Here is a 55,480-nt window from a genome sequence, read left to right on the forward strand (position 1 = left end):
GATCCTCGAGCAGGAACTCGCGAGCGATATCCCCGGCGACGAACTCGAGGCGCTGAACATGTACCTCGACAAGCAGCGCAGTCGGGATCCCTTCTGGGGGAAATAGGTCGATCGATTGAGGGAACCAACGTGTCACACCAGACCGACCAGCCGGCGTGCGGTGGCGCGCGCTGTCGGCGAGGCGCGACCTGAGGGAGCGCCTCGAAAGTGAATAGCGCGGGACCGGAGGTCCCGCGAACCATGCGAACGGGTCGAAGACCCGTGAGCAGACGGAGAGCGAAGCGATCCGTGAGCAGACCGACCGAACGAATCGGCTGGGGAGGGCGTGGTCATTTCGCGTTGCCACGATAGCAGGACACCCTCTTTTCCTCTCAATCATCCTCGATCACACAGCTCCACGCACCGGTCAGTCGAGACGCAATCGGAGACGTTCCGCGTTACGCCTCGCTGCGTTCCCCACCGCGAGGAATGTAATTTCTCAGACGTCCGTCCGCTCGAGCCGAACCCGCGCTCCGTCCTCGAGGTCCGCGAGCGGCTCGGTATCAGTAACACGCGCGATGACGGTCACGGGCGCGGCGGCGCGGGGCTCACTGTCTTCGCTGGCCGGCGTCGGTCCCCAGAACAGACACAGCTTCCCGCCGGCCGGCCAGTAGGCGATGGATCCCTCGGGAACGACCGCGCTGGCGTTCTCGAGCGGTACGTCCAGCGCGAGATCGAAATAGAGTTCGTCGCCCCAGCGCGTCGCCTCGCCCGCGACGGGTAGCGCGTCCTCGAGTGCGGCCCTCGTTTCGGGTGCGTCGTCGGTCCAGACCGCCTCGAGGTCGCGGCCGTCGACGGTGACGTGTAGATCGGTTATGCTCGTGGCCACGAACGGGCGGTACTTCTCGGTGACGACCGGAGTCACCGTCGACTCGAGACGGGAATTCGGCCGAGGAGGGGATCCGGCTCTCCCCGGACAGACGGTTCAACTCCGCATGAAAGGGGTCTCGAGTCACTCGAGCACGCCGAGATCGTCGAAGTACAGGACGAAAACCCGCAGTAAGCCCCTCCCCGTTTTTGGACGAATGTTTTCCCATAGCGCGGAACACCGAGGGGTGCCCCCTCGACGAGGGGATGACAACCTGTGTCGGAGGCAGTGCAGTCCCGAAATCGTTTTCAAGCGGTCGCGCGCACACTCGGTATGCCGACGGAATCGGACACTCATTATGACCCCTCGCTGGGGAACAAGTTCATCTTCGTCACCGGCGGCGTCATGTCGGGGCTCGGGAAGGGGATCACGGCCGCGAGCACCGGCCGGCTCCTCAAAAACGCCGGGTTCGACGTCACCGCGGTCAAGATCGATCCGTATCTGAACGTCGACGCGGGGACGATGAACCCCTACCAGCACGGGGAGGTCTACGTCCTCGAGGATGGCGGCGAGGTCGACCTCGATCTCGGGAACTACGAACGGTTCCTCGATATCGACATGACCTCGGATCACAACATCACGACGGGCAAGACCTACCAGCACGTCATCGAGAAGGAACGCGCCGGCGACTACCTGGGAAAGACGGTCCAGATCATCCCCCACATCACCGACGACATCAAGCGGCGGATCCGCGAGGCCGCCGAAGGCACCGATGTCTGTCTCATCGAAGTCGGCGGCACCGTCGGGGACATCGAGGGCATGCCCTACCTCGAGGCGCTTCGTCAGTTCGCCCATGAGGAGCCCGAAGAGAACGTTCTCTTCACGCACGTCACGCTGGTTCCGTATTCGAAAAACGGCGAGCAGAAGACGAAGCCGACCCAGCACTCGGTCAAGGAGGTCCGTTCGATCGGCCTCCAGCCAGACGTGATCGTCGGCCGTTGCGAGGATCGCCTCGAGCCGAAGACCAAGGAGAAGATCGCGCTGTTCTGTGATATTCCAACGGACGCGGTGTTCTCCAATCCGGACGTCGAGGACGTCTATCACGTCCCGCTGATGGTCGAAGACGAGGGGCTCGACCAGTACGTCCTCGAGCACTTCGGCCTCGCCGATGAGGCGCTCCCGGAGGGCCAGCGAACGAACGAGTGGCGCGACATCGTCACCACGGAGAAAGACGGCGAGATCGACATCGCGCTGGTCGGCAAGTACGATCTCGAGGACGCCTACATGTCGATCCACGAGTCGCTGAAACACGCCGGCTTCGAGGTCGGCAGCGACGTGACCGTCCACTGGGTCGCGGCCGACGAACTGAGCGAGGGCCACGACGGCCAACTCGAGGGGATGGACGGGATCATCGTCCCCGGCGGGTTCGGGATGCGCGGCTCCGAAGGCAAGATTCGGGCGGTTCAGTACGCCCGCGAACACGACGTTCCCTTCCTCGGGCTCTGTCTGGGCTTCCAGATGGCCGTCGTCGAGTACGCCCGGAACGTGCTCGGCCTCGAGGACGCTCACTCCGCCGAGATGGAAGACGACACACCGCATCCAATCATCGACATCCTGCCCGAGCAATACGAGGTGGAGGATATGGGCGGGACGATGCGGCTGGGCGAGCATACGACCGTCATCGAACCCGAGACGCTGGCCTACCAGCTTTACGGTGACACGTCCTGTTCCGAACGCCACCGACACCGCTACGAGGTCAACCCCGAGTACTTCGACCAGTTCGAGGACGAACCGCTGGTCTTCTCCGGCACTGCGGGCAACCGGATGGAGATCCTCGAACTCGAGGATCACCCGTTCTTCTTCGGGACGCAGTTCCACCCCGAGTACACGTCACGACCCGGACAGCCGAGCCCGCCGTTTTTGGGGCTGGTTGAGGCCATCCTCGAGCAGACTGACGATGGGGCCGAGGCCGAGAGCGAACCCGACGACGCGGACACCGACGCGGAAACAGAGGTAACCCACTAATGGTAGACACCGAGACGTTCGTTCCAGACGCAGTTGCAGAGATCGGCGACGAAATCGGCGACGCGAACGCCGTCATCGCCCTTTCGGGCGGCGTCGACTCGTCGGTCGCCGCCGCACTGGCCTACGAGGCCATCGGCGACCGACTCACGCCGGTCTACGTCGACACCGGCTTGATGCGGAAAGGCGAGACTGACCAGATCCGCGAGACGTTCGACTACATGGAGTCCCTGCGGATCGTCGACGCGAAAGACCGCTTCCTCGAGGCGCTCGGGGGAACCACCGATCCCGAGGAAAAGCGCAAGATCATCGGCGAGCAGTTCATCCGAGAATTCGAGCGCGAGGCCAAAGACGCAGACGCCGACTATCTCGTCCAGGGAACGATCTACCCCGATCGCATCGAGAGCGAGGGTGGGATCAAGTCCCATCACAACGTCGGTGGGCTCCCCGAGATCGTCGACTTCGAGGGCATCGTCGAACCGGTCCGCGACCTCTACAAGGACGAAGTTCGCGAGGTTGCCCGCCACCTCGGCCTCGACGAGATCGTCGCCGAGCGGATGCCGTTCCCCGGTCCCGGACTCGCCGTGCGCGTCATCGGCGAAGTCACCGAGGAGAAACTCGAGGTCGCCCGCCACTCCTGTCACGTCGTCGAGGAGGAACTCGAGGAGTACGAGCCCTGGCAAGCGCTTGCAGCCGTCATCGGCAAGGCCACGGGGGTCAAGGGAGACAACAGAGTCCACGGCTGGGTCGTCTCCGTGCGCTCGGTCGACTCTCGTGACGGGATGACCGCCCGCGCCCAGGAGATCGACTGGGAGACCCTCCAGCGCATCCAGTCCCGGATCACCGGTCAGAACGACAACGTCGCTCGCGTCGTCTACGACGTGACCCACAAGCCGCCCGCGACAATCGAGTACGAATGAGTACCACAACCACGACCGCCATCGTCGCCGGCCCCGACGACGACGGTATCGGCGACGCGCTCGAGCACGAGGGTGTCGATGTCACCCGACTCAACGGCGTTATCTCCCGTCCGCACCTCGAGGAAGCCGGCATCGTCGCGGCTGATCTGTACGTCCTGACCGACACCGAACAGGCGACGACGATCCCGATTGCCTGCGACCTGAACGACGGGCTCCGAACCGTCGTCTACGCTCGGGACTCCGTCCCCGAGTTCGTCAGGGGGCAACTCGACCTCGCGATCGACCCGCAGTTGATGGACGCGAGCATCGTCGCCGACGAACTGGTCGCCTGACGCCGGATCCGTCGACCGCGAGTCCGTTCACACATTCTGCCGATCGGTTTCGTACTGAGCTCCTGATCGACCGCCAGTCGCGCCGCCGAACTGCTCACGGGCGGGCATCGACCGGGTAATCTCATCGTGCGAACTCCGCTTCGCTACAGCCGCCGTATGAACTGTCTCGAGGCGGAGTTCGCCGGTGTAAATTCGTATTGAATTCGGGGGAACTCGGCGTAAGATCGGTATACCATCACCTCCGTTCAAGTAGCAATCGCCAGTACTCACGAGTGGAGGTCGACGGGCAGACCCCACCGATGGCACCCACCACCTGTACCCGCGACTTCCAGCAACCCCACCACAGCACCCTTCCCCACCACTGCCAACCGATTCTCGTTGACGCGGGCCCACCCCACCGGCTCGCGTCGCACCCTGCGATTCTGGCACTTGGGGCGCGGCGTTTTTCGCCGCGCTCCGGGGATGGACCGCTTCGCGATCGTTTTGTACCGATTGATCCCCCCTCTCGAGACCGTCGTGGTCGCTACGTTCCGCTCTCCTCGAACCGTCCGTCTGAAACCTGCATTTCAACGGTAGAATCGGTCGATGACGCGTCGGTTACGATGATTCGAGTCGCTTGAGGACCGGAATCTCCTCGAGTCGCTCGTTCGTGAGCAGGTCCCAGTCGATCCCCGCGGGTTGCTCGCTTCCGCTCTCTGGTCGCACCACCCGCTCGGGCGTGACGACGAGGTCCATCGCGACGTCGTGAGCCTCGATCGCGACGGCGTCGTCGATCACCTGCCGTTCGTGGACCGTCGTCGCCACCGGCGTCGACTCGTCGACCAGACCGAGTTCCCGGAGGACGGCGTACTCGAGGTCGCTGTAGCCCTCCCCTTTGCCGATTCGGCCACCCTCCTCGGTCACTGCGACGCTCCCCGAGACGATCAGATCGACGCGGTCGACCGCTTCGGGGCCGACCTGCTCGCCGTGTTTCGACGAACCGGAGACGGTCGTCGCCGCGTCGTAGTCCTCGAGTTCGTCTGGATCGAGTTTCAGGAAACACCGCTCGTCCCGAAGTCGCGGCACGGCCATGTAGACCGTCTTTCCCTCGTGCAGCGCCCGCCGCCTCACGGGCAACTGCGGCGCGTCGGGATTGGCCTTGATCGTCGTCGCCTCCTTCCACTCCGGTTGCTCGGCCAGCCGGTCTGCAGCGTCGCTCGCCCCGGCGAAGTTCGGAATCCGGCCGTGGGGCGGGAACGGAAACCGGGCCTTGCCGCTCTCCTCGAGGTCATCCCAGATTCGCTCGCGGACGGACGCCTTGTCGATGGCATCGCTTCCTGTCCCGCCGCCATCGCGGTCGCCGGAGCCCACGTCAGGACCCCCCGTCCGTCGCTTCGTTCGGGACACCGGTATCCACCGTCTCGTCCGCGGTCTCTGATTCTTCTCCGGTGCCCGCCTCGTTTTCGGTGTCCGGATCCTCCTCGGTATCCGCCTCGCCCTCGGACTCCGGTTCCGGTTCGCGTGCGAGTTCGACGATCCCGGTCGCTTCCGGCAGGATGATCTCTGCAAGCGCGAGACGGGCCGCGTCGGGGTTGCCGGGGAGACAGAAGACCGGCGTCCCCTCGGCGATGCCGGCGAGGGTCCGCGCGGCGACGGCTTTCGTGCCGATCTGCTCGTAGGCCAACACGGTGAACAGCTCGCTGAACGTGGCCAGTTTCTTCTCTAAGAGCGGGTCGACGGCTTCGATGGTGATATCTGCCGGCTCGACGCCGGTCGCGCCGGCGGTAATGATGATTTCGACGTCGTCGCGGTCGATCAACCGCGAGACGATCGACTGGACCCTGTCGTAGTCCGAGCCGACGTGTTCCCGGACCACGACCTCGTTGCCGTCGTCCTCAAGCGCCTCGCCGATGGCCTCACCGGCGTCGTCGGCCGCGAGGCTGCGATCCGAGGCGATCGTGACGACGCCGGTACAGAGCGTCCCGTCGCCGGGTTCGGTGGCGTCCGAGTCCGTCTCGTTCATACCGCGTCTTCGAAAGCCGGCGGGTAAAAACGTCCGTCTCTGGTCATCGGTGATCGGCGGAAGTCGGTGTCGATGGACCGTTCGTGTAGTACGTGAAGAGGTCCGTGTAGGTCGGTTCGGCAATCGCGAGCGCCGTTCGGTCGATCCCCGATGTGGCCGCGAGTTCGTCGAGTATCCGTCCCGGAGTATCTGCGACCGCGTCTTCGTATTGCGAGGGGACGAACCCGTGGATACTCCCGGCCACGGCGAACGGCTCGCCGTCGACGACCGCCGTGAGCGCGCTCGCGTTCGATGCTCCCGTCTCAAGGACGGGCGGCACCGACGCCAGCAGTTCCGCAGGTGTTCCGGTCGCGACGATCCGACCGTCCGCGAGGAAGGCGATTCGGTCGGCGATATCGGCGGTCATCGGTCGGTGGCTGGCGACGACGATCGTCTTTCCCGCAGCCTGTTTCTCGCGGAACAGCTCGTGGACCGCCGGGATCGTCGCGAGATCGAGCGCCGCGGTCGGCTCGTCGAACAGGTACAGCGGGACGTCGATGCTGGCGGCGATGGCGAACTCGAGTTTTCGCACCATTCCGCCGGAGTAGTCCGCGACGGACTTGTCGAGGTCGTCGGCGAGGCCGAGACGCTCGACGTGTGTGCGCCAGTCGTCCGTGAACGCTGGATGGAGCCGGCGGTAGAAGTGGATGGTTTCTCGACCGGTGAGTTTCTCGAGGGCGAGTGCGTCCTGCAGGAGAAAACTCGTCGTGTCCGCACGAGCCGTCGCCGGTTCGCCGAAGACGTCGACGCTGCCCGCGGAGGGACGCTCGCTGCCGGCGAGACAGGAGAGCAACACCGACTTGCCGACTCCGTTTGCCCCCATCAAAACGAGGAGCTCACCGTCCTCGACCGTGAGATCGACGTCCTCGAGGACGCCCTCCTCGCCGAAGGACTTGCGAACGCCGTCGACGGTCGCGACCGGATCGGTCACGGCCACCACCCTTGATCGTAGAGCATTCGATTCACGAGCATCGTTCCGGCGACGACTGCGAGGGCCGCATAGATGGCCAGTAACGCGAGGAATTCCGGCCCGGTCGGCATCGCAGGCGGTGCGATGCCGAGCCCCGTCCAGCTCTCGGCCGGGACGAGGTGAGCGATGAGCACTCGAGTCGGGAGCGTGTTCGGGAGATAGTTCAGCACCGGGCCGTCGATCACCGATTGCGCCGGAACGGCGCCGTTGAGCCCGGTCAGGGTGAACGTCGTGATGGCGACGAACGTGGTCGCCAGCGTTGCGACCTGTTTGTTCCCCGCGGCGATCACGAACGGGATGGCGACGACCATCCAGATCAGGCAGGTCAGCACGCCGGCGACCAGGACGATCGGTATTGATTCGGGACCGCGGAGACCGTAGGACGCGCCGGTGGCCAGCCCAGCGACCAGCGTCGCGGTGAACGCGCCCGCCGCGAGGACGAACCCGGCGGTCATTCGGCCGGTCAGTTCGGCCGACGGCGAGATGGGCATCGACCGATAGGCGACGTAGCGCCGGTCCTCGAGGTCGGTCGCGAGCTGGTTTCCGAAGACGAAGAGACAGACGAACATCGACCCGAGGACGCCGATTCCGATGGACGCGCTCGCATCGGCCGTGGCAGTCGTTTCGGCCCCCTGCACCGTCTGGAGCGAGTACATAATCGCGGGGAATGCGAGTACCCACAGCAGCATGATCCCGCTGTTTCGCACCTCCTGTAGATTCCGGCGAGTGAACGCGCTGGCCTGCTCGAGCCAGATGCGCCACCCTCCGCCCGACGCTCGTTCGGTCTTGGACACCGTCTCCGTTTCAGTTGCCATCGGTCTTCCGTTGTCTCGACACACCTCTGACAAATAATGGTTTATAGTACAACGTGATCGCGGCGAATACGGCATGCTGGTAGCCCAACTGTTATGGACGCCGTTTCCGTTGGTCCGCGTATATGCAGGCAGTCCAATTCGCGGAACACGGCGACAGGGGCGTCATCGAGTACGGCGAGTATCCCGATCCTGAGATCGATCGGGACGAGGTACTGGTCGACATCAAGGCGGCCGCGCTCAACCATCTGGACATCTGGACGCGACGGGGAATGCCGGGGATCGACCTCGAGATGCCACACATTCCGGGCAGCGACGGGGCCGGCGTCGTCGAGGACGTCGGCGAGGACGTAACTCGCTTCGAGGCGGGCGATCACGTCGCGCTCTCGGCCGGCGTCGGCGACCTGCGGATGGACGACCCGACGCTCGATCCGCGCTTTCACATCATCGGCGAGCATGTTACCGGCGTTCACTCCGAATACGCCGCAATTCCCGAGGATAACCTGATCCCCGTCCCCGACCACGTCGACTGGTCGGTCGCCGGCTCGAGCTCGCTGGTCTTCCAGACCGCCTGGCGGATGCTCATCGAACGCGCCGACCTCGAGGCCGGCGAGTCGGTGCTCGTGCTGGGTGCCAGCGGTGGGGTCGGCCACGCCGCGCTTCAGATCGCTGACTACGCGGGCGCGGAGGTGTACGCGACCGGTAGCACTGAGGAGAAGCTCGACTACGCCCGCGAACACGGCGCGGACCACGTCTGCAACTACGAGGAGGAGGACTTCGCGGACTGGATCCTCGAGGAAACGGACCGCCGCGGCGTCGACGTCGTCGTCGAACACGTCGGCGCGCCGACGTGGCAGAACTCGCTCAAGAGCCTGACCAAGGGCGGGCGACTCGTCACCTGCGGGGGAACCGGCGGCGGCAACCCGGAGACGGACATCCCGCGTATCTTCTGGAATCAGCTGCAGATCATCGGTTCGACGATGGCCACGCCGGATCAGGTCGACGACGTGATGGAACTCGTCTGGGACGGCACGTTCGAGCCCGCCATCCGCGAGGAACTGCCGATGAGCGAAACCGCACGCGCCCACGAGATCATCGAGAACCGCGAAGGGTTCGGCAAGGTCGTCGTCCGGCCGGACAGCGAATTATAGTCGGAAGCGATTGACGCCCGACGAACCGTTCCCGTTTCCGATCGCTTCGGAGACGAGCGGAGGGGGAACCGTGAGTGCTTTCACTGCGCGCTCGAAACGAATCGATAGTGAGCTCGAGCGATGACGGCGGCTACGTCCACGATCCAGCGGCGGTCGACGCCGACACGGACGGCGAACGGGGAGCTGACGGACCGGCCGATAGCGGGGACGATCACGAACCGGTACACCCCGCGACGGCCGACCGGGAGTTCGACTGGCGCGGCTGGACCCTCGTCGGCGTCATCGTCTTCGCGTTTCTCGCCGCTCCGACTCTGATCTACCTCGTCCCACCCGGTGCGGAGGGCTACCGGTTTGCGCTGTTGATCGTGCCCCTGGCACCCGCTATTTTGCTCGCGATTACGGCTGTCTGGGCGACGACGCGACCCTGAGAACGGCTGCCCGTGCGGGCTGTTCGACGACGAATCGCGTGACTACCGAAACGAAAACTGTCTAGACTTCGGCTTCGCAGATGACCTCGAGCCGGTCGAGGACGGTCGAGCCGTCGCTTACGTCCCGGTCGGGCGTCTCCTCGCGGTCGACGTACGTCGCCAGTTCGTCATAGAGGCGATCGGCCTGCGGGCCGGTGAGTCGTTCCGTGTCGCCGTCGGCCTCGAGCGTCTCGAGTAACTCGAGGGTCCACTCGGGCGGCATCTCGTCGGTCTCGAGGGCCTCGTTGAAGCGCTTCGAGAGGACGTGGTGGGCGACCCATTGCTCGTCTCGGGTGAGCGTGACTTCGTACGTCTCGGTTTCCGGTGGTGAGGAGCTCATATCGTCAGACGGGACCTGTGTTCGTGGTCCTCAGTCGAGGCTACGAACAGGGATGTAATAAGCCTTGTTACCGAATGCCATAGTTGCGACGCGGCCGCGGTTTCGTTCGCCCCGTCCGAACAGTTCGTTTGTCGATCAAAAGCTACTAACAGAACCGTATCCACTCGACAGACAGGTGCAGTGGTAATGGATCTCGAGACGGTCTCCGAGCGGATCGCGACCGGTCGCATCGGACACGCGGTCTCGCGACTGGTCCCCGCAACCCCTATCTGGGAGCGAGAGTGGGACGTCTGCTGCGTGCTCGACGGCTGCCGCCTCGATCTCATGCGAGAACTGTCCGCGGCCGGTCACGACGCGCTACCGGGCCCGGACGGGGTGGACTCGCTGTGGTCGGTCGGCTCCCAGTCCGCAGAATGGATGGACCGAACCTTCGCGCCGCGGTACCGCGAGGAGATGGCCCGGACCGCCTACGTTACCGGCAACCCCTTTTCGTCGCAGTCCTGCGAACACATTCTCGTCACGTCCGGCGACGTCCTGCCGCTCGAGGCCGACGATTTCGGCGTCTTTCACGAGGCTTGGCGCGACGAGTGGGTCGACGACGACATTTCGACGATCCCGCCCGCTCCTCTCACGGACGCCGCGATCGCGATCTGGCGCAACCGGGAGGAGCTAGGAATCGACCGCGTGCTCGTCCACTACATGCAGCCCCACGCCCCCTTCCGGTCGGAGCCGGGGTGGTTCTTCGGCTCGGCCGACATCGAGCACTGGGGGCAGTTCACCGACGGCGAGTCGTCCGCGGCGGACGACGACTTCGACCCCGACGACCTCTCGCCCGCGGAACGCGAGGCCCTCGAGGCGCTCGCCGAAGCCGAGGCCGAGAGCGACGACGAGACGGATTCGATGAACGATCCCTGGATGCGCCTGCGCGACGGCGACTTTTCGTTCGATGCGGTCTGGACGGCCTACCGGGACAACCTCGAGTGGGCCCTCGACGACGTTGCTCGACTGCTCGCGAACTGCGACGGGCGGGTCGCGATGACCAGCGACCACGGCAACGGACTCGGCGAGTTCGGCGTCTGGTCGCACCCGCCCGGGACGCCGGTCCCCGCGCTCCGCCGGGTTCCCTGGGTCGTCCGCGAGGGACAGGATCAGGAGACCTGCGATCCCCCACTTCCCGCGGGAATTCGCGAGGGCGGGGCGAGCGGCGCGGACGATGCGGACGGCGGGGATAGCGAGGAGATCGAATCGCGCCTCGAGGCGCTGGGCTACCGATAATGGCCCCGAGAACGCTCAGAGACGCGATCTACGCCGTCCGGAAGGCGCGACTGGGACTCGAGCGTCGGCGACTCGACTACGGTGTGGAAACCCGCGAGCGGGCCGAGCGGCTGGCCGCGGTGCTCCCCGCCTCGGTGGCCGAACTGCGCGAGTACGAGCAGGAATACGAGGATCTCGAGTGGTTCCACGACGCGTACGCGGACCGCGTGGCCGAGATCCACGAGGCGGGCGTCGCCACCGACACGACCCACTGGCGCGACGGGGTGACGCTGTACGTCGTCTGTCGCGCGCTCGAGGTCGAGACTGTCGTGGAGACGGGGGTGCTGTTCGGCTCGTTCGACGCGCACGTGCTGGCAGCGATGTGCGAGAACGGCGGTGGAACCCTGCACGCGGTCGACCTGCCCGGCGGCCCGCCGGGGCCGTTCGAGTACGGCCACCTGATTCCAGATCGGTGTCGCGACCGGTGGGAACTCCATCGGGGCGATGCGCGGGAGGTTTTGCCCGGGCTGCTCGAGCGCGTCGGCCCCCTCGATCTCTTCTTGCACGATTCGGATCACCGGCTGCCCCACATGCGATTCGAGTACGAGGCGGCGCTGGATCACCTCGAGCCGGGCGGGGTCCTGGCGAGTCACGACGTGCGACTCTCGAGGTTGTTCGATCGGTTTACCGAGGAAAACGGGGTAGACGCGTGCGTGGTCTGCGATACGGGGATCGGACGGGTGGCTCCCTCGAGCAGCGCGGATTGAGTGCGTCGGAATTCGACACCGACCCGATCGCGGGTCGTCGAGACGAAGTCGCGTCGAACCGAGACAGTGACGGGCGGTCATCGAGGGTATTCGGCAGCCGATCATCGTTCCGACGGAACTCCGGACTGGCAAACCCGCGTGCGGTGGCGCGCGCTGTCGGCCGACCGAGCGTCGCGAGGGCGGCCGTCGATACTGCGCGAGGGATGAGCGAGCGGAGCGAGGCGCGAACAGTGTGAGCGCCTCGAATACCGAGCGAATCGGCTGGGGAGGGCGTGGCGATCCCGTGTTGCCACGATAGCAGGACGCTTTTTCGTAGCATTTCCTCCAGAACACACCGTTCGATAATTGTCTCCATCGAATAGAGCAGTCGGCCCCGAACGGGCCGAAAACACGGATCGTGGTTTTCGTCCCGATCAGTCACGCCGGAGGTCACAGAGCACGGCGAGGCGTTCGGCGCGCTGGATGAGCAGCGCGTGCCCGGCACCCGTGAGGCCGTAGGCGGTCACCCGCTCGTCTGGGCCGTCGCGTTCGGCGAGGAGGCCGCGCCCGACGAGCGCGCGCAGGTTCGGCTCGAGCCGGGCGCGGCTGACCGTGGGATACCGGCGCTCGAGGGTCCAGGTGATCCCCGAAGGGTAACAGCGCTTGCCGTCGCGCTCGCGGCGGGCGACGGCCTCGAGACAGTCGCGCTGGAAGGCGGTGAGTTCGATCCACGCGCGTCGGCCGTCTTTCGGCGGGTAGTCAGGGAGTGATGCGTCTGCTCGAGCGGGACTTTCAAGGCCCCGCGAATCGTGGTTGGGCATGGCTTTCTGCGGGGTACGGAAGCCACGCGGGCCGGTGGTTAGGTCACCGGGTCCGCATTTTCTCTCTCGAGGACCGATTCGGGTAGTTGTGGATCCGTTTGGCTTCCGTAGTTCGGTCAAGGAGCAGATAGTACTTAGAACTAGTGCATCAAATACAGTACCAGAAAGCGCCAAACAGGGTACAAATACTATCGAATCGAGCGTTCTAACACGGTGTTTCGTGTGTTCACGGTCGAATGCGACGGCCACGGGTGGACTGGATGACGCGGGCCGACGACGCGATCCTCGAGTTCCTTCTCAACGAGGGGAATCACCCCCTCGTCGCAAATCCGACCACCGTCGAGGCCAACATCGATTACAAGATATCGCACGTACGGCGCAGACTGCGAGCACTGCAGGATGGTGGACTCGTGGAGTACTACGACGAAGATCGGGGTCTGTATCAGATCAGTGAGCGAGGTCGAAAATATCTCGCCGGGGAGCTTGATGCCGATGATCTCGAGCCACCCGAGCGTTGATCCCTGAATGCGCCCGCTGGTTTCGTGGATGACGAAATCCGATCCCGCGCTGCTCGAGTTCTTCGAAGAAACGGGGATAGCGATGCCGCCAGCGGTGGTTTCGTACAACATCGACGGCGTCTCTCATCCGACGGTCAAGCGTCGTCTTCCGGTCTTGGAAGAGCACGGACTTCTCCGAAAAGTCGACGATGATCGGGGCTATTACCGAATTACGGATCGAGGTCGTGCCTATCTCGAGGGTGAATTAGAAGGCGACGACCTCGAGCCATCATGATAATAAAGCTACATATATAACCACCTGTTACTAAATATAATCGTAAAAATCCTGCCAGTCCTATTGTTTGATCTTACTGAATGTCAATCTTGTATCTCAACCGCAAACGTGTAAGCTATTTAAAGAAAGAAGGCGGATCAACCGATAGAGCGACTTTCGAGTTGTAACGACAAGTCACGGCTTATGTGCAGATTTGGGAATCAGGTTATGTCCGCGTACAACTCTATCGGAGTCTAACGAAAACTCCAGCAGGTTCAGATGTGGACTCTACTGAATGTGTTTTGGTAATTAAGCCAACTACTGGTCATAGCTTCAATTACCATCTAATTGGATGTGTCAAAATCGGCTAATCGGTGTAATCTGGGTCATTTTCAAGAAACTCAGTTGGGTTGAATATGTTAATTTCCTCAAAATTCCGGTTACGATTGACACAGGATCTGATGTCTGATTTTGCACTTATTATATCCTGGTAATCTGTTGTGATTAGTATACCAGTACCTCCATTCGCGCCCCAATCAGCACATTCACAGATGACTTTTCTATCTGACTCATTGTCAACATGTGCCCGCAAGTCTCCTAATAGGCGTGCATCAAGCGTGTTTGGCCAAACATCATCAATAAGAGGTTTGGTAGATCCAAATAAAAGGTCCCAGCCACGCTTAATCTTGCGCTCCTCAAACGAGAGTCGTTTTTTGATGCTTTCTCTATCTCCTAGCGAATCAATCTCGGCCAAAAGTTCCGCACACCAATTACGATCGTTTGGAGACATGTTAACAGATGACGGTACTGTCCAATTTCCAAGATCAGTACAACCATAGATTGACTCAACTATCAGTTCACGTCGTTCTTTTACGTTCTGAAATTCGCGTTTGACGGTATTCCCAACGACATTGTCTGCTTGGTGTTCTTCAAGCAAAACCTGAGCCGTTCCATCATCGTCATTAAGAGTAAACGAAAGGAGAATACATGTATCTGTAAATAAAGATTCGAACTCCCCGCTGCCTACTGAACTCATTGGTTATTTGCCCGCCCATCGACAACTTCCATAAACTTATCAACATTTTCTTCAAAGTCTGAATTGGGAGGATCAGGCTCGAATCGATCAAAATCGGACATACTAGGGAGTAAACCTGCTCTATCACACATCTCCTTTTTGGTCCGTAAATTATCCGTGAATTCCTCGCGTAGCTTAGTCAATTCTGCTGTCGATGCTCCATAAATCTTGTCAGTATTTGGTCCTTTTGCACTATCAACCGACATCGAATGGGCAATCATGAGCCAAACATTCTCTCTGTAGAGATCCCGGAGCTCACTGATCGCAGTGCCGTATTCGCTTTCAATACTACGTGAATCGATATCAACCAACATCATTACCACATCTTCAAAGAGTGCCGTAAACTCGGACAGATATGTGTAATTTTCAGCTAATTGACCGACAGACTTCACCTCCTTTTTCAGATCCGAAGTGACCTTACGTACTTCCTCGTATGTTTGTTGCGTTGCAGGCCTTCGGTCGAAGTGAATATTCGAATCAATCTCATCGATGATTCTCAAAAACCTAATGTTGGATAAATATAAGTCCCGGTATTTTGGCGGGGCATTATGGGTGTAAAAGTGTTCTAGGAAATCGAGAAAGTCTGCGTCCCACCAATTTGAGACAGGCAGGTTGTGATCACCATTCTCAATGTACTCCTCGATCTCGCCACGGCTAGCCCGGTATAACTCACTGGCATCTGAAAAATCAGCGAACAAAGTTCGGCTATATCGCTCGCCACCGGGTCCTGCGAGTGAGCTGGCCCCCCACTTAAACCATCCATACGTAATTGGTTCCTGGTCCTCGTCGGAAAATTTTTGGCTAACTAGATAGATATACTTCTCCCTTGGAACCGATGATCGCTGCTTATCCAAGCCATAATTGTCTAACACGCTTTCGAGGGCTGTTTCTATCTTAGATACTAGTGCTCCCTCAGTTATCGCCGTGCTATGTTGGTGGTGGGGACGTGTCGGCATGGGATATGATTTTCTTGATTACGATGTTTTGATGTCTACACTATAGACTAATCGATCTCATCTGGATGTGACCACAGCCCATATTATAACTTTTGACCCGCTACTGGTAGAAAGACGATATTACCTGACGCCAAGAGTCACTTCTTCGACTCAGGTCCTTAAAGTTTGTAGGCTTACCACTACTTCGAGTGCTTTGTCTTTCGCTGACGCGGCGCGTACTCTGTGCGCCGCGCAATTGCCCTGCCCGTAGGGATACAAGCATGAATTTGACCGGACTCGGTTCCCTAACCCTGTTGCCCTCTGTTCTCATCATTTCTAGCGAACCTGAACGCTCCCATCCCGATCACGTCATTCGACCAGCGGATCGGTAAACAGATCCGCAGCCCCCGACAGCCCCGACAACGCATCCGCGGCCAGCACCGCCGCCCCGCAGGTCCACGTCGGCCGCTCGCCCGGCCAGAACTCCTCGTCTTCGAACTGATATCCCGTCCAGAAGATTCCCTCGTCGTCGGTCCACTGAAAGAGCCACTCGAGGATCTCACGCGCGCGCTCCGTCCGCCCGACTGCGGCCAGCGAGACCACGAGTTCGCAGGACTCGGCGACCGTCACCCACGGTTCGTCGGAGACGCACCGACAGCCCAGCCCCGCCTCGAGAAAGCGATCCATCCCGTCCTCGAGCCGATCCCGCGCCGAATCGCCGGTCTCCACGCCACAGAGGACGGGATAGAACCAGTCCATCGCGTACCGGGACTTGCTCTCCCAGGTGCGGTCGAACCGGTCGGGCCGCGAGCGGATTGCCTCGCCGAGGTGGGTTCGGGCCTCGAGCCACCGATTGCGGCGCTCCTCGTGACCGAGTTCGTCGGCCACGGCCGCGCCGCAGGCCAGACTCTTGTAGATCGAGGCGCAACCGGAGAGCAGCGCGTCCTCGTAGACCTCGCCGTCGGCCCCGACGGTCCAGTAGACCTCGCCGGTCGGGGCCTGCTGGTCGCACGCGAACTCGACGGCGTCCCGGACGGTCGGCCAGAGGTCTGCGAGAAACTCCCGATCCTCGGTACAGAGATAGTGGTGCCAGGCGCCGACGGCGACGTAGGCGCTGCGGTGAGTCTCTTTGCGCGGCTCGTCGCCGGCGTGGGAACCGTCGTCGCCGTCGGCGTCGGGCTCGCCGTAGGTCGCCCAGAGCGCGCCGTCGTCGTGCTGGGCGTCGGCCACCCAGCGGTACGCGCGGCGAGCGGCCTCGTGGCGGCCGCCGACGGAGAGCCCCATCGCGCTCTCGACGTGATCCCAGGGGTCGGCTGGGCCGTCGGGATACCAGAGAATGAGCCCGTCCGATCGCTGCACGCGCTCGATGTAGTCCACCGCGGGCTCGAGCCCCCACTCGGTCAGCGACGCCCCCGACGACAGGTTGCTCACGATCGCCCCTCCAGCTCGAAGTAGTAGACGACGCTCTTGCCGAGTACGGGATCGAGCGCTTCCTCGAGCAGGCGGACCGGCCGCGGCGATTCCATGACGTCCCACTCGAGGAAGCGATCGTAGGCCCGCAGCGGGAGCGGCGGCTCGCCCCGTTCGTCGCGCTCGCGCCAGAGACACTTGAGCCACCAGTAGGGGGCGTGCAGCGCGTGGGCGAAGTGGCCGTCGACGCGCCGGAACCCGCGGCGCTCGATGGCCGCCCGTAGCTCCTCGCGATCGAAGATACGGACGTGGCCGCCCTCGACCTCGTGGTATTCGTCCGAGAGCGCCCAGCAGACTCGCTCGGGACCCGCGCGAGGGACGCTCACCGCGAGCGTTCCCCCCGGCGCGCAGACCCGCCGAAGCTCGTCCACCGCCGCCTCGTAGTCGGGGATGTGCTCGAGCACTTCGGTACAGCAGACGACGTCGAACGCGCCGTCCTCGAAGGGCAGTCTGAGCGCGTCCCCCGAGAGAAAGGTGACCGGCACGTCGGATAGTTCGGCGATGTACTCCTCGTAATCGTCCTGTGCGGCCGCCAGGCTCTCCCGCTCGAGGTCGAGCCCCACGACCTCCGCGACGTTCTCGAGGGCGGCGGCGTGGACGTGTCTGCCCTCGCCGCAGCCCACATCGAGGACGCGCATCCCCGGCGTCATCGTCACGCGGTCGAAATCGATCGTCTCCATCTCAGTCCCCCTGTTCGCGCGTCTCGATAGCGTTGCGGTACGTCTGTACGGTCTCCCGGGCGGCTTGCTCCCAGTCGAACTCCGCGACGATTCGCTCTCGTCCCTGTTTGCCGAGCGTTCGGCGCCGCTCGTCGTCCTCGAGCAGGTCGCGAACGGCCCCGGCCAGCGCGTCCGAATCGCCCGGTTCGACGAGGACGCCGGCGTCGCCGACCACTTCGGGAAGCCCTCCGCCGGTAGTCGCGACGACCGGGACGCCACAGGCCAGCGCCTCGCCAGCAGGGAGGCCAAAGCCCTCGTAGATCGAAGGGACCACGGCGACATCGACACTCCCGTAGAGTTCGACCATCCGTTCGTAGCTGATCTCGCTGTGGGTTTCGATGGCGTCCGCGAGCCCCAGTTCCGAGACGAGCCGGTCGCAGTCGCCCCCCTCGTCGAACTCGCCGACGACGACGAGCTCGGCGTCGATCGTCTCGCGGACGGCCGCGAACGCCTCGAGCAAGTGCCGGGTTCCCTTCAGGGGAACGTCGGCGCTGACGGTCGTCATCACGCGCGGGCGATCGGGATCGGGATCTGGAGCGCGGTCGACGGGTTCGAACAGCTCGGTATCGATGCCGTTGTGGACGACGCGGATCGACTCGGGATCGGCTCCGAAGTCGGTGACGGTGCGGTGTTTGGCCGACTCGGAGACGGTCAGGACGTGGGGGAGCTCCTGAACGACATCGCGTTGCATCCGGAGGAAGCTGTACCACCGGCGGATCAACAGCCGCTCGGTCCAGTCGTCCGCCGCCTCGAGGGCGGCATCTCGGTCGACGGTAATCGGGTGGTGGACGGTTGCCACGACGGGGTGGCCCCGCTCGCGGAGCGTGTGGAGGCCGTGACAGAGCGACTGGTTGTCGTGGACGACATCGTATGCGGGCTGGTGTTCCTCGAAGTAATCGACGACCTGCCGCCCGAAGACGTAGGGGTCCGGAAAGCCGCCGGTGAGCGCGCTCAGCCACTCGTAGAGCGCGAGCGGATCGCGGAGGTACGACGGCTCGAACTGGCCGAGCCGGTCGAGTTCATCGACGACGTTCTCGCCGGGCAGTTTCACCAGTCCGACGTCGTCGTCGAGGTCCGGATAGGGCTTGCCCGAGAGCACGTCGACCGAGTGACCGAGATCGGTCAGCGCTCGGCTGAGGTACTTCACGTAGACTCCCTGCCCCCCGGAGTACGGGTTCGAACGGTAGCTCAACAGACAGATCTCGAGGGGCTCGTCGGTCGCGGCGGACGACTCGAGCGACGGCTCGGAGTCGGTCGTTCCCGCGGCCGTCGCCCCCCCTGCCGACGCGGACGACGTGATAACACTCCCCCGGAGAAGCCGTCTGAACGTGCCAATGACCATCGCAGTCTATCCTGCATGTATGGACACTCCCTCATAAACCTCCCGCTCGTGTACTGTTTCTTGACACTGTCCAGTCTGGAGACGTGTCTGCAGCGAGGGGCGGTCGTCGAGCGGGACCGGTCGGCCGGAACCTCGAGCGATCGACACGCGGTCCGACCACCGACGGCGCGGAACCGCTGTGATCGGGACGGATCGATCTCCCTATCGAACGTCCCGGCGCATCGCGATCTCGAACCACGGGCAGAGTCGAATCTGTCGGTACCACTCCGGATTCGAGTGGAGTCGCTCGTAGGGAACCCACATCAGGCCGGCGACCTCCTCCTCGTCGGGATCGAGCGTTCGATCGGTCAGCGTCACCTGCAGGACGGCACAGACCTCGTGCTCGACGCCCGCGTTCTCGAAGTAGCGCTTGTACTCGAAGCGGTCGGTCAGTCGCAGGTCGTCGTACTGGTCGGGCGAGATCCCCAGTTCCTCCTCGAGGCGCTGGCGGGTCGCTTCCTCCTGGCTCTGGCCCTCGACGGGGTGGGAGGCGACGGTGCCGTCCCAGTAGGTGCCCCAGAGGCGTTTGTCCGGCGCTCGCTGGGCGAGCAAGACGTTCCCCTCCCCGTCGAAGACGAGCGAGGTAAACGCTCGGTGTCGGATCCCGTCACCGGTGTGGGCGTCGAGTCGGTTGACCAGTTCGAGTTCGGTGTCGTCGGCGTCGACGGCGATCACGTCCTGTCCGGCGTTCTCGTGTTGCAGGTCCTCGTCCGGCGTGCTCATACCCGCACAATTACGACGGTTCGTGAAACCAGTATCGTCTCGTCTCGGCCGTTTCGAATCGATACCGTCGGTGATCGATGCGTCCTCGGTCACCGATCCGTCCCCGTCTCGAGGGGCCACAGCTCCCCCTCGTCCGGATCCGGCTGATAGCCGTCCCCGACGGGAATCGTGAGCGCCGTCGGTTCGGTCTCCAGCTCCAGGCGCTCGGTCTCGAGCATCTCGCCGTCGAGACTGTACTCGACGGAGTCCCCGCGGCTCTCGATTGTCAGCGACGGCGTTCGACGGCGGACGATATGCGCGCTGTCCCGGTCGAACAACCCTTCGAGGGCCGCGCCGCCGAGCAGGTTTGTCGTCGCGGCGTCTTCGACGATCGTGACCTCGAGCAGGCCGTCCTCGACGTTGGCCTGTGCGGTCCGCGCGCCGGTGAACCGTCGGCAGTTCCCGATGAGGACGAACAACGCCTCGCCCTCCCACGCCTGCGCCGTCTCGCCGTTCGGACCCGCGGCCGTCTCCGCTCGCAGCGGGAGCGAGTCGAACTCGCCGACCGTCTCGAGGGTGTTCTTCACGTACGCGAGCACGCCCAGATCCGCCTTGCTCTCCGTCGTCGTCTCGCTGCTCGCCTCGGCGGTGATCCCGCCGACGCAGGAGTTGACGAAGATCCGATCGTTCGCAGTCGCGATGTCGATCGACCGCCGGCGACCGTCTTCGATCACCGTAAAGGCGTGCTCGAGCCCCCGAACACCGATGTTCGCCGCGAAGTTGTTGCCCGTCCCCGCCGGAACGACGGCGACGGTCGTCGTCTCGAGGGCGTCCGCCGCTGCCACACCGTTGACGACGGCGTTGAGCGTGCCGTCACCGCCGGCCGCGGCGACGAGGTCGGCGTCGGGCGCAACGTCGCGGGCGAACCGCGTCGCGTCGCCGGCTTCCTCGGTCTTTCGAATCTCGAAACCGTGGTCGGCCGCGAGTTCGACGGCGTCGTCGACGTGATCCCCCGATCCGCTCACGGGATTGCAGACGAGAACGCGGTCGCTCGCCTCGGCAGGTGACATACTGCAGTACATGCCGGCCGCACGCAAAAGAGTCTGCCCGGCGTTTGCTCCAGTATGTACTCGGTCGACCTCCACGCGCATACGCGATTCTTCCACGGTCGGCGATCGCTCGGCGACCGATTCGATCCGCTTGGCGTCCGTCTACTCGCCGAGATGGCCGAACGCCGCGGCCTCGACGGTGTCGCAACGACGAACCACGATTACTACACGGCGTTCGATCCGTCCCCTGATGTCGAGACGCTGCCGGGGATCGAGATTACCACGGACCGCGGCCACGTCCTCGTCGTCGGTCCCGACCCGCCGGCGGCGACGAAACCCGGTGCGCTCTCCCCCGAGGAGGCGGTCGCGCTGGCCCACGACCGGGACTGCGCCGCGATCGTCGCCCACCCGTTCCGGAACAGTACGGTGCGGGAACTCGAGGAGATCCCCTTCGACGCGATCGAAGTGAACGGCAAACATCCGCGCTCGCGGCCGCTCGTTGAGCAGTTAGCGGGCGACCGCGATCTGCCGTTGATCGGCGGCAGCGACGCCCACTACCCCTTCGAGGTCGGTCGGGCGTACACGGTCGTCGAGGCCGATCGGCTCACGCCCGAGTCGATCGTCGACGCGATCCGTGACGGCCGCGTGAGCGCACGCGTCTCGAGGTCCGGGTTCGACCGGCTACTGCGCAAGGGGTATCGGGCGATCCACAACCGTAAGCAGGTGATCGACGCGATCGAACGGCCGACGCCGGGCGTCGGGACGCCGCCGGGCGAAGACCGCTCTTGAATAATCGACGGGTTAGCTAATACGAAACTCGCTATTCCCGAAATTATGAAACGACTCGCACTCAATACGGTTCTTACCCCACTGTTCCTTTCCGGACTAGTCGACCTCTCATCGTACGATCGCGTTCGGGTTTTACTGGATGCTGCGGTTTGGAAGCGGGCAGCAAACGAATTCGAACGGGCTACTGAATCGGAACTTCCAACGGACTCCGAAATCACCTATAGCACTCGAAATAGCAAGGCAACACCGGAAATTCAGTTTGCTGATCTCGCCGCTGTGAGTTGGCGACGGAATCTCTTAACCGGAGAATGTACTACTGCAGCGGGACTCCTTCACGATCTACGATTCGCTAGATGAAAACCGGGAGCAGCAACAGAGGGCTCATACCCCGTCACAGCGGGATCATCGACCCCTGTACCACTCACTCGAGTAGGAGTTATCGATTCCTGAATTTATACCTTTCGGCACCCACACCCCGCAAGTCCTCGGTCCCACTCAGTTACCCGAGTTCTTCATCCAGAATCAGCCGCGTCTTCGTGCTCACGACCTCTTCCTGATCGCGAGCCTTCGTGATGAGATCGTTGACCCCGCGCGTATCCGCGGCGTCAACCACGAGGACGATGTCCTGTTCGCCCGAGACCATCCAGACGAAGTCGACCTCGTCCCACTCGGCCATCCGCTCGGAGACCCCCTTGGTGTCGACGTCGACCGCGACGCTGATCTCGAGCATCGCCTGGACGTTGCCGGTCCGGGTCGAGATGGTGAAGCGTTCGATGACGTCGTCGTCCATCATCCGCTCGACACGATTGCGGACGGTCCCCTCGCTCGTCCCGACCTCGTCGGCGATCTCGGTGTACGGTGTCCGGGAGTCTCGCCGGAGAATATCGAGGATCTGTCGGTCCAGGTCGTCCATGGAGATGCGAACCTACGTGTGGCCTGCACTTACCGATTACGAAAATCGTAACTGAGCTTCGAAGACAACACTTATGATGGTCCATCCGATACGTAGATCGTAATGACCGAAGCCTACGTCGCACTGGAAGGCGGCCACGTACTCGAGGGTCGTGGTCGCGCGTCAGGAACGGCTCGCGGCGAAATCGTATTCACCACAGCGTATACAGGCTACGAGGAGAGTCTGACCGACCCCTCCTACGAGGAGCAGATCCTCACGTTTTCCTACCCGCTGATCGGCAACTACGGCGTCCGAGAGGAGCGCTTCGAGTCCGACCGCGTCCATCCGCGCGCCGCGCTCGCAAAGGAGTTCACCGAGGATGTCGTCGAGTGGCTCGAGAGCGAGGGCGTCCCAGCCGTCGACCACCTCGACACCCGAGAGGTCGTCACCGACATCCGCGACGGCGGCGCGATGAAGTGTGGCATCGCCGTCGGCGAGGACGTCACCGAGGAAGACGCCCTCGAGCAACTCGAGCAGTGCAAGGCCATGAGCGACCACACCGATATCGGCGCACAGGTCAGCGTCGACGAACCGGTCGTCCACGGGGAAGACAACGACGGCGAGACGGTCGCCCTGATCGACTGCGGCGCGAAGGGCTCGATCATCAGCTCGCTGCTCGAGCGCGACGCGACGGTCCACGTCCTTCCCTACGACGCGAGCGTCGCCGACGTCGAGGCTGTCGACCCCGACCTCCTCTTCATCTCGAACGGCCCCGGTGACCCGGTCAACTTCGGGCAGGCGATCACGCTCGTCGAGGCGTTCGTCGAGGACACGCCCGTCGCCGGTATCTGTCTCGGCCAGCAGATCGTCGCCGAGGCGCTCGGCGGCTCCACCGAGAAGATGACATTCGGCCACCGCGGCGTCAACCAGCCCGTCCTCGACCTCGAGTCCGACAAGGTCGTCATGACGACCCAGAACCACGGCTACACCGTCGCCGAACCCGGCGAGCACCTCGAGATTACGCAGATCAACGTCAACGACGACACGCCCGAGGGGATCGACGGCATCGAGTACGATGTCATCACCCGCCAGTACCACCCCGAAGCGAACCCCGGCCCCGAAGACACCCTCGACTTCTTCGACGACGTGCTCGCCATGGCTTCCGGGCGAGCGGACACGCAAGCGGTTCCGGCCGACGACTGATCGACGGCCGCTCGTTCCGTGACACTGCTTTCTACTGCTACCGACCAGCGTCGGCTGTCGACCGCGGTCGGATAGCCGTTCGGAGAACGGAGAAACTCGACGCTCGAGCGGTGACGACGCCGACGGGAAGCCCGCGGGACCGCGCGGGGGCCGGCCCCGATGACGGGACATCGCCGTCGTAACCCGTCCTCTCAGCGTTCGTTACTGCCCGTTACACCCTATTAACCTCCCTTATCCCGGTCCTCACTCCCCATCGTCGCTTCCGGTAGTGACGATGTTCGCGACCCGGTCGCGATCGAACAGTTGCTCGTCCGCCGGAATCTCCGGGTACGAACTGCCCGATTCGTAGCCGGGCCACTCGCCGAACTGGGCGGGATAGAGCTGCTTGGCGGTCATCTCGAGCTGGAAGAGGTTCATGATCGGGCCCTGATAGCGCATACCGCTGGCGAGGACGCGGTCGTTTTGCACTGCCGTCAACTCGCTGCCGGCGGAGTGCGATTCCATCTCTTCGCGGACGTCCTCAATGGCGTACGTCGGCGTAATTCCCCAGAGGTGGAGGATGACGTCCGGATCCGCGTCGAGCATCGTCTCGTAGTTGACGGTCCCCCAGTCGCCCGACCACTCCACGTCGGCGAGCGCGTCGCGAGCACCGAGCGGTCGCGTCTCTGCCTGCCAGAAGCCGGGCGTGTTGAGATTGTACGTGTAGAACACGCCGTCGCCCAGCGTCGCGCGTGCGACCGTCGGCCGCTCGCTCTCGGCCGGCAGGTTCGCCTCGATCTCCGACATCGTGTCCTCGTAAACGCCCTTGAGCGCCTCGTACCGCTCCCGTTCCTGAAAGACGGCCGCGACCGTCTCGAAGAGTTCCCAGAGGGTGTAGTACTCGTAGCTGTCGTCGTAGGCCGGAGCCGGGTCGCTGTGAACGCCGCTGTGATAGCTGCCGACCCACGGGCCGATCGTGTCGGCGATCCCGTCGACGGTCGATTCGTCCCAATCGTCCTGAGTCGTCAGCACGTACGACGGATCGAGGAAGTGAACGTCGCTATCGTAGTCGTAGAGTTCCTCCTCCGTCACGCCGTCCTCGAGCGGGTTTTCCAGGCCCTCCCAGTCGAAGGAGACGCCCTCGAGTCGCTCGTAGAACTTGTTCATCGTCGATCCCGACATCTCCGGAGCGTGCAGCGAGTTCACGGCGTCACCGTGGCCGAGCGCGACCGCCATGTCGGCGTAGTGTGCGAAGGTGACCATCGCGTCCTCGGGGACGGCGTCGAACTCGATCTCGCCCATCGGTGCCATCGACACCGTGTACGAGCCGGTTCCGTCCTCCGTGTTGCCGTCCCCGCCGAGACAGCCGGCCAGCGCTGCGCTCCCGGCTGCGATCCCCCCCGCCACGAACGCTCGTCGACTTCGATCGAACTGCTGCGTCGATTCCATGTGGTTTAGGGAGGCCTAACAATTGTAAAAAGCGTTCGATTTTAGGCGAGCCAAAAAACCGCTGCTGTGACACGAAAGCGCCGCTCAAAACCGGTGTCGTGCCTCACCGGTCACGCCGCGAACGCGTACGTGACCGTCACGCTGGCGCTGACGCTGACCGGTTCCGCGTCTATCTCCGTCGGCGGTGCCCCGCCGCTGGCCGCGTCGTCCGTGGCTGCGGTTTCGCGGCGAACCGAATGCACCTGCACGTCGCCGGTCGTGACGGCCGTCGTCCCCTCGAGTTGGACCTCGCGGTTGTCGGCGATGTGGGACGCCTCGTTGTCGGCGTTCGAAAGCGCTGCGTCGATCGCGTCCTTCCGAAGTTCGGACTGCGTCTCCTCCGTCAACGTAAAGCTCACGTGCCCAACGTCGTCCGCACCGGCCTCGACCGCACCGTCGATGACCTCGCCGACGCGGTCGACCTCGGCGACGACTACCCGGAACGAGTGTCTTCCCTCGAACCCGTCGGCGTTCCGTCCACGTGCCGGGTAGACGCGGTACTGTCCCTCTTCGACGTTCTCCTCGGGAATCTCGAGGTCGTCGAACGCTGCACGAAGCGCGTTGGCACCGCTCGAGAGCGCGTCGGTGACGGCCTCGGCGCTCTCGCCGGACGCCTCGACGCCGAGGCTGACGACCGCCTGGTCCGGTTCCGTTTCTACTTCCCCGCTGGCGCTGACCGTGATTTCGCCGTCCGCTTCGGTCGCGCCGGAGTCCGATTCGGGAGCGGTGTCCGAATTCGATCCGGGTTCGTCGTCCGGTTCCGTTCCGGCGTCGCCGCTACTGAGCGGGCTTCCCGCACAGCCCGCCATCGCTGTCGTCAGCCCGATACTCGAGGCCGCGAGGAACTGTCGTCGGTCCATAGGTAACCGACCGCCGGAGACGAGAATAAAACCCACCCCAAGCTCAAACGGTCCTTTGAGCCTCGAGCGTCTCCGCCGAGACCCGAAGACGTTCGGGGGAACTGGCAGTGGGGTGGCCCGGGTCGACTGACCCAATGGACGGAACCGCCGAACCCACAGCTGACATCGATGCCGTTGCGACCGTCGCCGACTTGATCGGCGAGACACCACTGTTGCGACTGGAGAGCGTCGCCGACAACTGCGTCGGGAAGCTCGAGGCGGCCAACCCCTACTCGGTCAAGGATCGGATCGCTCGAGCAATCCTCGATGCCGCCGAGCGAGCGGGCGCGCTCGAGCCCGGCGGCACCGTCGTCGAATCGACAAGCGGCAACACGGGGATCGGGCTGGCGGCGGTTTCGGCCGCGCGCGGGTATGACTGCGTGCTGACGATGCCGTCCTCGATGTCGACCGAGCGCCGGCAGCTCTTGGGGGCACTGGGGGCCGAACTCGAACTCACGCCCGCCGAGGACGGGATGACGGGCGCCAACGAACGCGCCGAGCAACTCGTCGCGACCCGCGAGGACGCCATCATGGCGAGGCAGTTCGAGAACGAGGCCAACCCCGCGGCCCACCGGAAGACGACGGGACCGGAGATCTGGGACGCAACCGACGGCGCGGTCGACGCGGTCGTTGCGGGCGTCGGGACCGGTGGCACGATCACCGGGGTCTCGGAGTTCGTGAAAGAAGCGCAGGGAAAACACGAGGTCACGTCGGTCGCGGTCGAACCCGCCGCGTCGCCGACCCTCTCGGAATGCAGTACCGAGGGTCACGAGATCCAGGGGATCGGCCCCGGCTTCGTCCCGGATATCCTCCGGACTGACCTCATCGACGAGGTCCGCGCCGTCGAGGCGGCCGACGCCAAAGCCGCGGCCCGGAAACTGGGCCGGACGGACGGACTGTTGGTCGGTATCTCTTCGGGTGCAGCGCTCGCGGCCGCCGCTGAATACGCGAGCGACCACCCCGATGAACTGGTTGTCGTCGTGCTTCCCGACACCGGCGAACGCTACCTCTCGACCGATCTCTACGACTCCGACACTGACGAGTACTGACTCGCGGTCGAGACGCACCATCTCCGTATCGGTCACGTCGCCGATCAACGCCAGTCGTAGACCCGGACCGCTCGGTCGTGGCGCTCGGCGATCCCGTTGGGATTGCGCCGGCTCGAGCGATCCCCATACCGTGCGCGAACGCCGTCCCACAGGCCGCGCGTGACGTTCGTGACGACGGCCGTGCCGTCGGATACCCATCCCGTCGGCGTCGCCTCGCCCGCTGCCAGCCGACGGACGCCGGCGGCAGCCTCCCCCAGCGCGCTACCGACGGTCCGGGCGAGGACGCTCGGTCGCAGTCCGTAGTTCTTCGCCAGTCGGTAGGACAGCGACCGGTAGGTCGCTCCCCAGTCTGGATCGGCCCGGCCGCCATCGGAACGGAGTTCCGACGCGGACCGCCCCACGTCGATCGGCTCGCCGCCGTCGGTCCCGATCTCGCGGCGGGCGGCCATGGCCGCGTCCCACGACACCTCGTACTCGAGGCCGGCCAGACGGTGTGCGCAATCGCGTTCGCTTGCTTCCTCGAGGTATTCGTCGAAGCCGTTCAGGGCCTCGAGGACGGACCGTTCGAAGGCGACGTTGCCGCCATGAACGTGGGTCACCGATCGACCGGCGACCTGTTGGGGTGACTGCCGGTCTCCGCTCGCGGGACTGCCCGTTACGGGGCCGGTGACGACGTCCGTCGCGCCGGCCATCGCCTCGTCGATGGCCGGATACCAGCTGTGTTCGATCGCGTACTCGCCGTCGAGGAAGGCGACGATCTCGCCCGTTGCGACCTCGAGGCCGGCGTTTCGGGAGACGCTCGAGTTCCGTTCCGATATCTCGACGAGGACGTCGACATCGCCGCGGTCGCGGACGACGCCGGTCGTCCCGTCCGAGGATGGGCCGTTTACGACGATAACCTCCGTCGACGACGGCGTTCGCTCCGTGAGGGCGTCGAGACACGACAGCAATCGCTCCCGGTCGTTCAGCGTCGAGACGACTACCGAGAGCTCCATATCCCCCGATAGGGGCTCCTGATAGTAAATAGATGGGATTCAGTTCGCTCGGTCAGCGAACGCGTGCGTTCCAGTACGACACCGACGCGAAGTGGTCGGTGATCGGCAGTTCTCCGACGGCGTTGTCGAGCGCGCGCAGCGGTGACGCGAGGCCGTTGGGAATCGATCGGTACAGCCCGTAGGGGAGGAGGAAGTCGTCCTCGACGTCGACGAGCGTCAGATCCGTCTTCGCGAGCAGGACCGCGACCTCGCTCTTCGAGTAGAGTCGCGACCCCATCGGGAGCGCCCAGTTGTAGATGCTCCGCGACGAAAATCGGTTGAACGTGTCGAAGACGATCTGATCGCGGGAGACGCGTCGCATCTCCGCCAGGAACGCCTCCGGATCGTCCGCAAGGTGGAAAAACCGCATCGCGATGACGGTATCGAAGTGATCGTCCGGGAAGGGGAGCCGTCCCGCGTCACCCCGGAGGAACTCGAGCGTGCCCGCGATGTCCGCGTTCCGAGCCTTCCGTCGTCCCTGCTGTAACATCGCCGCCGAGATGTCCAGTCCCACCACGTCGGCTCCTTGATGGGCCAACATGACCGTAAACCGCCCGGTACCACAGGCGATCTCGAGGACCTTCTTGTCCTCGACGGGCATGATGGACTCGAGGACGGCCGCTTTCTCCCGACGGTCAATCAGCTGACCGCCCCGGGAGAATCGCTTGTCGTCGTATTCCTCGGCGATGTCGTCGGCCTGGTACCACTCCTGTCCTTTCACACTGAGCGAATCTACTGTCGCGATGGGATAAAACGATACTGGAGTCCGTTGACGAATTGCTGTCGACATAAAACCCGTCTTTTGCGGTCCAGTGGGGTGATCAATGCCGAAAACCGGCAATCACACATCTGTGTTAATACCTCATTCATATGCCTTATACAAACTGCATTATTCGTATCCACATATAGGGAAGCTTTACCATCGACGGTTTCGCTGCAGTAGGTATGAGCACGAGTACAGCCGAGGACCGTGGCGCCGCAGCCGAGGAATCGCTGTCGGAGGACGAATACCGCAACCGACTCCGCGACCTGCCGCCGAGCGCGAAACTCGTTGCGAAAGTGCTGGAGGCCGACTCGCCGCTTTCCCAGGGCCAACTCGCCGAGGAATCGCTGCTCCCCGACCGCACCGTTCGCTACGCGCTCAACCGACTCGAGGACGTCGGCCTCGTCGGATCGCGGTACAGTTTCCGCGACGCGCGCAAGCAGGTGTACTTCCTCAAGAACTGAGCGTCTCGCCGGCCTCGTCTCCGCTGCTCGGGAAGGGGTGGGACTGACGCCGGTCGCCGTCGATACGTCTTTTTTCGCCCGGTCACACTGTCCCGACATGCACGTCACTCGGTGGTCCGTCCCAGTCTCGACGCGCGCGCCGTCCGGCGACACCAACGCGTATCTACTCGAGGCGGCGGACCCGTCGTCGGACGGCGAGCTCGGCCGCGAGCCGTCGGTCCTCGTCGACCCCGCAGCTCGAACCGATGCCCTCGATCGAGCGGTCCGCGAGCGATCCGTCGAACACCTTCTCGTCACTCACACCCATCCCGACCACGTCGGTGCCGTCGAGACGTACGCGGCCGAAACCGACGCGACGGTCTGGGCTCGCGACGGTCGGACCGACCGGTTTCGCGACGCGACGGGGTGCGATCCCGACCGCACGTTCACGCCCGGGACGGCGATCCCGCTTGGCGACGAGCGCGTCCGCATCCTCGACGCACCGGGACACGCTCCCGACCACGTCGCGCTCGAGGCCGGCCGCGGCGGGCCGATCATCTGTGGCGATTGCGCCGTCCGCGAGGGGAGCGTCGTCGTCGGCGCGCCGGAGGGCGACATGCGCGCGTACGTGACAACGCTACGTCGCCTCTGGGCGACGGATCCGCCAGCGCTCTATCCCGGTCACGGCCCCGAAATCGACGCGCCCCGGAAAACCCTCGAGCGCCTGCTCTCCCACCGGGCCGAGCGCGAGCAGCGGGTGCTCGATACGGTCCGCTCCGGTTCCCGCTCCCTCGAGGAAATCCTCGAGTCGGCCTACGAGAAGGACCTCTCGGGCGTTCGCGACCTCGCGCGAGCGACGGTCGTCGCCCACCTCGAGAAACTTGCCGTCGAAGATAGCGTGGAGTGGGACGGCCAGCGGGCGGCCGCGGTCGCGACCGACGCCGAGGACGACTGACTTTTCCGCGTTGACTCCGTCCTCTCGGGTGTGCAATCGCTCGAGGCCGAACTCGACGACGCCCGCCAACTCGCGGTCGACGACCTCGCGGACGCGATCGAGTCGATCGGCTTCGAGTGTACGCGCTGTGGGGCCTGCTGCAAGGCCGACGCCGAGGACGACCACACCGCGACGGTATTCCCGGAGGAAGTGCGTACTCTTGAGGAGAGTGATAGCTACGACGGGGACTACGATTGGCGCGATATCGCCCGCCCGATGCCGTACGGCCTCTCGGAGACGGGAGACGGCGAGCTCGAGGGGGAGACCTTCGAGTGGGCGCTGCAAACCGACGACTGCGGCGACTGTACCTTCTACGAGGAGGACGATTCGGGAATGGGAGCCTGCGCCGCTCACGACGACCGTCCGCTCATCTGTCAGACCTATCCCTTCAGCGTCGCGCTCGCGGGCACCAGCCAGCCGATGGGCGAGGCGGTCGACGAAGCGGGAATGGTCCGCGCCCACGAGTGCGAGGGACTCGGCCGGGACATCTCTCGAGACGACGCCGAAGACCTCGCTCGAGCGCTCAAGGAACGCGCCGTTCGGGAACTTGAGGAGGCCATCGCCGTCCGCGACAACTACGCGCCCGCCGACCGCGACCCCGGCGAGATCGTCGTTCACGACTCCGAAGGCGCGAAACGGGCGGACGGGACGCCGCTCGAGGAGTGAGTCGTAGGCCGGTAGATCGGTCGATTATCCACGTTCTAGGACACCTTTCCAAATCTGTGACTCGAGTAACGAAATACGATAGGTGTTGATAGCGGAGCGAACGGCGGTAGACCCCACTGTACGGCGCGCGAAGCGCGCCGTTTTCCCGAGCGCGAGCGGTGCGAGGGCTTCGCTCAGCCCTCGCACCGCTCGCGTTCGGCCTTTTTTGGTCCAGATTTTTTGCCCGGGTTCGAGCGCGCCGAAGGCGTGCGAGGACCCGGACAAAAAAGGTCGTTGTTAGAACGTGTCCTCGATGATCTCGCCGACGGCGAAGTTCGACTTGACCTCGGTGACCTCGATCTTGACGCGTTCGCCGACGTCGGCGCCGGGCACGATGATGACGTAGCCGCGTTCGACGCGGGCGATCCCGTCGCCTTGCTTGCCGATGTCTTCGATCTCGACGTAGCGCGTTTCGCCGACGTCGACCGGCGGCTGCGGCTCCGATGGCGCGCTCTGGGCCGTCGCGGTCGTCGTCCCTTCGTCGGTACTCGCCTCGCCCTCCCGCGAGATGAGCGCGACGCGGTAGACCTCGCCGGGGTCGATATCGCCGGTTTCGATCTCCTGGCGCGGCACCTCAATGACGTATCGATCCTCCTCTTCCGAAACGTCCGTACTGAACAGACACAGCAATTTTTCAGATATTTCCACAGGGAGACCCCTCTGTTTCACTTCTGATCCCCATCCATAATAGAACTACCGACACCGAGCCGTCGATTGACGGGCAAAGCGCCCGTTTCGGGACGAATTCGACTGAAGTCAAACTCAGTCCGCGCGCTCGAGCGGCCGCGTCGTCATGAACTGCGTCAGGTCGAACTCGGTCCCGAGGGCGGCGTCGGCGACGGATTCATAGGGTCGATTGACGACGATATCGCCCGCGGTGCGGTCGCCGATACCGGGGATGGCAGCGAGTTCGTCCATCGAGGCCCCGTTGAGATCCAGCGGGTAGGGAACGCCGGTCACCGAGCGGTAGCCGTGATCGACGACCGCGACGTCGATGGTCCGATCGAGTTCGCGTTCGCCCGGGATCCCAACCAGCAGGGGGTAGGTGCCGAGCTGGCGTCCGAAGGTCTTGCCGTCCTGGTGGTACTCGAGGTGGACGTCCGGGAGGACGGTTCCCGGGGGCACGACGCGCTCGAGCATCGGGTTGTCGATCTCCTCGCGGACCCGCTTCTTGTAGCGTTTGAACAGCTGCTTGTGCTCGTTTGCGATCTCGGCACCCGTTTCGCTCATGTCGGTGCCGTCGAAGGCCATCACCTGCCGGATGTTGATCCGCCGGAGCATGTAGCCCTCGTCGTACACCCGCTGGAGGAACGCACGATTGCGCTCGTAGGTCTCCTCGCGCTCGCCCTTGAGGCCGTGCAGGAGGTTGATTCCTGGGAGGAGCTTGGGCAGTCGGCGCGGCGCGTCGTCGCCGAAGGTGGGCGCGGCGTCACGATCTCCCCCGGGTCGCCAGCCCGCTTCCTCGTTGACGATCTTGACCGCTTCGAAACACTCCTCGGCGGTGACGTTGAGGTTGTTCGCCTCCTGGACGACTGGGTCGGCCGACTCGAGGCCGAATGCGGCCGTGTCGCCGGGCGTGTTGTGCTCGGCGATGATCCGGATCCCCTCCCGGCTCTGTTCGGGCCAGTTGACGATCGTGATCGGGTTCATGTTGTCGAGGTGGAGCGTCTCGAGGTCGGGCGCGACCTCGCGGATCCCGCTGTAGAGTTGGCGCAGGGCGTCGGGATTTGGGGCTTCGCCGTCGCCGCCGTAGGCGAGGATGTCGGCCTGCCGGCCGAGTCGGAAGTGTTTCACGCCGTAATCGGAGAGCGCGTCGACCTCGCCGACGACCGACGGCGGCGACCGGAAGGACGGGTTACCGTAGAGCGGTTCCGTACAGAACGAACACCGGTAGGCACAGCCGCGGGAGGTCTCGAGTTCGCAGATGAGATGCTGGGGATGATTGGGGTGCTGTTCGACGACGAAGGCTCCCTCTTGCGCCCATCGCGATACCTCGTCGACGTCGCGCATTCGGTTGTTGAACCCCTCGAGACCGCTCTCGACGAGGTCGTAGACGGCGGCTTCGACGTCGCCTTTGGCGACGAAATCGAAGTCGAGATCCCGGCGCTCGGTCTCGGTTGCGCCGGCGTTCTCGTCGCCGACGCCGAACTTGACGGGGCCGCCCATGAGGCTCGTGCCGTCGGTCGTCCAGGCGAGCTTTCGGACTTCGTCGGGTTCGGCCGGCGTACCGCCGACGTACTTCCCGGGGACGGTCATCCCGCCGAGGTAGAGCAGGAGGTCGGCCTCGTCGACGTCGCGCCAGTAGTCGGGCTCGTCGCGGAGTCGATCGATCGTGTGGTACGTGATCTGCTCGCGCGGGACGCCCGCGTCGACGAGTGCGCCCGCAGCGTACCGGGGATACGTCGAGATGTACGGCGGCACCCCGAAGTGCGCGGGCTCGTCGACGTAGCCGTCGACGATCGTCACCGCCAGCGTCTCGGGGTCTGTCATGGCTCCCGATAGCGACTCGAGGGGTAAAACGGTGACTACACGAACGCTCCGGGCCGGCGGGCCCAAGAGCCTGCCGAGTCGCCCCGTTCAGACGGACTGTTGTCCGTCAGTTCCGGCGCAACCACGAACCGTCCTGCGGTCGCTCCGGAACATCGGTACACAGACCGTCTCAGTCCCGCCCGATGCCTCGCCACTCACGGGCCACTCCGTCCTCCGTTCGCATCTTGCGAGGCGCTCACTCCATTCGCGCCTCGCACACCCCAGCCGACTCGAACGATTTCGGCTGTGCGCCCTCACTCGCGTTCGGACGTGCCACAGCGCGCGCCGGAGTACAGTGACACTGGCTGGAAGACGGGACGGTCACGGGTTGGAACTCGAGTGCCGCAACCCCGACGTTGATGGTCGTCGTGATGCTACTATCGCACATGCCACCCACTGAGGAGATCGTCTGTACCGCGGATGATTGCTTTCTCGACATCTTCGAGAATCACTACACCTACGACGTGCCCGACGACTTCGGCGTCTCGGAGCTCTCGTGTCCGGTCTGTGGCGGAACCGACTGCCTCGAGCGGGTGGAACTCTGAGCGGAGTGCCCCGCTCGTCAGACGTTTCTTTTGCTCCGAGCAAAAGGAATATCAACCCGGCTATCGTACCCGTTCGTACGGTCATATCTCCCATGTACTGCACACCCTTTCTCCAGGTCCCTGCGACCGCCGCCCGCGTCCCACGCACCACCCGGGGTGATGCCCCGTGACCCTCAAAGACCTCGGAAAATCGGTCGGTAGCGCGCTGTACCGACAGGTCGGGCGCGCGAACGGTCGCGTCCAGAACCATCGATCGCTGCCCGTCGATGTCCTCGAGAACGACGCCTCCTACCGCGTCGTCTTCGACGCGCCCGGCGCCGAACCGGACGACGTGCAGGTCCGCTATCTCGAGGGAAACGTGAAGATCCGGATCGACCGGTTCCGACAGTTCCACGAGGGGTACGAGATGCGGTTTCCCGGCCGCGGAATGTCGCTGTCCGCAGACGCCGAGTTACCGACCGACGCGGTCGTCGACCCGGACGCCGGAACGGCGCGACTCTCCGAAACCGGGACGCTGAGCGTCGAAATTCCGAAGGACTCCGCGGTCAGCGACGCGTCCGACGCCGAGTCGGATACGAAAATCGACGCAACTGACGCGTCCGATTCGGAATCCGACACCGAACCGGTCGTCATCGACGACTGACTCGGGCGACTTCGGACGACTACTGTCGGTCAGTTTCGGCACATCTGCGACCCGCCATGTGGGTACGCCGGGACACAGTGACAGCGGACCGTCTCAGTTCGGGTCGAGCGCCATCCCTTCAACGACATCGAACGCCTCGTCGCCGCGGAACCGCGTCGGATCGAAGGCGTCGATTCTGCCCCCGTCGAGTATCTCCTCCGCGAGCCGCTCTCCGATCGCCGGTGCACGCATGAAGCCGTGGCCCTGGAATCCGGTCGCGACGTACAGCCCGTCGCGGATGCGTCCGACGAGCGGATCCCGGTCGGGCGTCGCCGTACAGAGGCCAGCCCACGCTCGCTCGAGTCCGTGTTCGCCGTCCGCGATGCTCGGCACGCGATGGCTGACCCGCTCGAGTAACCCGTCTGCGAACGCGGGATCGGCGTCTCGCTCGTACGCGTCGGGATCGGCCTCGCGGTCTTCGGTCCCGTTGCCCGCGAGGAGGCCGGCCGCGTGGGGTCGCAGGTAGAAGCCGCCGGTCGCGTCGTAACACATCGGTTCCGCGAGGTCGGCGGTCGCGACCAGCGCCTGCACGCGGTACGGCTTGACTGCGAGGGAGATACCCGCATCTGCGAGCAGCCCCTTGGTACGTGCGCCGGCGGCGACGAGCACCGCGTCGACCTCGTGGACCTCGCCATCGGGACGAACGACTCGCGTAGGATCGGTTCGGACGTCGACTGTCGTCTCGGTCTCGAGGGTCGCGCCGGCACCGGTGGCCGCGGCCGCGAGGCAGGCGGTGTACGCGGTCGGATCGACGTAGCCCGCCCCGCCAGCGATCCCCGCGACGGCGACATCGTCCGTCCGAAGGGCGGGAAATCGTTCCGCCAGCGCGTCGCCGTCTATCTCGAGGGCGACAATGCCGTTGTCCTGCATCCGCCGAACCTGGTCGCGGATCGCGTCGGCACGTTGACCATCGCCCTCGCGGGCGAGCCAGACGTAGGGGCACTCGACGAACGAGAACGTATCGTCGCTCGAGAACGCGCGGAACCGCTCGATCGCGTCGCCGGCGATCTCGGCGTCGAGCCCGTCCGCGAAGGCGTCGTAGCAGATTCCTGCGGCCCGGCCGGTCGCTCCGCTGGCGACGCTGCCGCGGTCGTAGAGCGTCACCGTTGCGCCCTCGCATGCGAGATCGTAGGCCGCGGTCGCACCGATGGCTCCCGCGCCGACGACTGCCACCTCGAGCCCTGCGCCCCGTTCGGTGAGCGCGTCCGCACCGACGGCCAGCGCCGGTTCGTCGGCGTCGCTCATCGTCGATCACTCGCGAGAACTAGTCGACGGAGTCGGCTCGAATCACGGCCGCCGGTGGGACTCACGTGGTCGGGATCGCCGCTCATAGCCACCACTCGTTGTGGAGGCCACTTATACTGACGGCTGTCCGTCAGTACGTCCGTCGGTGGTTGCGACAGCTGGCCCGCGATTGACACCGGAAAGGAAGGGGGTACGACGGCAGCGGAGACGGAACTCCATGGTTCAGTGCTCCGTCTCCCTGCCGTACGGTAACGTACCGCTTGATCACCAATAGAAGTGGTGCCAAACTAGTTTGGTTCGTCAGGTGACGTACAACGAACGCGCGATTACGAGAAAGCCGGCGAGGACCAGCAGGCTCTCGAGCAGGATGCCGGTCATCAACGGGACGGCGAGCAGTTCATAGAGCATGCCGGCAAGCACCAGCCCGAGGGTGACGAGTCCGAAGCCGAGCGAGAGATAGCCGAGCGCGGGTTGACGGGTCCGCCGGTAGGCCTTGTAGGCGAAGAAGGTGATGACACCGCCGACGATGAGGACGAGCGTCTTGACCACCGCAAGGGCGATCGCGGTCGGCATTGCCGCGGCGGAGGACGACATGGCTGTTTGTACTCGGATATTCAAGACCTGTACCAAGAACCTTGCCGTTCCCGGAAGCCGTGGGAAATGCCAGCCACCCTCGTGATAGATCACCGGGGCTTCTCGTACTGTATTCCGGCATCGATCTCTGTCTCACTCAGACTGGCCATCCGACGTGCGGTGGCGCACGCTGTACCGCGGTTCGTAATCGGCGAACCGCGGGACAATGCCGTGCGAGGTCTTCGCGAACTCGTGAGCGAAGGCTTGTCAGAGCGTGCTCTGACAGTGGATGAGCGAACGACCGTAGGGAGTGAGCGAATCGGCTGGGGAGGGTGTGGCCATTCCCTGTTGCCACGGTAGCAGGACGCTCTGTTACACTTATTTTCACGAGAATTCGCTACTTCATTCGCGGTTGTCGGCGCTCAGAAAGCCCGATCTACTCCCAGGGAACCGACCGTTCCTGAATCTCGCCGGCCAGCGAGGTCCCCATCGCTTCCTCGACGTCGTCAGAATTCGCGAGCGCCCACATTAGTTTGACCTTCGCGGTCCCCGGCAGCGTGTCGCCGGCCTCGATCACGCCGGCCTCGAGCAGGTCCCGACCGGTATCGTAGACCCGGTCGCAGACCCGCCCCTCGAGACACTGACTCGTCATAACGACCGTCGTGCCGTCTTCGACCAGCTCCGCGATCCGCGGAACGAGGTCGGTATGGACGTGGCCGAGGCCGGTCCCTTCGATGACCAGCCCTTCCGAGCCCTCGACCACGTCGAGGAACTGGGGATCCATCCCGGGCGTGAACTTGAGTAGTTCGACGTCGTCCTCGAGGTCGGGTTCGATCGAGAGATCGACCGCGCCGCGCTCCCGATAGTCGCGGCGGAACGAGACCGTCTCGTCCCCGCTCGCTTCGTAGTTAACCTCGCCCAGCGGCTTCGCGCCGACGGTCTCGAACGCGTCCCGGCGCGAGGTGTGGTTCTTCCGCACGCGGGTGCCCCGATGGAGCGCACAGACGTCGTCCGATTCGGAGGCGTGCATACAGACCATGACCTCCGCGCAGTCGCTCTTGGCGGCCTCGACGGCCGAGACGGCGTTCATGACGTTGTCCGAGGACGGGCGGTCGGCCGAGCGCTGGGAGCCGGTAAAGACGATCGGCACCGGCGTCTCGAGCATGAACGAAAGGACCGACGCGGAGTACTGCATCGTGTCGGTGCCGTGCATGACGACGACGCCGTCGGCACCGGCTTCGATCTCCTCGTGGACCGCCTCGGCGAGGTCCCGCCAGATCGGCGGTTCCATGTTCTCCGACAGGATGTTGGCGACGACCCGCCCGCGATAGTTCGCGCGGCCCGCGAGATCGGGAACGGCCCGCAGGACGTCTTCGGCGTCGAACTGCGCCGTCACCGCGCCCGTCCGGTAGTCGATCGTCGAGGCGATCGTCCCGCCGGTCGAGAGCAGCGAAATCGTCGGCAGATCGTCGTCGAACTCGATCTCCGAACTCCCCGCCTCGCTATCCGGCCCCGTCGAGTCCGTCCCGTCGATCTCGTAGACGTCTTCAGCGAGGACTGACACGTCGGCCGCCTCGCGATCGACGCCGACGTTGTAGCCGCCCTCGAGTTTCACCACGAGCTGCTCGTCCGTGCTCGAGGGGAGCAACACGCCTTCGTACGTGCGATCCGCGCGGTCGACGCGGACGCGGTCGCCTGGGTTCATGGGTTGGCGTTGCGCGGCGGCGGACTTGAAGGCACGCTTTCGGCGGCACGTGTCCGTCCCGTTTCGACTCGAACGATCCCCGTCGAGAAACGGTGACAAACGTAACAAATAAACGCATGACCGTTCACAGACGTGATATGCAAATCGAGCCGCAAGCGTTCGATCGGGTTCTCTCGTCGATGTGTACGGAACCCCATCCTGCGGCGCGCGACGCGGCCGAGCGGTTTCTCGCGACGAACCCCGGCGATCCCGGCAGCTATCCGAACGTATCGGCGCTCGAGGACGACGCTATCGCCCTTCTGAGCGAGATCGCGGGGCTGGACGACCCCGCGGGCTACGTCACTAGCGGCGGCACGGAGGCGAACATTCAGGCGGTCCGGATCGCCCGCGAGCGGGCCGAGAGCCGCTCGCCGAACGTGGTCATGCCCGAGTCGGGTCACTTCAGTTTCCAGAAGGCCGCCGACCTGCTCGGCGTCGAACTGCGACTCGTCCCGACCGATGAGCGCCATCGGGCCGACCTCGAGGCCGTCCGCGCGAGCGTCGACGACGACACGGCGCTGGTGGTCGGCGTCGCGGGGACGACCGAGTACGGCCGCGTCGACCCCATCCCGGAACTGGGCGAAATCGCGGCGTCGGTCGACGCCCTGCTCCACGTCGACGCCGCCTGGGGCGGCTTCGTCCTCCCGTTTACCGACTACGACTGGCACTTCGACCACGCCGCGGTCGACACGATGACAATCGATCCTCACAAGATGGGACAGGCCGCGGTTCCCGCGGGGGGATTGCTCGTCCGCACTCCCGACCTGCTCGACGAACTCGCCGTCGACACGCCCTACCTCGAGTCGACCTCCCAGGCGACGCTGACTGGCACCCGTTCGGGCGCGGGCGTCGCCAGCGCCGTCGCCGCGATGGAAGAGCTGTGGCCCGGCGGCTACCGCCGCCAGTACGTCCGCTCGCAGAACAACGCCGAGTGGCTCGCTGACGCCCTCGAGAAGCGGGGCTATCAGGTCGCCGATCCCACGCTCCCGCTGGTTGCGGCCGACGTGCCGCGGTCGACGTTCGACGCGCTGCGGGCCAAGGGCTGGCGGATTTCGCGGACCGCGACGGGCGAGTTGCGGGTCGTCTGCATGCCCCACGTCACCCGCGAGATGCTGGCTTCCTTTATCGGGGATCTGGACCGGCTCGAGGTTCGTGCGAGCGTTCCCGTCGTGAGCGACGACTGAATCGCCGTCCCTGCTCTTGTTGTCTCTGCTTACCGACCGTTCTCGACGGAGCGCATGAGCGCGACGAGCGCCGTCGCTCGACCGGGCGTCACAGAATGCGTCTCGGTATCGTAGTCGACGATGTCGGCGTCGTCCAACTTCGGCAAGTGGATGTGATGCAACGTGGCGGCGACTTCGTGCGTTCGTTCCGTCGACGCGCGGTCCGATTCCGGCCCCGTTTCGGCTGTTGCGACCACCGCGGCGAGGTCGTGTAGCGGCATCGACGACTCCCGCTCGGAGAGGATATCAACGACGTCGCGGCGGTATCGGTTGCGAAGGAGCGCCAAGAGTGTATCGATGGTCTGTTCGTCGGTCACGGGAGGATGTGTTTCGTATTCCATGGTCGTTGACGAGTGTGAGTCACAGTGCCCGTCCCTGTGCGGAGACGGGAACGGTCGCTGATCGACTGTCCCGCAGTACCCTGCGGATCCGTTTAAGTCGACCGCCAGTTCGAGAGGAACACCGGCCGCAGTGTTCCTCCGGGAAGAACACGCCAAAGAGACTACCCGATGCGAACCCTACCCCCGATATGGGAGAGGCTCAGGAAGCGATAGCGGCGCTGGAGGAACTCGGGTTGACCGAGTACGAAGCGCGGTGTTTCGTTGCGCTCGCACAACTCCCGCACGGGACGGCCAAGGAAATCGGTCAGGTGGCGGATATCCCGCGGTCGCGGGTGTACGAGACGATGGATCGGCTCCGGAAGAAGGGGCTGATCGAGATCCACGAGACGGAGCCGCGGATGTATCAGAGCGTGTCGACCGACACCGCGATCCAGATTCTCCGCAAGGAGTACGAATCGTACTTCGACACGGCGGAACGGACGCTCGAGCAACTGGAACCGGCGTACAAGGACGCCCAGCAGGGGGTGTGGGCGCTCAATACCCACGAGCAAGTCACCGGGCGAATCGTCGACCTCATCACCGATGCGAGCGACGAGGTCGTGTTGCTGGTGTTGGAGGAAGACATGCTGGACGAGGTCACCGCCGACGCCTTGGCGGACGTCAGTGACGGCGACATCTCCGTTCACGTCGGAACCGTCTCCGAGTCGACCCGCGATCACGTCGAGAGCATGGCGATCGACGCAACAGTCTTCACCACCGACCTGATCGAGTGGTTTACCGCTATGTCCGGCTCTCCGCGCCTCAGCCGGCTTCTCCTCGTCGACCGGGGGCCAGTACTCGTGAGTGCCCTCCACGAGGAGGAACTGCCGGGCGTCCCGAACGAAACGGCGGTGTGGACCGACGGTGTCGACCACGGCTTCGCGACCTTCGCGGAGCGGATTTTCACGTACGAACTGACGGAAAACGTCACAGCGGAAACCGACGAACCGACGTGATTTCGATCGCCTCACGTAGCCGTACTGACGATCGGACCAAACGTTCACTCGATACCTCACAGGTCGTATCTTTACGTTGATAGAATCTAAACATCCGCTGTGGAATATGAAATTGGAGAGGACGAATCCGTGTGTACTGCGATCGTCCTCGCGGTGAGTTCGGTCGAGGATTGTGACCCCTGTTCGCTGACGCCGTTGTACGAGGCGATCGACCCGGAGGCACTGACGGCGCTGTTCGATTCGAAGCCCGCCACGTCGAGCACCGATCCGATCACAGTAACGTTCACGTTCAGTGCCTATCTGATCACCGTTACTGACGGAGCGTCTCTCACGCTCCGCCCGGCGAACTCACCCACTCAGTAGCCATCTCTCGCCGTCGCCCGACGGCGGTTCCTGGCAGCGTAGTATCGCATTCGTTTCGACGGCCGTTTCACGCCCCTCGTGCCGCCGTCATCGTTTCGCGTCTATCGCTTCTCGCGGTCGTCATCGACACACCTCCACCGTTCTCGCTCGAGGCGGGGGCCGAACGCTCGCGAACGCGTGACAGCGGTCGGCGGATCGAGCGATCGAAACCGGCGGGTTTTACGCCCGGCAGCGCAACGTGACGACCATGAGCCACGACGAGTTTCCGACGGACGAACCCGCCGTCGTGACCTGCGGGTTGCCCTACGCCAACGGCGACCTGCACATCGGTCACCTTCGGGGGTACATCGGCGCGGACGCGTTCAATCGAGCGCTCGAGACGCTGGGCCAGGACTCCATCTACGTCTGCGGATCGGACATGCACGGGACGCCGGTCGCGGTCAACGCTGAACAGCAGGGCGTCGACCCGGAAGACTTCGCGCTGGAGTGGCACGAACAGTACGAGGAGACGTTCCCGAAGTTCAACGTCGACTTCGACAACTACGGCCACACCCACGACGAGACGAACACCGAACTCACTCAGGAGATCGTCCGCACGCTGGACGACGAGGGCTACATCTACGAGAAGGAAATCCAGGTCGCCTACGATCCCGAGGCCGACCAGTACCTCCCCGACCGCTACGTTGAGGGAACCTGTCCCTACTGCGGCGCGAAAGCCCGCGGCGACGAGTGCGACGAGGGCTGTCAGCGCCACCTCGAACCGGGCGAAGTCGAGGATCCCACGAGCACGATCACGGGCAACCCCGCGGAGTATCGCGAGCGGAGCCACAAGTTCTTCGAGGTCTCCGAGTTCACCGATTTCCTCACCGAGTTTTTGGACGGGCTCGAGGGAACGTCGAACGCGCGCAACCAGCCACGGCAGTGGATCGAAGACGGCCTGCAGGACTGGTGTATCACGCGGGATATGGACTGGGGGATCGACTACCCCAGCGATGAAACCGCCGACGGCGACGACCTCGTCCTCTACGTCTGGGTCGACGCCCCGATCGAGTACATCTCGAGTACGAAGCAGTACTCCGAGCGCGTCGGCGCGGATGAGTACGACTGGGAGCAGGTCTGGACGGGTGATGGTGAGATCATGCACATCATTGGCCGGGACATCATCCAGCACCACGCGATCTTCTGGCCGGCGATGCTCGAGGGCGCGGGCTACAACAAGCCCCGCGGGATCGCCGCGACCGGCTTCATCACGATCAACGGAAAGGGGCTCTCGACGAGCCGAAATCGAGCGATCTGGGCCAAGGAGTACCTCGAGGAGGGGTTCCACCCCGACCTGCTGCGCTACTACCTCACGACGACCGGGGGCCTCCAACAGGACGTCGACTTCTCCTGGGACGCCTTCCAGGAGAAAGTCAACGGCGAGTTAGTGGGTACTGTCGGCAACTTCTGGTACCGCTCGCTGCTCTTTGCCTACCGCAACTACGAGGGCACGCCGGAGACGGACGTCTCCGAGGAAGTCCGCGAGCGCATCGAGGGAGCCATCGGCGACGTCCGCGAGAGCGTCAACGACTACTCCATGCGCGGGGTCGGCCAGGCCGCGACGCAACTCGCCCAGTTCGGCAACGAGTACATCCAGCGCAACGAGCCCTGGAAGCTCACCGACGACGAGCCCGAGCGGGCCGCACAGGTCATCCGCGACTGCGTCCAGCTCGCCAAGGCCGTCGGCGTCCTCCTCGAGCCGATCACCCCCGACAAATCGCAGGACCTCTGGGCGCAGATCGGCGAGGACGGCGACGTTGCCGACGCCCATCTCGAGGACGCGCTCGAGGCCCCGCCGCGGAGCTTCGACGAACCGGGTGAACTCTTCGAGAAGATCGAGGACGACCGCGTCGTGGAACTGACCGAAAAGCTCGAGGAGCGCGTCGACGCGGCCACGGACGGCGACGATGAGACGGACGACGCAGCCGAAACCGAAAGCGACGACACCGCAGGGGACGAATCAGGCGGTATGACGGACACCGACGACCTCGAGGCGCTGGCCGACGACCGGATCGGCTTCGACGACTTCCAGGACCTCGACATCCGCGTCGGCCGAATCGAGACGGCCGAGGGGATCGAGGGCGCGGACGACCTCGCGCGCCTCGAAGTCGACATCGGCTTCGAAACGCGACAGATCGTCGCGGGGATCAAGCAACTTCACGACCTCGAGGAGTTGCCGGGGACGAAGTGCGTGTTGCTCGCGAACATGGAAAAGGCCGAACTGTTCGGCGTCGAATCCAACGGTATGATCCTCGCGGCCGGCGAGGAGGCGGACCTGTTGACGACCCACGGCGACGCCGCAGTCGGCGAAAAAATCAAATAATCACGAACTGGCATCGAATCGTGATCGCGTCGTTCTGTGATCGCGTCGTTCTGTGATCGCGTCGTCCCGTGATCGCGTCGTCCCGTGATCGCGTCGTCCCGTGATCGCGTCGTTCCGTGATCGCGTCGTTCTGTGATCGCGTCGTTCTGTGATCGCGTCGTTCTGTGATCGCGTCGTCCCGTGATCGCGTCGTTCCGTGATCGCGTCGTTCTGGTAGCGGGAATACGTCCAGATGCGTTCGTGGCGTGACCGATGGGAATCCGAAGCGCGTCGAGACGGTGACGAAGGGGCAGTCACCGAACTGACAACTACTTTTCAGCGTCGATTTGGGACAGCGTCCGATTCGTTGTCCGATTCGTTCGGTGCTATTTCCCGTCTCACACCGCAAGTTGTCAATCGGGCTCAAATACTTCTATTACAGATGCTAGATAATGCTATTGTATGTCACAGGGTAGCGGCAGCGTATGGGAATCCATCAGGACGGGCGCGCAGTCTCACAGGCTCACCCAGATACCGACAACTCCCGAATCAGCGGAGGTCTCGGCGCTAGTGGTGCTAGCGCTGTCGCTGTTTACCGTCATGGCACTCGGCAATCTCGCCGGTCTCTGGTGAGGAACGCTCGGTCGGCCCGACGCCGCACTTCTCCCCTCGAGCCGAAAGCGACTGCGAGTGGACTCTCTGGCGCATAGCCGGGTACTGTTGGGGTTGCTCTCGAGGTTGTCTCGAGGAGTCCGGTAGTCCGAGACGGTGGTCGAGACGATTTCGAGATCGATCTCCGTCGGTTCGGTGGCTCGCAAAGCTCCCCCATCATATGCTCGCTATTTCCATAGATAGTGGGACAAACGTGTATTAAAAACCATCTCAGATAGCTATTTGTATGCCGATATAGATCGTTAACTGTGTTCCCCGATAGCATACCAACTCTCGGGAATCGACCGATCCTGCGCCAGATGGTCGCACCGATCGGCGTCTTCGTTGCGATCGTCGTAACGGGGATCCTGGGCTATGCGATGCTCGGGAACGTCGGCCTCGTGGAGGCGGCGTTCTGGATGATCGATCCGACGAGTATCGATCTGCACTTCGAGGCACACGCTGGTCCCGAACGATCGACGAAGGCCTACGCCGTGGTGGTGACGGTCGGACTCGTCCTCTCGGGGCTGTGGATCGGCGAGACGGTCGTCACCGAACTGTTCGGGGGACGGATTTCCACGGAGGTATCACGAGCAACGATGCAACGACGAATCCGAAACAGCGACGATCATGTTATCGTCTGTGGCTACGGCATGTTCGGACGGACGGTCGCAAACCGGCTCGCCGAGGCGGGCCGAGCGGTCGTCGTCATCGAGATAGACGCGGATAACGCGGAACGAGCCCGGGAGGACGGCCACCTCCTCGTGGAGGGCGACGCCAGACGGGAACAGGTGCTGCGAACCGCCGGGGTCGATCGGGCGACGAAACTCGTCGCCGCGATCGACGACTCGAACGTCAACATCCAGATCGCGATCGTCAGCGGGACGGCCGCGTCCTCGGCCGAGATCCTCGTCCGCGTCGGCGACGAGGTCTACGAGTCGGTCGCGCGAGAGGCCGGAGCCGACGAGGTCGTCATCCCCGAAGTCGTCAGCGGCGAGCGCGTCACTCGGCTGCTCGAGCGGCCCGCGGACTGACTCGAGCGCCGGAACTCGGTGGCACCGTCGTCGACGTGACGATCCCATCAGGCCTCGTCAACGACGGTCGAGATGGCAGACGACGGGCTCAACGACGAGCCGCCGAGACGGGAACTCGGCCGCGAGTAAGAGGCCATCTTTTAGGCGATGCTGGCAGTATCGTCCGACATGAGAAATGCGAAGATCGTCTGTACGCTGGGGCCGGCGTCGAACGATCGCGAGGCGATCCGAGACCTTGCCGCGGCCGGGATGTCCGTCGCGCGGCTGAACGCGAGTCACGGCAGCTCCGAGGATCGCGCCGACCTGATCGATCGGGTCCGCGCGGTCGACGAGGAGCGAACGGAGCCCGTCGCTGTCATGCTCGACACGAAAGGCCCCGAGATTCGGACCGCGCCGCTGCCCGACGGCGAGACGGTGTCCCTCGAGACCGGGGCCGAAATTCGGTTCGTCGAGGGCGAGGAGGCGACGTCGAACGTGGTCGGGCTCTCGGTGTCGATCGATGCCGTTGAGCCGGGGGACCGGATCCTGCTCGACGACGGCCTGATCGAGACGACCGTCCTCGGGCGCGAGACGCGCGCTGCTCACGAGAGCGACGCCGTTCGCGCACGGGTCGACACCGGCGGCGAGTTGGGCGGCCGCAAGGGAGTCAACGTTCCCGGCGTCGAACTCGAACTCGACGTCGTCACCGAGAAAGACCAACGGGACCTCGAGTTGGCCGCCGAGAAAGGGGTCGACTTCGTCGCGGCGAGTTTCGTCCGGGACGCCGACGACGTCTACGAGGTCGGCGAGGTCCTCGAGGAAGCGGGTGCAGACATTCCGATCATCGCGAAGATCGAACGCGCCGGCGCGGTCGAAAACTTAGACGAGATCATCGATGCCGCCTACGGTGTGATGGTCGCGCGCGGCGACCTCGGCGTCGAGTGTCCGATGGAGGACGTGCCGATGATCCAAAAGCGGGTCATCCGCAAGTGCCGCGAGGCGGGCCGGCCGGTCATCACCGCGACGGAGATGCTCGACTCGATGGTCCACGCTCGACGGCCGACGCGCGCGGAGGCCTCGGACGTGGCCAACGCCGTCCTCGACGGCACCGACGCGATCATGTTGTCGGCCGAAACGGCGGTCGGTGATCACCCGATCGCCGTCGTTGACGCGATGGACAGCATCGTCCGCGAGGTCGAAGGATCCGACGAACACGCGGAGTTGCTCGAGCAGCGCGTGCCCGCTTCGGGTGATGCCCGGACGGATGCGCTGGCTCGCTCCGCGCGCTTTTTGGCGCGTGATATCGGCGCTGACGCGGTTGTCGCCGCGACGGAGTCCGGCTACACCGCGCTGAAGACGGCAAAGTATCGCCCCGGTGTGCCGGTCGTGGCCTCGACGCCGAGCCAGTCGGTGCGCCGCCAACTCGCGCTGACGTGGGGCGTGACCCCGCTGTACGCGAACGTCTCGGATCAGGGCGCCGACGCCGTCGTCGAGAAGGCGGTCCAGGCCGCACTGGACGCCGGCGTCGCCGAGAGCGGGGACACCGTCGTCGTCCTCTGTGGTATGATGACCGATCTCGAGGGGGCGAACACGACGAACATGCTGAAGGTCCACGTCGCCGCCGACGCGCTGACGACGGGACAGGTCGTCGTCGAGGGCCGAGCGACCGGACCGCTCGTCCGCCTATCGGACGGCGACCTCTCGGACGTGCCCGAGGGAGCGATCCTCGCTCTCCCCGCGGCGTTCGACGAGGAGTTCGCGGGCGAGACGGGACGGATCGCAGGCATCGTCAACGCCGAGCGGGGAATGACCGGTTATCCGGCGCTGGTCGCGCGCGAACTGGGGATCCCGATGATCAGCGATGCCGACATCACGGAGCTACGGGACGGCGAGACGATCACCGTCGACGCCGAACGCGGCATCGTCTACGGCGGAGATATCGGTGACCAGCCCGAGCGACCCTGAACCGACTCGGTCGCGGCCGACGGTCGGACCGCGGCTTTTTGACGACTGGACCAATACGGACGAGTATGAGAGATGAATCGTCCGGGAGCGGGGACGACGAGTGGGGTGCGTCCGGCGACGACGAATGGGGTGACCCCGATCGGCTCGACCGACCGAACGACGGCGATCAGACGGACCGAGATGACCCCGATGAGGGCTGGGACCGGATCCCCATCGACCTCTCCGGCGGGAGCGACGACCGAGAGACCGACGAGGACGACGCGTTCGAGGACGACGAATACGGGCCCGAAGCGAGTTCGACGCCGATCGAGGGCGGCGATCCGGACCTCGAGAACGCGCTGTTCGTGCTCCTGGGTGCGGTCGCGATGATGCTCGTCATCGTCCGACTCGTAATGATTATTGCCTGACGGTTCCGTTTCGGCGTGTCGTCGCCGGGCCGTTTAAAACGCCGATTTGGCTTCGAAATCGGGGTCACCCTCGGAGTCGCTCTTTGTCGTCTCGATAAAATCACTTGTGAAATGCGGTAAACATTTAATCGGGACAAGCCCCAACCCTCGTACATGGTCGAATCTCTCGTGGGGAACATACCGCTGTTGTTGCTGGTTGCGGGACTCGTGTTGATGGTCCTCGAGGCCCTCTCGCCGGGTGCCCACCTCATCGTTATCGGAATCGCGCTGGTCGGTGCCGGACTCATCGGGCTTCTCTTTCCGCCGGTGGCGAACGTGCTCGTGCTGGCGGGGCTGACGCTCGTGATCGGACTCGCCGCGGCGTACGTCTACCGGGAGTTCGACTTCTACGGCGGGAAGGGGTCCGGTCGGACGACGGATTCTGACTCGCTTTCCGGGCGCACGGGGTACGTTACCAAGACCGTCACGACCCGAAGCGGCGAAGTCAAACTCGACGAGGGCGGGTTCGCCCCCTACTACAGCGCGCGGACGACCGACGGCACGATCGAGGAGGGCGAGGAGGTCATCGTCCTCGATCCGGGTGGCGGAAACGTGCTAACGGTCGAATCCGTCAGTGCGATCGGCGAGGACGAGATCGATCGCGCGCTCGCACAGGACGCGGCGTCCGACTCCGACGATGGAGCGAGTGCCGACGAGACCGGCAGCGTCGGCGACAAACCGACGGCGGAAACTGAGGTGGACGATATCGACGCGCCGGTGTCTGAACCCGACGCGGACGACATCGACGAGTCGGTCTCCGAAACGGAGACCGAGCAGTCGGGATAATCCGTGCGACTATGTCGCATATGTTGCCGAAATAAGGGAACGCTTTTCTCCCCACCCCCGTAACTCCGGAACATGGTGGTACCATTGGTTCCAATGCAGACAGCCGGCGCTGCCCTGTTAGTCGTCGGTGCCCTCGTCCTCGTCGTCGTTATCGCCGCCTTACTCAGCGCGATCGAGATCGTCAACGCCTACGAGAAACGCGCCCTCACCGTCTTCGGCGAGTACCGCAAGCTGCTCGAGCCGGGGATCAACTTCGTCCCGCCGTTCGTCTCGAACACGTACGCGTTCGATATGCGAACCCAGACGCTGGACGTCCCCCGGCAGGAAGCGATTACGCGCGACAACTCGCCGGTAACGGCCGACGCCGTCGTCTACATCAAGGTGATGGACGCCAAGAAGGCGTTCCTGCAGGTCGACGACTACAAGCGCGCCGTCTCGAATCTCGCCCAGACGACGCTCCGTGCCGTGCTGGGTGACATGGAACTCGACGACACACTGAACAAACGTCAGGAGATCAACGCCCGCATCCGCACCGAACTCGACGAGCCCACTGACGAGTGGGGGATCCGCGTCGAGAGCGTCGAGGTCCGCGAGGTCAACCCCTCGAAGGACGTCCAGCGCGCGATGGAGCAACAGACCTCCGCCGAGCGGAAACGCCGTGCGATGATCCTCGAGGCGCAAGGTGAACGCCGCAGCGCCGTCGAGAAGGCCGAAGGTGACAAACAGAGCGAGATCATCCGCGCCCAGGGTGAAAAGCAGAGTCAGATCCTCGAGGCGCAAGGTGACTCGATTTCGACCGTGTTGCGCGCCCGCTCCGCGGAGTCGATGGGCGAACGTGCGATCATCGACAAGGGAATGGAGACGCTCGGCGACATCGGTCAGGGTGAGTCGACGACGTTCGTCATGCCCCAGGAACTCACCTCGCTTGTCGGCCGCTACGGCAAGCACCTCTCGGGTAGTGACGTCGAGGAGGACGGTTCGGAACTCGAGAGCCGCGAGTTCGACGACGAGACCCGCGAACTGATCGGCCTGGACGATATCGCCGAGATCATCGGCGAGATCGACCAGGAAGCGGATATGGATGTCGAAGCGATGGAACAGGAAGCCCAGGCCATCAAGGAAGGGAAGGATCCGGCGAACATCTCCGATCCCGACGAAGTCATCGAGGAGATGGATCAGGACTTCCAGAGCCAGGCCGACGGCGGCACCGAGATGCCCGCCGACGAGGCGGACGAGTCGTCGACGACCGACTGAACGGCCACGACCCGCGCGCGACACGGTCGGTGCAGGATCGGTTCACAGTCGCCGTTCGGGTCGCCTCGCAACGCTTGTTTCGCAGTTTGTGTCGCGAACCCTCGAGCGGTGCTCATACACACACCACACTCGACCCGGTCTCGAGCCGTCTCCCGTCTCGAGCCCGGACGGTAACGACGGCGAGTCGTCTCTCCTCCGCTTCGTCCGTCGATTCGACCCACGTATTGAATCCCTAACCAGTACTCCTCGGAGAACAAAGCGGAGCGAAACCTGTTTTACGGGCCGCGTCCTTGGAGACAGTAGGTAGGTATGACAGGATCCGATGGGGTCGACGACGATAAACGAGCGACCCTGCGCCGATTCGCCGCCCTCGGCGCCGCCTCCCCGCTGGTCGGACGATCGGATTCAGCGGCGGCTGATACGGGTGAAAGCGACGCGCGCGACGCGATTGCGGGCTATCTCTCCACGACGCCCGGTGCGCACTTCTCGAAGATCCGCGACGACCTGCAACTGGGTACCGGCGAGACTCAACACCACCTGCGCCGGCTCGAGGAACTCGACGCCATCGAGCGCTATCGAGACGGCGACTACAAGCGGTTCGTCACCGCCGATCGATTCGACGAGTTCGAGAAGGGCGCACTCGGCTACCTCCGACGGGAGACGCCCCGCGGGATGCTGATCGAACTCCTCTTGAACGCCGACGCCACCGCCGGCGATCTCGCCGACGCGCTCGACGTCTCGGCGCCGACGGTGAGCAAGTACGCCGGCGAACTCGAGGAGGCCGGACTCCTCTCGCGCGACGACGGCTACGCTGTCGAACGGCCGGAGACGGTGCTGGTGCTCGTCGTCGGCCACGCGGACTCCTTCGGCGACCGCGCGCGCACGCTCGCTCGAGACGCGGATCAGTACCTCGAGTACCAGGGATAACGGATTTTCCGCCGGTAACGAGTAGTTACTCGCCTTCGGGCCGACTAGTCGACCAGCGACAGCAACTCGGTCAGCGACTCGATCTCGTCGGTCGCGTTCGGCGGTCGCTCGCGCTCGCGATTGTGCGGCCGTCGGAGGAACGCGGTCTCGAGGCCGGCCGCCCGGCCGGCCGTGATGTCTTTCGGGGAGTCGCCGACGTAGAGCCCGTCCGTGATATCGAGTCGATCGAGCGCGTCCTCGATGTAGTAGGGATCGGGCTTGCGCCGCTCGTATCCCTCGAACGTCGGATCTCGCCCGCGGACGACGTCGAAGTCGAATCCGAACCGGTCGGCGACGAACTCGGCTGTTTCCTGCCGGTTGTTGGTGACGAGACCGATCGCAGTCTGCTCGCCCAACTCGCGGATCGCGTCGATATCGTCGTAGGTGCCGCGCTCGCCCGAGCGTAGTCGGTCGTGGGTTCCCCTCGAGGCGTAGGATTCTTTCAGTTCCCAGAACCGTGCCGGATCGATGTCGAGTGCCTCACAGTGCGTTCGGATCCGCTCGTGGTCGTGATTGCTGAAGTCACGACGTTGGGCCGCCGTCGGCTCGGCACCCAGTTCGGCGAGGGCGGCGTCGGCCGCGTCTGCGTACACCTGCGGATCGGTCCCGGGGCCATCGAGGATGACCCCGTCCATGTCGAACAGGACGGCCGTCATTCATCGTGGGGAGAGGGACCACAGGAAAAAGAACGTTCGGCATCGCTGCCAGCCGTTGCTCGTCGTTCCAAACGATCAGTAAATTACGAGCGCACGGGATCGAGCCGACGATGCGGCGTTATATGTCGACTTTCCAGGTGGTACTCGAGGAATACCCCCACTTTTCGATCTCGACATCGTAGTCGCCCTCCTGGAGTGCGGTGATGTTCGAGCCGACCTCTTTCGCCGTCATACCGAGCTCTTTGCCGATGAGGCGAGATTTGAAGTACGACTTCGTCGCCGCGTTGTTTCGGAGGTACTCCAGAATCTGCTGTTGTTTGCTCGTGAGGTCGGGGGCCATTGCAGTGCTCATACACGGCCGGAAGATAGGAACGGCCTTAGGGGGTTTGGTACGTCCGGTTAACCCGCTGCAGTCATGCGGTTTTCACCGGCAGTAAGCAATCAATAACCGGGTGGAAAGCTTTCGTTGGTACGTCCGGTTAATATATATCACCCCGCGACTATCGTTTGTCCGTGACGGTTTCCGGGCGACGGGATCCGGTCGGGGACCGAGCGGAGAGCAGCGAACGCGACCGCGTGCGGGAGCGATCGTCAGTCGTCCGCGTCGTAATACGCTGTTACGAACGGGCCGAACGAGGACGCAACTGCCTGACCGAGCGCTCGCGTCCGATCGGTCAGTCCGGCGGTGAGCGCGCCGGCGGCCCCGTTGGACTCGGCGACGCCCTCGGTCCCGAGCAGGTCGTCCATCACCGGACCCAGCTCCGAGCCGTCCGCGACCTGCTCGGCGACGGTATCTGGGAGACGAAGTGTCGGGCCGCCGCCGCGCTCGGTTCGATCCCCGTCGGTGACGGCACCCCACATGATCAACGAGAGCCCCGGCGCTCCCTCGAGCCGAGCGACGCCGCCCTCGAGACCGACCCCGAAGTCGGCGTCGGTCCCCGCGAGCGCCCGTCGGGCCCGATTCTCGGCACCCCTGACGGTCTCCTCGATCGATCGCGGCTGCTCGCTCACCCCGGAGTCGACGGCGACGGCGGTCACGCTCGGTTCGTATCGCTCGAGCGTTCGCTCGACGGCGGTGATCTTGACCGGGTTCGTACTGCCGACTGCGAGTTCCATACCGCCTATTCGAACGGGACGAAGTTGGAGGCACCGTTTCAGCGTCGCTTCGTTTTACTGGGGCGATCTCACATGATTATTCGTCGAATTATCCAATTTGACGGGATTTCCGGCCGAGATTTCGAAACTATTAAACCTCGAGTGTCTGAACGTGGAAGGTAACGGATCCGTCCGGGCTTTTGCGATCAGTTCGGCCGGCCAGCAATCGCCATCGTATGACTAACGCACCATCGAACACGAGAGTACGACGTAGCGAACCCGAAACGAACGAACAAGAGACCGAAAGCGAGCAAGAGGATCTGGCCTGCCCTGAGTGTGCGGGCAACCTCGTCGTCGACGACGAACACGGCGAGACGGTCTGTGAGGACTGCGGACTGGTCGTCGAGGAGGACTCGGTCGACCGCGGCCCCGAGTGGCGGGCCTTCGACGCCGCCGAGAAGAACGAGAAGTCCCGCGTGGGCGCGCCCACGACGAACACGATGCACGACAAGGGGCTCTCGACGAACATCGACTGGCGGAACAAGGACGCCTACGGGAACTCGCTGGGATCCCGGCAACGGGAGAAGATGCAGCGCCTGCGCAAGTGGAACGAGCGCTTTCGTACCCGCGACTCGAAGGAGCGCAACCTGAAGCAGGCGCTGGGCGAAATCGACCGGATGGCCTCCGCGCTCGGCCTCCCGACGAACGTCCGCGAGACCGCCAGCGTCATCTACCGGCGCGCGCTCGACGAGGACCTGCTGCCGGGCCGATCGATCGAAGGCGTCTCGACGGCCTGCGTCTACGCCGCCGCCCGCCAGGCCGGCGTCCCCCGGAGCCTCGACGAGATCGCGGACGTCTCCCGCGTCGAGAAAAACGAGATCGCGCGCACCTACCGCTACGTGGTCCGCGAACTGGGCCTCGAGGTCCAGCCTGCCGACCCCGAGAGCTACGTCCCCCGCTTCGCCTCGGGACTCGAGCTCTCCGACGAGGCCGAGCACCGCGCGCGCTCGCTGCTCCAGAACGCCAAGGAGAAGGGCGTCCACTCGGGCAAGTCGCCGGTCGGCCTCGCGGCCGCCGCGGTCTACGCCGCCGCGCTCCTGACGAACGAGAAGACCACCCAGGCAGCCGTAAGCGATGTCGCCGACATCTCCGAAGTGACGATTCGAAACCGGTACCACGAGCTCCTCGAGGCCGAGGAGACCATCGGAATGGCCTAACGAACGCAGTATCGAGCCGCGACGACATCCCGTTTCGTTCACGAGCGTCCCGCCGATAGCGCTGTGTTTTGTATCTCGATCGGACGTCCGCTACGGTCACCGTCGATCGTACTGCCTCCGCCGTCAGTTGCCGGTGAGCGATCGGCTTTCATTCGTCTGTGAAACCGTCGGCCCTGCGCGGAACGATCCACGATAGAACGTCCTCGAGACGGTCGAAAGCACGTCTGAATAGAATACATATGAAACAGGACATAATATCGAAACAGACAAGAAATTTATCAATCGAGAGGCGCCAGAGTATACTTTGAAGATAATGGTATTTATCGGATATAAGCCACCATACATGGCTAATATATTCCAATTTGAGTTAATATGGGCTGTATAACGGAGATATACATCCGTAGAGGGCACTATGATGGAGAGATCACAGTGGCGTGATCGATCGATACTGAACTATCGCTGAAAACCGCTCATACGGCTTTTATACGGATACTGGGCGTATATTCATTTTCTATATTTTGAATTGATAGCCAAGTACAGACCCTCCCTTTTCTTGATATATAATTTTTGAATGTATATACTTATATTGAGGCTAGGGCACGATTGGATGGCGTTTTGTCCAGTGTCGTTCGCCATTCCGACGAGGACGACGATTTCGACCGGTCCGGAGACGACGGTTTTCGAACAGTGGCTACCGATCGACTCGACGGAGTCCGTCTCGAGTCGAATGTGGATACGGACCGTATCGGGGCCAATATCCTCGAGGAAAACGGTGGCGTTTCAATCATGTCGAATTAATTCCCGCGATACCGGGGCAATTCTCGCACTGAATTACAACCCTATACCTGTAAATAGAACGCGGCTATTCGCCGGCTGATCCAACGATGTTGAAAGAGGAATCGCGATTCGTATCAGGATAGTCAGCCGGTGTCAGAACTGTGAGCAGTCCCGGACACGTGGGGAAAGTTTAAATGCACCTCTTTCATAGACATCCGTATCAATGGCTAAGCAGCGCGTCCTCGTTACGGGCCCGTACGGAGAAGCTGGCGAAGCGATTCTCAATTATCTCCTGGACGATGACCGGTACGAACTCACGTTTCTCAACCGAAGCGACCATCCGGAGTACGAGACGCACGTCGCCGACATCGCCGACTACGAGGCGATTCGTCCGGCGTTCGACGGACAGGACGCTGTCATCCACCTCGCCGCGCAGTCGGACGCCGGTGCTGACTTTCAGGACGTCGTGGATCCGAACATCATCGGCACGTACAACGTTCTGAAGGCGATGGAGGACGCCGGCGTGGAGAAACTCATCTTCGCCTCTTCACAGCGCGTTATGGGCCTCTACGAGGAGGACCACGCTCCCGAACTCTACGAGGAGGACTATCCGAGCGAGTACGACCCGCTGCGGCTCACCCACGAGACGTTGCCGAAGCCAGACGGCTACTACGGTGCAACGAAGATGTTCGGCGAGCACATCTGTCGCACCCACGCGCGCCGCGACGGCGCGCCGAACCAGGTATACTCGCTTCGCATCTCCAGCGTCCGAACGGCGGCGTACGATCATCCCTACGGCGACGCCGAACGCGGCGTCGACCGCAGCGAGGAACACAAACTCGGTGACGACGACGAGGTCTGGGACCAATCACAGACCGGTTCGTGGGAGCGAGGCAGCGAGGAATACCAGGAAATGGTCAAGCGGCTCAAAGCCTCCTGGACCTCCCAACGCGACTTTGCACATCTGCTCGAGTGCTGTCTCGAGGACGAGACGGTGACCTACGATACGT

59 protein-coding genes (2 of these 59 running past the window's edge) are annotated in these 55,480 nt (G+C 63.8%); 31 read left to right on the forward strand and 28 right to left on the reverse strand.

What is annotated here, in order from left to right; translation table 11 throughout:
• Positions 1-106: the 3' end of a translation initiation factor IF-2 gene (gene infB / locus ACEWFR_RS06420; protein WP_374060246.1), read on the forward strand. It extends 1,694 nt beyond the left edge of the window; 106 of the gene's 1,800 nt are visible here — the last part of the coding sequence; the start codon falls outside the window, past its left edge; it ends in the stop codon at positions 104-106.
• A 372-nt stretch (positions 107-478) separates the two neighbouring features.
• Here infB and ACEWFR_RS06425 read toward each other — a convergent pair whose 3' ends face one another.
• Positions 479-856 carry a cyclophilin-like fold protein gene (locus ACEWFR_RS06425; RefSeq protein ID WP_374060343.1) on the reverse strand — a complete coding sequence of 126 codons (378 nt, stop codon included), beginning with the start codon at positions 854-856 and terminating at the stop codon, positions 479-481.
• A gap of 324 nt (positions 857-1,180) precedes the next feature.
• On the opposite strand from ACEWFR_RS06425, the gene ACEWFR_RS06430 reads away from it, so the two are divergent.
• Genes ACEWFR_RS06430 through ACEWFR_RS06440 form a run of 3 tightly spaced genes read left to right on the forward strand, consistent with a single transcriptional unit; the run spans position 1,181 to position 4,121 of the window.
• Entirely contained in the window at positions 1,181-2,872 is a 1,692-nt protein-coding gene (locus ACEWFR_RS06430; RefSeq protein WP_374060247.1) for a CTP synthase, read from the forward strand.
• Entirely contained in the window at positions 2,872-3,789 is a 918-nt protein-coding gene (guaA, locus tag ACEWFR_RS06435; protein WP_374060248.1) for a glutamine-hydrolyzing GMP synthase, read from the forward strand. The genes ACEWFR_RS06430 and guaA overlap by 1 nt, the downstream gene beginning before the upstream one ends.
• Complete coding sequence (locus ACEWFR_RS06440; RefSeq protein WP_374060249.1) at positions 3,786-4,121, forward strand: CTP synthetase; 336 nt, start codon at positions 3,786-3,788, stop codon at positions 4,119-4,121. Before guaA ends, ACEWFR_RS06440 begins: the two co-directional genes overlap by 4 nt.
• A gap of 597 nt (positions 4,122-4,718) precedes the next feature.
• Here ACEWFR_RS06440 and ACEWFR_RS06445 read toward each other — a convergent pair.
• The 4 genes from ACEWFR_RS06445 to ACEWFR_RS06460 are packed head-to-tail and all read right to left on the reverse strand — an operon-like array spanning position 4,719 to position 7,947.
• The gene (locus ACEWFR_RS06445) at positions 4,719-5,471 is read right to left on the reverse strand and encodes a 5-formyltetrahydrofolate cyclo-ligase (RefSeq protein ID WP_374060344.1); all 753 of its coding nucleotides are present in this window, start codon (positions 5,469-5,471) and stop codon (positions 4,719-4,721) included.
• A 1-nt stretch (position 5,472) separates the two neighbouring features.
• Complete coding sequence (locus ACEWFR_RS06450; protein ID WP_374060250.1) at positions 5,473-6,123, reverse strand: molybdenum cofactor biosynthesis protein B; 651 nt, start codon at positions 6,121-6,123, stop codon at positions 5,473-5,475.
• 43 nt (positions 6,124-6,166) lie between these two features.
• Complete coding sequence (locus ACEWFR_RS06455; RefSeq protein WP_374060251.1) at positions 6,167-7,093, reverse strand: ABC transporter ATP-binding protein; 927 nt, start codon at positions 7,091-7,093, stop codon at positions 6,167-6,169.
• Entirely contained in the window at positions 7,090-7,947 is an 858-nt protein-coding gene (locus ACEWFR_RS06460; protein WP_374060252.1) for an ABC transporter permease, read from the reverse strand. Before ACEWFR_RS06460 ends, ACEWFR_RS06455 begins: the two co-directional genes overlap by 4 nt.
• Before the next feature lie 122 nt (positions 7,948-8,069).
• On the opposite strand from ACEWFR_RS06460, the gene ACEWFR_RS06465 reads away from it, so the two are divergent.
• Both ACEWFR_RS06465 and ACEWFR_RS06470 read left to right on the forward strand, forming a co-directional pair.
• The gene (locus ACEWFR_RS06465) at positions 8,070-9,095 is read left to right on the forward strand and encodes a zinc-binding dehydrogenase (RefSeq protein WP_374060253.1); all 1,026 of its coding nucleotides are present in this window, start codon (positions 8,070-8,072) and stop codon (positions 9,093-9,095) included.
• A 107-nt stretch (positions 9,096-9,202) separates the two neighbouring features.
• Positions 9,203-9,523, forward strand: a complete 321-nt coding sequence (locus ACEWFR_RS06470) for a hypothetical protein (RefSeq protein WP_374060254.1) — start codon at positions 9,203-9,205, stop codon at positions 9,521-9,523.
• Between the two features lie 61 nt (positions 9,524-9,584).
• Here the strand turns inward: ACEWFR_RS06470 and ACEWFR_RS06475 are convergent, their stop codons facing one another.
• Positions 9,585-9,902, reverse strand: coding sequence for a hypothetical protein (locus ACEWFR_RS06475; RefSeq protein ID WP_374060255.1), 318 nt, complete (start codon positions 9,900-9,902; stop codon positions 9,585-9,587).
• Between the two features lie 186 nt (positions 9,903-10,088).
• Between ACEWFR_RS06475 and ACEWFR_RS06480 the strand changes: the two genes are divergently transcribed.
• Positions 10,089-11,177 carry a hypothetical protein gene (locus ACEWFR_RS06480; RefSeq protein ID WP_374060256.1) on the forward strand — a complete coding sequence of 363 codons (1,089 nt, stop codon included), beginning with the start codon at positions 10,089-10,091 and terminating at the stop codon, positions 11,175-11,177.
• On the forward strand, positions 11,177-11,923 hold the full coding sequence (locus ACEWFR_RS06485) for a class I SAM-dependent methyltransferase (protein ID WP_374060257.1): 747 nt from the start codon (positions 11,177-11,179) through the stop codon (positions 11,921-11,923). The genes ACEWFR_RS06480 and ACEWFR_RS06485 overlap by 1 nt, the downstream gene beginning before the upstream one ends.
• A 413-nt stretch (positions 11,924-12,336) precedes the next feature.
• On the opposite strand, the gene ACEWFR_RS06490 is transcribed toward ACEWFR_RS06485, so the two are convergent.
• Entirely contained in the window at positions 12,337-12,723 is a 387-nt protein-coding gene (locus tag ACEWFR_RS06490) for a PadR family transcriptional regulator (RefSeq protein WP_374060258.1), read from the reverse strand.
• Between the two features lie 236 nt (positions 12,724-12,959).
• Here ACEWFR_RS06490 and ACEWFR_RS06495 point away from each other — a divergent pair, with 236 nt between their 5' ends.
• Both ACEWFR_RS06495 and ACEWFR_RS06500 read left to right on the forward strand, forming a co-directional pair.
• On the forward strand, positions 12,960-13,241 hold the full coding sequence (locus ACEWFR_RS06495) for an ArsR family transcriptional regulator (protein WP_374060259.1): 282 nt from the start codon (positions 12,960-12,962) through the stop codon (positions 13,239-13,241).
• A 7-nt stretch (positions 13,242-13,248) separates the two neighbouring features.
• The gene (locus ACEWFR_RS06500; RefSeq protein ID WP_374060260.1) at positions 13,249-13,515 is read left to right on the forward strand and encodes an ArsR family transcriptional regulator; all 267 of its coding nucleotides are present in this window, start codon (positions 13,249-13,251) and stop codon (positions 13,513-13,515) included.
• Between the two features lie 346 nt (positions 13,516-13,861).
• On the opposite strand, the gene ACEWFR_RS06505 is transcribed toward ACEWFR_RS06500, so the two are convergent.
• The 7 genes from ACEWFR_RS06505 to ACEWFR_RS06535 all read right to left on the reverse strand — a co-directional run bounded on the left by ACEWFR_RS06505 (position 13,862) and on the right by ACEWFR_RS06535 (position 20,846).
• Positions 13,862-14,530, reverse strand: a complete 669-nt coding sequence (locus ACEWFR_RS06505) for a hypothetical protein (RefSeq protein WP_374060261.1) — start codon at positions 14,528-14,530, stop codon at positions 13,862-13,864.
• Positions 14,527-15,525: a hypothetical protein gene (locus ACEWFR_RS06510; RefSeq protein ID WP_374060262.1), complete on the reverse strand. Its 999-nt coding sequence runs from the start codon at positions 15,523-15,525 to the stop codon at positions 14,527-14,529. The genes ACEWFR_RS06505 and ACEWFR_RS06510 overlap by 4 nt, the downstream gene beginning before the upstream one ends.
• Positions 15,526-15,873: 348 nt before the next feature.
• The gene (locus tag ACEWFR_RS06515) at positions 15,874-16,935 is read right to left on the reverse strand and encodes a prenyltransferase (RefSeq protein ID WP_374060263.1); all 1,062 of its coding nucleotides are present in this window, start codon (positions 16,933-16,935) and stop codon (positions 15,874-15,876) included.
• The gene (locus ACEWFR_RS06520) at positions 16,932-17,654 is read right to left on the reverse strand and encodes a class I SAM-dependent methyltransferase (protein ID WP_374060264.1); all 723 of its coding nucleotides are present in this window, start codon (positions 17,652-17,654) and stop codon (positions 16,932-16,934) included. The genes ACEWFR_RS06515 and ACEWFR_RS06520 overlap by 4 nt, the downstream gene beginning before the upstream one ends.
• A gap of 1 nt (position 17,655) precedes the next feature.
• Positions 17,656-19,035, reverse strand: coding sequence for a glycosyltransferase family 4 protein (locus ACEWFR_RS06525; RefSeq protein WP_374060265.1), 1,380 nt, complete (start codon positions 19,033-19,035; stop codon positions 17,656-17,658).
• A 201-nt stretch (positions 19,036-19,236) separates the two neighbouring features.
• Positions 19,237-19,797, reverse strand: coding sequence for an NUDIX domain-containing protein (locus ACEWFR_RS06530; RefSeq protein ID WP_374060266.1), 561 nt, complete (start codon positions 19,795-19,797; stop codon positions 19,237-19,239).
• 89 nt (positions 19,798-19,886) lie between these two features.
• Complete coding sequence (locus ACEWFR_RS06535; protein WP_374060267.1) at positions 19,887-20,846, reverse strand: diacylglycerol kinase family protein; 960 nt, start codon at positions 20,844-20,846, stop codon at positions 19,887-19,889.
• Between the two features lie 54 nt (positions 20,847-20,900).
• Here ACEWFR_RS06535 and ACEWFR_RS06540 point away from each other — a divergent pair, with 54 nt between their 5' ends.
• Positions 20,901-21,614: a PHP domain-containing protein gene (locus ACEWFR_RS06540; protein ID WP_374060268.1), complete on the forward strand. Its 714-nt coding sequence runs from the start codon at positions 20,901-20,903 to the stop codon at positions 21,612-21,614.
• Positions 21,615-22,113: 499 nt separating this feature from the next.
• On the opposite strand, the gene ACEWFR_RS06545 is transcribed toward ACEWFR_RS06540, so the two are convergent.
• Complete coding sequence (locus ACEWFR_RS06545) at positions 22,114-22,527, reverse strand: Lrp/AsnC family transcriptional regulator (protein WP_008455243.1); 414 nt, start codon at positions 22,525-22,527, stop codon at positions 22,114-22,116.
• Positions 22,528-22,629: 102 nt separating this feature from the next.
• On the opposite strand from ACEWFR_RS06545, the gene carA reads away from it, so the two are divergent.
• Entirely contained in the window at positions 22,630-23,709 is a 1,080-nt protein-coding gene (gene carA / locus ACEWFR_RS06550) for a glutamine-hydrolyzing carbamoyl-phosphate synthase small subunit (protein ID WP_374060269.1), read from the forward strand.
• A 243-nt stretch (positions 23,710-23,952) separates the two neighbouring features.
• On the opposite strand, the gene ACEWFR_RS06555 is transcribed toward carA, so the two are convergent.
• The gene (locus ACEWFR_RS06555; protein WP_374060270.1) at positions 23,953-25,137 is read right to left on the reverse strand and encodes an ABC transporter substrate-binding protein; all 1,185 of its coding nucleotides are present in this window, start codon (positions 25,135-25,137) and stop codon (positions 23,953-23,955) included.
• A gap of 110 nt (positions 25,138-25,247) precedes the next feature.
• Positions 25,248-26,036: an SIMPL domain-containing protein gene (locus ACEWFR_RS06560; protein ID WP_374060271.1), complete on the reverse strand. Its 789-nt coding sequence runs from the start codon at positions 26,034-26,036 to the stop codon at positions 25,248-25,250.
• Between the two features lie 134 nt (positions 26,037-26,170).
• Here ACEWFR_RS06560 and cysK point away from each other — a divergent pair, with 134 nt between their 5' ends.
• A complete protein-coding gene (gene cysK, locus ACEWFR_RS06565) occupies positions 26,171-27,124 on the forward strand; it encodes a cysteine synthase A (protein WP_374060272.1) in 954 nt (317 codons plus the stop codon).
• 44 nt (positions 27,125-27,168) lie between these two features.
• Here the strand turns inward: cysK and ACEWFR_RS06570 are convergent, their stop codons facing one another.
• Together ACEWFR_RS06570 and ACEWFR_RS06575 are read right to left on the reverse strand one after the other, a co-directional pair.
• Positions 27,169-28,119, reverse strand: a complete 951-nt coding sequence (locus tag ACEWFR_RS06570) for a glycosyltransferase family 2 protein (RefSeq protein ID WP_374060273.1) — start codon at positions 28,117-28,119, stop codon at positions 27,169-27,171.
• A gap of 52 nt (positions 28,120-28,171) precedes the next feature.
• Positions 28,172-28,879 carry a class I SAM-dependent methyltransferase gene (locus ACEWFR_RS06575; RefSeq protein WP_098724664.1) on the reverse strand — a complete coding sequence of 236 codons (708 nt, stop codon included), beginning with the start codon at positions 28,877-28,879 and terminating at the stop codon, positions 28,172-28,174.
• Positions 28,880-29,103: 224 nt separating this feature from the next.
• Here ACEWFR_RS06575 and ACEWFR_RS06580 point away from each other — a divergent pair, with 224 nt between their 5' ends.
• From ACEWFR_RS06580 to ACEWFR_RS06590, 3 genes are all read left to right on the forward strand, one after another.
• Entirely contained in the window at positions 29,104-29,385 is a 282-nt protein-coding gene (locus ACEWFR_RS06580) for a MarR family transcriptional regulator (RefSeq protein WP_374060274.1), read from the forward strand.
• Between the two features lie 97 nt (positions 29,386-29,482).
• Positions 29,483-30,319, forward strand: a complete 837-nt coding sequence (locus ACEWFR_RS06585) for an MBL fold metallo-hydrolase (RefSeq protein WP_374060275.1) — start codon at positions 29,483-29,485, stop codon at positions 30,317-30,319.
• Positions 30,320-30,349: 30 nt separating this feature from the next.
• Positions 30,350-31,024: a YkgJ family cysteine cluster protein gene (locus ACEWFR_RS06590; protein WP_374060276.1), complete on the forward strand. Its 675-nt coding sequence runs from the start codon at positions 30,350-30,352 to the stop codon at positions 31,022-31,024.
• A gap of 276 nt (positions 31,025-31,300) precedes the next feature.
• On the opposite strand, the gene ACEWFR_RS06595 is transcribed toward ACEWFR_RS06590, so the two are convergent.
• The gene (locus ACEWFR_RS06595) at positions 31,301-31,711 is read right to left on the reverse strand and encodes a TRAM domain-containing protein (protein ID WP_098724660.1); all 411 of its coding nucleotides are present in this window, start codon (positions 31,709-31,711) and stop codon (positions 31,301-31,303) included.
• 114 nt (positions 31,712-31,825) lie between these two features.
• Positions 31,826-33,553, reverse strand: coding sequence for a radical SAM protein (locus ACEWFR_RS06600; RefSeq protein ID WP_374060277.1), 1,728 nt, complete (start codon positions 33,551-33,553; stop codon positions 31,826-31,828).
• A gap of 425 nt (positions 33,554-33,978) precedes the next feature.
• Here ACEWFR_RS06600 and ACEWFR_RS06605 point away from each other — a divergent pair, with 425 nt between their 5' ends.
• Both ACEWFR_RS06605 and ACEWFR_RS06610 read left to right on the forward strand, forming a co-directional pair.
• Positions 33,979-34,137, forward strand: coding sequence for a hypothetical protein (locus ACEWFR_RS06605; protein ID WP_176548128.1), 159 nt, complete (start codon positions 33,979-33,981; stop codon positions 34,135-34,137).
• Positions 34,138-34,303: 166 nt separating this feature from the next.
• Complete coding sequence (locus ACEWFR_RS06610) at positions 34,304-34,780, forward strand: Hsp20/alpha crystallin family protein (RefSeq protein ID WP_374060278.1); 477 nt, start codon at positions 34,304-34,306, stop codon at positions 34,778-34,780.
• Between the two features lie 93 nt (positions 34,781-34,873).
• On the opposite strand, the gene ACEWFR_RS06615 is transcribed toward ACEWFR_RS06610, so the two are convergent.
• The 3 genes from ACEWFR_RS06615 to gatD all read right to left on the reverse strand — a co-directional run bounded on the left by ACEWFR_RS06615 (position 34,874) and on the right by gatD (position 38,342).
• Positions 34,874-36,064, reverse strand: a complete 1,191-nt coding sequence (locus ACEWFR_RS06615) for an NAD(P)/FAD-dependent oxidoreductase (RefSeq protein WP_374060279.1) — start codon at positions 36,062-36,064, stop codon at positions 34,874-34,876.
• Between the two features lie 300 nt (positions 36,065-36,364).
• Entirely contained in the window at positions 36,365-36,658 is a 294-nt protein-coding gene (locus tag ACEWFR_RS06620; RefSeq protein WP_098724655.1) for a hypothetical protein, read from the reverse strand.
• A gap of 415 nt (positions 36,659-37,073) precedes the next feature.
• The gene (gatD, locus tag ACEWFR_RS06625) at positions 37,074-38,342 is read right to left on the reverse strand and encodes a Glu-tRNA(Gln) amidotransferase subunit GatD (RefSeq protein ID WP_374060280.1); all 1,269 of its coding nucleotides are present in this window, start codon (positions 38,340-38,342) and stop codon (positions 37,074-37,076) included.
• Positions 38,343-38,458: 116 nt separating this feature from the next.
• On the opposite strand from gatD, the gene mfnA reads away from it, so the two are divergent.
• Positions 38,459-39,565, forward strand: coding sequence for a tyrosine decarboxylase MfnA (gene mfnA, locus ACEWFR_RS06630; protein WP_374060281.1), 1,107 nt, complete (start codon positions 38,459-38,461; stop codon positions 39,563-39,565).
• Positions 39,566-39,594: 29 nt separating this feature from the next.
• Here the strand turns inward: mfnA and ACEWFR_RS06635 are convergent, their stop codons facing one another.
• Positions 39,595-39,945 carry a hypothetical protein gene (locus ACEWFR_RS06635; protein ID WP_374060282.1) on the reverse strand — a complete coding sequence of 117 codons (351 nt, stop codon included), beginning with the start codon at positions 39,943-39,945 and terminating at the stop codon, positions 39,595-39,597.
• A 188-nt stretch (positions 39,946-40,133) separates the two neighbouring features.
• Here ACEWFR_RS06635 and ACEWFR_RS06640 point away from each other — a divergent pair, with 188 nt between their 5' ends.
• The 10 genes from ACEWFR_RS06640 (at position 40,134) to ACEWFR_RS06685 (ending at position 50,686) form a co-directional block, all read left to right on the forward strand.
• Positions 40,134-40,940: a TrmB family transcriptional regulator gene (locus tag ACEWFR_RS06640; RefSeq protein WP_374060283.1), complete on the forward strand. Its 807-nt coding sequence runs from the start codon at positions 40,134-40,136 to the stop codon at positions 40,938-40,940.
• A 99-nt stretch (positions 40,941-41,039) separates the two neighbouring features.
• On the forward strand, positions 41,040-41,303 hold the full coding sequence (locus ACEWFR_RS06645; protein WP_374060284.1) for a HalOD1 output domain-containing protein: 264 nt from the start codon (positions 41,040-41,042) through the stop codon (positions 41,301-41,303).
• A 247-nt stretch (positions 41,304-41,550) separates the two neighbouring features.
• Positions 41,551-43,665 carry a methionine--tRNA ligase gene (metG, locus tag ACEWFR_RS06650; protein WP_374060285.1) on the forward strand — a complete coding sequence of 705 codons (2,115 nt, stop codon included), beginning with the start codon at positions 41,551-41,553 and terminating at the stop codon, positions 43,663-43,665.
• Between the two features lie 441 nt (positions 43,666-44,106).
• Positions 44,107-44,277 carry a hypothetical protein gene (locus tag ACEWFR_RS06655; RefSeq protein ID WP_374060286.1) on the forward strand — a complete coding sequence of 57 codons (171 nt, stop codon included), beginning with the start codon at positions 44,107-44,109 and terminating at the stop codon, positions 44,275-44,277.
• Positions 44,278-44,615: 338 nt separating this feature from the next.
• On the forward strand, positions 44,616-45,329 hold the full coding sequence (locus ACEWFR_RS06660) for a TrkA family potassium uptake protein (protein WP_374060287.1): 714 nt from the start codon (positions 44,616-44,618) through the stop codon (positions 45,327-45,329).
• Between the two features lie 168 nt (positions 45,330-45,497).
• The gene (pyk, locus tag ACEWFR_RS06665; protein ID WP_374060288.1) at positions 45,498-47,273 is read left to right on the forward strand and encodes a pyruvate kinase; all 1,776 of its coding nucleotides are present in this window, start codon (positions 45,498-45,500) and stop codon (positions 47,271-47,273) included.
• A gap of 65 nt (positions 47,274-47,338) precedes the next feature.
• The gene (locus ACEWFR_RS06670; protein ID WP_374060289.1) at positions 47,339-47,680 is read left to right on the forward strand and encodes a hypothetical protein; all 342 of its coding nucleotides are present in this window, start codon (positions 47,339-47,341) and stop codon (positions 47,678-47,680) included.
• A gap of 153 nt (positions 47,681-47,833) precedes the next feature.
• Entirely contained in the window at positions 47,834-48,505 is a 672-nt protein-coding gene (locus ACEWFR_RS06675) for an NfeD family protein (RefSeq protein ID WP_374060290.1), read from the forward strand.
• A gap of 72 nt (positions 48,506-48,577) precedes the next feature.
• Positions 48,578-49,759 (forward strand): SPFH domain-containing protein, encoded by a 1,182-nt coding sequence (locus ACEWFR_RS06680; RefSeq protein WP_374060291.1) that lies wholly within the window; start codon positions 48,578-48,580, stop codon positions 49,757-49,759.
• 309 nt (positions 49,760-50,068) lie between these two features.
• Positions 50,069-50,686, forward strand: a complete 618-nt coding sequence (locus ACEWFR_RS06685; protein ID WP_226040275.1) for a MarR family transcriptional regulator — start codon at positions 50,069-50,071, stop codon at positions 50,684-50,686.
• Between the two features lie 44 nt (positions 50,687-50,730).
• Here the strand turns inward: ACEWFR_RS06685 and ACEWFR_RS06690 are convergent, their stop codons facing one another.
• The 3 genes from ACEWFR_RS06690 to yjjX form a co-directional block, all read right to left on the reverse strand.
• Complete coding sequence (locus tag ACEWFR_RS06690; protein WP_374060292.1) at positions 50,731-51,381, reverse strand: HAD family hydrolase; 651 nt, start codon at positions 51,379-51,381, stop codon at positions 50,731-50,733.
• A gap of 118 nt (positions 51,382-51,499) precedes the next feature.
• The gene (locus ACEWFR_RS06695; protein WP_098724641.1) at positions 51,500-51,721 is read right to left on the reverse strand and encodes a hypothetical protein; all 222 of its coding nucleotides are present in this window, start codon (positions 51,719-51,721) and stop codon (positions 51,500-51,502) included.
• Positions 51,722-51,972: 251 nt separating this feature from the next.
• Positions 51,973-52,497: an inosine/xanthosine triphosphatase gene (yjjX, locus tag ACEWFR_RS06700; protein WP_374060293.1), complete on the reverse strand. Its 525-nt coding sequence runs from the start codon at positions 52,495-52,497 to the stop codon at positions 51,973-51,975.
• A gap of 215 nt (positions 52,498-52,712) precedes the next feature.
• Between yjjX and ACEWFR_RS06705 the strand changes: the two genes are divergently transcribed.
• Both ACEWFR_RS06705 and ACEWFR_RS06710 read left to right on the forward strand, forming a co-directional pair.
• Positions 52,713-53,693, forward strand: coding sequence for a transcription initiation factor IIB family protein (locus ACEWFR_RS06705; protein ID WP_097380621.1), 981 nt, complete (start codon positions 52,713-52,715; stop codon positions 53,691-53,693).
• A gap of 1,000 nt (positions 53,694-54,693) precedes the next feature.
• On the forward strand, positions 54,694-55,480 hold the 5' portion of the coding sequence (locus ACEWFR_RS06710) for an NAD-dependent epimerase/dehydratase family protein (RefSeq protein ID WP_374060294.1). The gene runs 125 nt beyond the window's last position; only the first 787 of its 912 coding nucleotides appear in the window; its start codon is at positions 54,694-54,696; its stop codon lies beyond the right edge, outside the window.

This window comes from Natrinema sp. H-ect4, from assembly GCF_041894845.1.
In the GTDB taxonomy this organism is placed as follows: domain Archaea; phylum Halobacteriota; class Halobacteria; order Halobacteriales; family Natrialbaceae; genus Natrinema.

Coding starts and splice junctions, on each gene's coding strand:
- ACEWFR_RS06430 (WP_374060247.1), top strand. CDS start 1,181: ATGCCGACGGAATCGGACACTCATTATGACCCCTCGCTGGGGAACAAG.
- guaA (WP_374060248.1), top strand. CDS start 2,872: ATGGTAGACACCGAGACGTTCGTTCCAGACGCAGTTGCAGAGATCGGC.
- ACEWFR_RS06440 (WP_374060249.1), top strand. CDS start 3,786: ATGAGTACCACAACCACGACCGCCATCGTCGCCGGCCCCGACGACGAC.
- ACEWFR_RS06450 (WP_374060250.1), bottom strand. CDS start 6,123: ATGAACGAGACGGACTCGGACGCCACCGAACCCGGCGACGGGACGCTC.
- ACEWFR_RS06460 (WP_374060252.1), bottom strand. CDS start 7,947: ATGGCAACTGAAACGGAGACGGTGTCCAAGACCGAACGAGCGTCGGGC.
- ACEWFR_RS06465 (WP_374060253.1), top strand. CDS start 8,070: ATGCAGGCAGTCCAATTCGCGGAACACGGCGACAGGGGCGTCATCGAG.
- ACEWFR_RS06475 (WP_374060255.1), bottom strand. CDS start 9,902: ATGAGCTCCTCACCACCGGAAACCGAGACGTACGAAGTCACGCTCACC.
- ACEWFR_RS06480 (WP_374060256.1), top strand. CDS start 10,089: ATGGATCTCGAGACGGTCTCCGAGCGGATCGCGACCGGTCGCATCGGA.
- ACEWFR_RS06485 (WP_374060257.1), top strand. CDS start 11,177: ATGGCCCCGAGAACGCTCAGAGACGCGATCTACGCCGTCCGGAAGGCG.
- ACEWFR_RS06490 (WP_374060258.1), bottom strand. CDS start 12,723: ATGCCCAACCACGATTCGCGGGGCCTTGAAAGTCCCGCTCGAGCAGAC.
- ACEWFR_RS06495 (WP_374060259.1), top strand. CDS start 12,960: ATGCGACGGCCACGGGTGGACTGGATGACGCGGGCCGACGACGCGATC.
- ACEWFR_RS06500 (WP_374060260.1), top strand. CDS start 13,249: ATGCGCCCGCTGGTTTCGTGGATGACGAAATCCGATCCCGCGCTGCTC.
- ACEWFR_RS06505 (WP_374060261.1), bottom strand. CDS start 14,530: ATGAGTTCAGTAGGCAGCGGGGAGTTCGAATCTTTATTTACAGATACA.
- ACEWFR_RS06510 (WP_374060262.1), bottom strand. CDS start 15,525: ATGCCGACACGTCCCCACCACCAACATAGCACGGCGATAACTGAGGGA.
- ACEWFR_RS06520 (WP_374060264.1), bottom strand. CDS start 17,654: ATGGAGACGATCGATTTCGACCGCGTGACGATGACGCCGGGGATGCGC.
- ACEWFR_RS06525 (WP_374060265.1), bottom strand. CDS start 19,035: ATGGTCATTGGCACGTTCAGACGGCTTCTCCGGGGGAGTGTTATCACG.
- ACEWFR_RS06530 (WP_374060266.1), bottom strand. CDS start 19,797: ATGAGCACGCCGGACGAGGACCTGCAACACGAGAACGCCGGACAGGAC.
- ACEWFR_RS06535 (WP_374060267.1), bottom strand. CDS start 20,846: ATGTCACCTGCCGAGGCGAGCGACCGCGTTCTCGTCTGCAATCCCGTG.
- ACEWFR_RS06540 (WP_374060268.1), top strand. CDS start 20,901: ATGTACTCGGTCGACCTCCACGCGCATACGCGATTCTTCCACGGTCGG.
- ACEWFR_RS06545 (WP_008455243.1), bottom strand. CDS start 22,527: ATGGACGACCTGGACCGACAGATCCTCGATATTCTCCGGCGAGACTCC.
- carA (WP_374060269.1), top strand. CDS start 22,630: ATGACCGAAGCCTACGTCGCACTGGAAGGCGGCCACGTACTCGAGGGT.
- ACEWFR_RS06555 (WP_374060270.1), bottom strand. CDS start 25,137: ATGGAATCGACGCAGCAGTTCGATCGAAGTCGACGAGCGTTCGTGGCG.
- ACEWFR_RS06560 (WP_374060271.1), bottom strand. CDS start 26,036: ATGGACCGACGACAGTTCCTCGCGGCCTCGAGTATCGGGCTGACGACA.
- cysK (WP_374060272.1), top strand. CDS start 26,171: ATGGACGGAACCGCCGAACCCACAGCTGACATCGATGCCGTTGCGACC.
- ACEWFR_RS06570 (WP_374060273.1), bottom strand. CDS start 28,119: ATGGAGCTCTCGGTAGTCGTCTCGACGCTGAACGACCGGGAGCGATTG.
- ACEWFR_RS06580 (WP_374060274.1), top strand. CDS start 29,104: ATGAGCACGAGTACAGCCGAGGACCGTGGCGCCGCAGCCGAGGAATCG.
- ACEWFR_RS06585 (WP_374060275.1), top strand. CDS start 29,483: ATGCACGTCACTCGGTGGTCCGTCCCAGTCTCGACGCGCGCGCCGTCC.
- ACEWFR_RS06600 (WP_374060277.1), bottom strand. CDS start 33,553: ATGACAGACCCCGAGACGCTGGCGGTGACGATCGTCGACGGCTACGTC.
- ACEWFR_RS06605 (WP_176548128.1), top strand. CDS start 33,979: ATGCCACCCACTGAGGAGATCGTCTGTACCGCGGATGATTGCTTTCTC.
- ACEWFR_RS06615 (WP_374060279.1), bottom strand. CDS start 36,064: ATGAGCGACGCCGACGAACCGGCGCTGGCCGTCGGTGCGGACGCGCTC.
- ACEWFR_RS06620 (WP_098724655.1), bottom strand. CDS start 36,658: ATGTCGTCCTCCGCCGCGGCAATGCCGACCGCGATCGCCCTTGCGGTG.
- gatD (WP_374060280.1), bottom strand. CDS start 38,342: ATGAACCCAGGCGACCGCGTCCGCGTCGACCGCGCGGATCGCACGTAC.
- mfnA (WP_374060281.1), top strand. CDS start 38,459: ATGACCGTTCACAGACGTGATATGCAAATCGAGCCGCAAGCGTTCGAT.
- ACEWFR_RS06635 (WP_374060282.1), bottom strand. CDS start 39,945: ATGGAATACGAAACACATCCTCCCGTGACCGACGAACAGACCATCGAT.
- ACEWFR_RS06640 (WP_374060283.1), top strand. CDS start 40,134: ATGGGAGAGGCTCAGGAAGCGATAGCGGCGCTGGAGGAACTCGGGTTG.
- metG (WP_374060285.1), top strand. CDS start 41,551: ATGAGCCACGACGAGTTTCCGACGGACGAACCCGCCGTCGTGACCTGC.
- ACEWFR_RS06655 (WP_374060286.1), top strand. CDS start 44,107: ATGTCACAGGGTAGCGGCAGCGTATGGGAATCCATCAGGACGGGCGCG.
- ACEWFR_RS06660 (WP_374060287.1), top strand. CDS start 44,616: ATGGTCGCACCGATCGGCGTCTTCGTTGCGATCGTCGTAACGGGGATC.
- pyk (WP_374060288.1), top strand. CDS start 45,498: ATGAGAAATGCGAAGATCGTCTGTACGCTGGGGCCGGCGTCGAACGAT.
- ACEWFR_RS06670 (WP_374060289.1), top strand. CDS start 47,339: ATGAGAGATGAATCGTCCGGGAGCGGGGACGACGAGTGGGGTGCGTCC.
- ACEWFR_RS06675 (WP_374060290.1), top strand. CDS start 47,834: ATGGTCGAATCTCTCGTGGGGAACATACCGCTGTTGTTGCTGGTTGCG.
- ACEWFR_RS06680 (WP_374060291.1), top strand. CDS start 48,578: ATGGTGGTACCATTGGTTCCAATGCAGACAGCCGGCGCTGCCCTGTTA.
- ACEWFR_RS06685 (WP_226040275.1), top strand. CDS start 50,069: ATGACAGGATCCGATGGGGTCGACGACGATAAACGAGCGACCCTGCGC.
- ACEWFR_RS06690 (WP_374060292.1), bottom strand. CDS start 51,381: ATGACGGCCGTCCTGTTCGACATGGACGGGGTCATCCTCGATGGCCCC.
- ACEWFR_RS06695 (WP_098724641.1), bottom strand. CDS start 51,721: ATGGCCCCCGACCTCACGAGCAAACAACAGCAGATTCTGGAGTACCTC.
- yjjX (WP_374060293.1), bottom strand. CDS start 52,497: ATGGAACTCGCAGTCGGCAGTACGAACCCGGTCAAGATCACCGCCGTC.
- ACEWFR_RS06705 (WP_097380621.1), top strand. CDS start 52,713: ATGACTAACGCACCATCGAACACGAGAGTACGACGTAGCGAACCCGAA.